The sequence below is a fragment of the Leadbetterella sp. DM7 genome, from assembly GCF_040829825.2.
Lineage (GTDB): Bacteria > Bacteroidota > Bacteroidia > Cytophagales > Spirosomataceae > Leadbetterella.
Genome location: NZ_JBFOLH020000005.1, coordinates 115,343 through 170,599 on the forward strand (window position 1 = coordinate 115,343; position 55,257 = coordinate 170,599).

The 55,257-nt window shown below is 45.4% G+C and carries 61 protein-coding genes and 1 tRNA gene (2 of these 62 only partly in view); 29 read left to right on the forward strand and 33 right to left on the reverse strand.

What is annotated here, in order from left to right:
- A protein-coding gene (locus AB2U10_RS07815; RefSeq protein WP_367915182.1) for a TonB family protein crosses the window boundary here: on the forward strand, positions 1 to 42 show its end. Its footprint begins 1,383 nt before the window's first position; only the last 42 of its 1,425 coding nucleotides appear in the window; the start codon falls outside the window, past its left edge; it ends in the stop codon at positions 40 to 42.
- Between the two features lie 24 nt (positions 43 to 66).
- On the opposite strand, the gene bcp is transcribed toward AB2U10_RS07815, so the two are convergent.
- The 3 genes from bcp to AB2U10_RS07830 form a co-directional block, all read right to left on the reverse strand.
- Positions 67 to 519 carry a thioredoxin-dependent thiol peroxidase gene (gene bcp, locus AB2U10_RS07820; RefSeq protein WP_367915183.1) on the reverse strand — a complete coding sequence of 151 codons (453 nt, stop codon included), beginning with the start codon at positions 517 to 519 and terminating at the stop codon, positions 67 to 69.
- Between the two features lie 50 nt (positions 520 to 569).
- A complete protein-coding gene (locus AB2U10_RS07825; RefSeq protein ID WP_367915184.1) occupies positions 570 to 2,414 on the reverse strand; it encodes a M23 family metallopeptidase in 1,845 nt (614 codons plus the stop codon).
- A gap of 76 nt (positions 2,415 to 2,490) precedes the next feature.
- A complete protein-coding gene (locus AB2U10_RS07830; protein ID WP_367915185.1) occupies positions 2,491 to 3,099 on the reverse strand; it encodes a fumarylacetoacetate hydrolase family protein in 609 nt (202 codons plus the stop codon).
- A gap of 75 nt (positions 3,100 to 3,174) precedes the next feature.
- Here AB2U10_RS07830 and AB2U10_RS07835 point away from each other — a divergent pair, with 75 nt between their 5' ends.
- The 3 genes from AB2U10_RS07835 (at position 3,175) to AB2U10_RS07845 (ending at position 5,200) form a co-directional block, all read left to right on the forward strand.
- Positions 3,175 to 4,011, forward strand: a complete 837-nt coding sequence (locus AB2U10_RS07835) for a M48 family metallopeptidase (RefSeq protein WP_367915186.1) — start codon at positions 3,175 to 3,177, stop codon at positions 4,009 to 4,011.
- Between the two features lie 176 nt (positions 4,012 to 4,187).
- Positions 4,188 to 4,937, forward strand: a complete 750-nt coding sequence (locus AB2U10_RS07840) for a hypothetical protein (RefSeq protein ID WP_367915187.1) — start codon at positions 4,188 to 4,190, stop codon at positions 4,935 to 4,937.
- A complete protein-coding gene (locus AB2U10_RS07845) occupies positions 4,934 to 5,200 on the forward strand; it encodes a hypothetical protein (RefSeq protein ID WP_367915188.1) in 267 nt (88 codons plus the stop codon). The genes AB2U10_RS07840 and AB2U10_RS07845 overlap by 4 nt, the downstream gene beginning before the upstream one ends.
- A 1-nt stretch (position 5,201) precedes the next feature.
- Here AB2U10_RS07845 and AB2U10_RS07850 read toward each other — a convergent pair whose 3' ends face one another.
- The 8 genes from AB2U10_RS07850 to AB2U10_RS07885 all read right to left on the reverse strand — a co-directional run bounded on the left by AB2U10_RS07850 (position 5,202) and on the right by AB2U10_RS07885 (position 14,127).
- Positions 5,202 to 6,131: a DUF1801 domain-containing protein gene (locus AB2U10_RS07850; protein WP_367915189.1), complete on the reverse strand. Its 930-nt coding sequence runs from the start codon at positions 6,129 to 6,131 to the stop codon at positions 5,202 to 5,204.
- A 2-nt stretch (positions 6,132 to 6,133) separates the two neighbouring features.
- Positions 6,134 to 6,547 (reverse strand): DUF1801 domain-containing protein, encoded by a 414-nt coding sequence (locus AB2U10_RS07855; RefSeq protein WP_367915190.1) that lies wholly within the window; start codon positions 6,545 to 6,547, stop codon positions 6,134 to 6,136.
- A 32-nt stretch (positions 6,548 to 6,579) separates the two neighbouring features.
- Entirely contained in the window at positions 6,580 to 7,728 is a 1,149-nt protein-coding gene (gene dnaJ / locus AB2U10_RS07860; RefSeq protein WP_367915191.1) for a molecular chaperone DnaJ, read from the reverse strand.
- A 12-nt stretch (positions 7,729 to 7,740) separates the two neighbouring features.
- Entirely contained in the window at positions 7,741 to 8,247 is a 507-nt protein-coding gene (locus AB2U10_RS07865; RefSeq protein WP_367915192.1) for a nucleotide exchange factor GrpE, read from the reverse strand.
- 128 nt (positions 8,248 to 8,375) lie between these two features.
- The gene (locus AB2U10_RS07870; protein ID WP_367915193.1) at positions 8,376 to 9,332 is read right to left on the reverse strand and encodes an AAA family ATPase; all 957 of its coding nucleotides are present in this window, start codon (positions 9,330 to 9,332) and stop codon (positions 8,376 to 8,378) included.
- 4 nt (positions 9,333 to 9,336) lie between these two features.
- Positions 9,337 to 10,656 carry a peptidylprolyl isomerase gene (locus AB2U10_RS07875; RefSeq protein ID WP_367915194.1) on the reverse strand — a complete coding sequence of 440 codons (1,320 nt, stop codon included), beginning with the start codon at positions 10,654 to 10,656 and terminating at the stop codon, positions 9,337 to 9,339.
- A complete protein-coding gene (locus tag AB2U10_RS07880) occupies positions 10,657 to 12,981 on the reverse strand; it encodes a peptidylprolyl isomerase (RefSeq protein WP_367915195.1) in 2,325 nt (774 codons plus the stop codon).
- A 96-nt stretch (positions 12,982 to 13,077) separates the two neighbouring features.
- A complete protein-coding gene (locus AB2U10_RS07885; RefSeq protein ID WP_367915196.1) occupies positions 13,078 to 14,127 on the reverse strand; it encodes an agmatine deiminase family protein in 1,050 nt (349 codons plus the stop codon).
- 439 nt (positions 14,128 to 14,566) lie between these two features.
- On the opposite strand from AB2U10_RS07885, the gene AB2U10_RS07890 reads away from it, so the two are divergent.
- Complete coding sequence (locus tag AB2U10_RS07890; RefSeq protein WP_367915197.1) at positions 14,567 to 15,283, forward strand: GNAT family N-acetyltransferase; 717 nt, start codon at positions 14,567 to 14,569, stop codon at positions 15,281 to 15,283.
- A gap of 81 nt (positions 15,284 to 15,364) precedes the next feature.
- Positions 15,365 to 15,817 carry a methylglyoxal synthase gene (locus AB2U10_RS07895; protein WP_367915198.1) on the forward strand — a complete coding sequence of 151 codons (453 nt, stop codon included), beginning with the start codon at positions 15,365 to 15,367 and terminating at the stop codon, positions 15,815 to 15,817.
- A gap of 65 nt (positions 15,818 to 15,882) precedes the next feature.
- On the opposite strand, the gene AB2U10_RS07900 is transcribed toward AB2U10_RS07895, so the two are convergent.
- Together AB2U10_RS07900 and AB2U10_RS07905 are read right to left on the reverse strand one after the other, a co-directional pair.
- The gene (locus AB2U10_RS07900) at positions 15,883 to 16,128 is read right to left on the reverse strand and encodes a type B 50S ribosomal protein L31 (RefSeq protein WP_367915199.1); all 246 of its coding nucleotides are present in this window, start codon (positions 16,126 to 16,128) and stop codon (positions 15,883 to 15,885) included.
- 106 nt (positions 16,129 to 16,234) lie between these two features.
- On the reverse strand, positions 16,235 to 17,317 hold the full coding sequence (locus AB2U10_RS07905) for an aminotransferase class V-fold PLP-dependent enzyme (RefSeq protein WP_367915200.1): 1,083 nt from the start codon (positions 17,315 to 17,317) through the stop codon (positions 16,235 to 16,237).
- A 124-nt stretch (positions 17,318 to 17,441) separates the two neighbouring features.
- Here AB2U10_RS07905 and panD point away from each other — a divergent pair, with 124 nt between their 5' ends.
- From panD to AB2U10_RS07930, 5 genes are all read left to right on the forward strand, one after another.
- The gene (gene panD / locus AB2U10_RS07910) at positions 17,442 to 17,792 is read left to right on the forward strand and encodes an aspartate 1-decarboxylase (RefSeq protein WP_367915201.1); all 351 of its coding nucleotides are present in this window, start codon (positions 17,442 to 17,444) and stop codon (positions 17,790 to 17,792) included.
- Entirely contained in the window at positions 17,789 to 18,772 is a 984-nt protein-coding gene (locus AB2U10_RS07915; protein WP_367915202.1) for a lysylphosphatidylglycerol synthase transmembrane domain-containing protein, read from the forward strand. Before panD ends, AB2U10_RS07915 begins: the two co-directional genes overlap by 4 nt.
- A gap of 124 nt (positions 18,773 to 18,896) precedes the next feature.
- Positions 18,897 to 19,307 (forward strand): Rrf2 family transcriptional regulator, encoded by a 411-nt coding sequence (locus tag AB2U10_RS07920; protein ID WP_367915203.1) that lies wholly within the window; start codon positions 18,897 to 18,899, stop codon positions 19,305 to 19,307.
- A 50-nt stretch (positions 19,308 to 19,357) separates the two neighbouring features.
- A complete protein-coding gene (locus tag AB2U10_RS07925) occupies positions 19,358 to 20,203 on the forward strand; it encodes an SDR family oxidoreductase (protein WP_367915204.1) in 846 nt (281 codons plus the stop codon).
- A 160-nt stretch (positions 20,204 to 20,363) separates the two neighbouring features.
- Entirely contained in the window at positions 20,364 to 20,972 is a 609-nt protein-coding gene (locus AB2U10_RS07930) for a hypothetical protein (protein ID WP_367915205.1), read from the forward strand.
- A gap of 195 nt (positions 20,973 to 21,167) precedes the next feature.
- Here the strand turns inward: AB2U10_RS07930 and AB2U10_RS07935 are convergent, their stop codons facing one another.
- A complete protein-coding gene (locus AB2U10_RS07935) occupies positions 21,168 to 21,797 on the reverse strand; it encodes a hypothetical protein (RefSeq protein WP_367915206.1) in 630 nt (209 codons plus the stop codon).
- Positions 21,798 to 21,873: 76 nt separating this feature from the next.
- Here AB2U10_RS07935 and AB2U10_RS07940 point away from each other — a divergent pair, with 76 nt between their 5' ends.
- Entirely contained in the window at positions 21,874 to 22,134 is a 261-nt protein-coding gene (locus tag AB2U10_RS07940; protein WP_367915207.1) for a hypothetical protein, read from the forward strand.
- Between the two features lie 126 nt (positions 22,135 to 22,260).
- On the opposite strand, the gene AB2U10_RS07945 is transcribed toward AB2U10_RS07940, so the two are convergent.
- Positions 22,261 to 22,950, reverse strand: a complete 690-nt coding sequence (locus AB2U10_RS07945; RefSeq protein WP_367915208.1) for a YceI family protein — start codon at positions 22,948 to 22,950, stop codon at positions 22,261 to 22,263.
- An 88-nt stretch (positions 22,951 to 23,038) separates the two neighbouring features.
- Here AB2U10_RS07945 and AB2U10_RS07950 point away from each other — a divergent pair, with 88 nt between their 5' ends.
- Entirely contained in the window at positions 23,039 to 23,974 is a 936-nt protein-coding gene (locus AB2U10_RS07950) for a winged helix-turn-helix domain-containing protein (RefSeq protein WP_367915209.1), read from the forward strand.
- Positions 23,975 to 24,022: 48 nt separating this feature from the next.
- Here the strand turns inward: AB2U10_RS07950 and AB2U10_RS07955 are convergent, their stop codons facing one another.
- Positions 24,023 to 24,190: a YhaZ family DNA alkylation repair protein gene (locus tag AB2U10_RS07955; protein WP_493820399.1), complete on the reverse strand. Its 168-nt coding sequence runs from the start codon at positions 24,188 to 24,190 to the stop codon at positions 24,023 to 24,025.
- Between the two features lie 392 nt (positions 24,191 to 24,582).
- On the opposite strand from AB2U10_RS07955, the gene AB2U10_RS07960 reads away from it, so the two are divergent.
- The 12 genes from AB2U10_RS07960 to AB2U10_RS08015 all read left to right on the forward strand — a co-directional run bounded on the left by AB2U10_RS07960 (position 24,583) and on the right by AB2U10_RS08015 (position 34,118).
- Entirely contained in the window at positions 24,583 to 25,134 is a 552-nt protein-coding gene (locus tag AB2U10_RS07960; protein ID WP_367915210.1) for a TerD family protein, read from the forward strand.
- 8 nt (positions 25,135 to 25,142) lie between these two features.
- Positions 25,143 to 25,754 carry a TerD family protein gene (locus AB2U10_RS07965; protein WP_367915211.1) on the forward strand — a complete coding sequence of 204 codons (612 nt, stop codon included), beginning with the start codon at positions 25,143 to 25,145 and terminating at the stop codon, positions 25,752 to 25,754.
- A 70-nt stretch (positions 25,755 to 25,824) separates the two neighbouring features.
- Positions 25,825 to 26,466 carry a vWA domain-containing protein gene (locus tag AB2U10_RS07970; protein WP_367915212.1) on the forward strand — a complete coding sequence of 214 codons (642 nt, stop codon included), beginning with the start codon at positions 25,825 to 25,827 and terminating at the stop codon, positions 26,464 to 26,466.
- A gap of 1 nt (position 26,467) precedes the next feature.
- Positions 26,468 to 27,106 (forward strand): vWA domain-containing protein, encoded by a 639-nt coding sequence (locus AB2U10_RS07975; RefSeq protein WP_367915213.1) that lies wholly within the window; start codon positions 26,468 to 26,470, stop codon positions 27,104 to 27,106.
- 178 nt (positions 27,107 to 27,284) lie between these two features.
- Positions 27,285 to 28,328, forward strand: coding sequence for a TerY-C metal binding domain-containing protein (locus AB2U10_RS07980; RefSeq protein WP_367915214.1), 1,044 nt, complete (start codon positions 27,285 to 27,287; stop codon positions 28,326 to 28,328).
- Between the two features lie 9 nt (positions 28,329 to 28,337).
- Positions 28,338 to 29,765: a PP2C family serine/threonine-protein phosphatase gene (locus AB2U10_RS07985; protein ID WP_367915215.1), complete on the forward strand. Its 1,428-nt coding sequence runs from the start codon at positions 28,338 to 28,340 to the stop codon at positions 29,763 to 29,765.
- Between the two features lie 4 nt (positions 29,766 to 29,769).
- Positions 29,770 to 31,284 carry a helix-hairpin-helix domain-containing protein gene (locus tag AB2U10_RS07990; RefSeq protein ID WP_367915216.1) on the forward strand — a complete coding sequence of 505 codons (1,515 nt, stop codon included), beginning with the start codon at positions 29,770 to 29,772 and terminating at the stop codon, positions 31,282 to 31,284.
- Positions 31,285 to 31,294: 10 nt separating this feature from the next.
- Entirely contained in the window at positions 31,295 to 32,314 is a 1,020-nt protein-coding gene (locus AB2U10_RS07995) for a TerC/Alx family metal homeostasis membrane protein (protein ID WP_367915217.1), read from the forward strand.
- Positions 32,315 to 32,340: 26 nt separating this feature from the next.
- On the forward strand, positions 32,341 to 32,808 hold the full coding sequence (locus AB2U10_RS08000; RefSeq protein ID WP_367915218.1) for a hypothetical protein: 468 nt from the start codon (positions 32,341 to 32,343) through the stop codon (positions 32,806 to 32,808).
- A 1-nt stretch (position 32,809) separates the two neighbouring features.
- Entirely contained in the window at positions 32,810 to 33,232 is a 423-nt protein-coding gene (locus AB2U10_RS08005; RefSeq protein ID WP_367915219.1) for a DUF1810 domain-containing protein, read from the forward strand.
- Between the two features lie 144 nt (positions 33,233 to 33,376).
- Positions 33,377 to 33,532 (forward strand): hypothetical protein, encoded by a 156-nt coding sequence (locus AB2U10_RS08010; RefSeq protein ID WP_367915220.1) that lies wholly within the window; start codon positions 33,377 to 33,379, stop codon positions 33,530 to 33,532.
- 244 nt (positions 33,533 to 33,776) lie between these two features.
- Positions 33,777 to 34,118 carry a hypothetical protein gene (locus tag AB2U10_RS08015; RefSeq protein WP_367915221.1) on the forward strand — a complete coding sequence of 114 codons (342 nt, stop codon included), beginning with the start codon at positions 33,777 to 33,779 and terminating at the stop codon, positions 34,116 to 34,118.
- Between the two features lie 147 nt (positions 34,119 to 34,265).
- Here the strand turns inward: AB2U10_RS08015 and AB2U10_RS08020 are convergent, their stop codons facing one another.
- Positions 34,266 to 34,685, reverse strand: coding sequence for a type II toxin-antitoxin system VapC family toxin (locus AB2U10_RS08020; protein WP_367915222.1), 420 nt, complete (start codon positions 34,683 to 34,685; stop codon positions 34,266 to 34,268).
- Positions 34,685 to 34,825, reverse strand: coding sequence for a hypothetical protein (locus AB2U10_RS08025; RefSeq protein WP_367915223.1), 141 nt, complete (start codon positions 34,823 to 34,825; stop codon positions 34,685 to 34,687). Before AB2U10_RS08025 ends, AB2U10_RS08020 begins: the two co-directional genes overlap by 1 nt.
- 399 nt (positions 34,826 to 35,224) lie before the next feature.
- Between AB2U10_RS08025 and AB2U10_RS08030 the strand changes: the two genes are divergently transcribed.
- On the forward strand, positions 35,225 to 36,124 hold the full coding sequence (locus AB2U10_RS08030) for a DUF3871 family protein (RefSeq protein ID WP_493820370.1): 900 nt from the start codon (positions 35,225 to 35,227) through the stop codon (positions 36,122 to 36,124).
- Between the two features lie 595 nt (positions 36,125 to 36,719).
- Here the strand turns inward: AB2U10_RS08030 and AB2U10_RS08035 are convergent.
- From AB2U10_RS08035 to AB2U10_RS08055, 5 genes are all read right to left on the reverse strand, one after another.
- Positions 36,720 to 36,793 (reverse strand) — tRNA-Ala (locus AB2U10_RS08035).
- 37 nt (positions 36,794 to 36,830) lie between these two features.
- Entirely contained in the window at positions 36,831 to 39,935 is a 3,105-nt protein-coding gene (locus AB2U10_RS08040; protein ID WP_367914862.1) for a hypothetical protein, read from the reverse strand.
- Between the two features lie 4 nt (positions 39,936 to 39,939).
- Positions 39,940 to 40,395 (reverse strand): C40 family peptidase, encoded by a 456-nt coding sequence (locus tag AB2U10_RS08045; protein ID WP_367914863.1) that lies wholly within the window; start codon positions 40,393 to 40,395, stop codon positions 39,940 to 39,942.
- The gene (locus tag AB2U10_RS08050; RefSeq protein WP_367914864.1) at positions 40,392 to 41,762 is read right to left on the reverse strand and encodes a TlpA family protein disulfide reductase; all 1,371 of its coding nucleotides are present in this window, start codon (positions 41,760 to 41,762) and stop codon (positions 40,392 to 40,394) included. The genes AB2U10_RS08045 and AB2U10_RS08050 overlap by 4 nt, the downstream gene beginning before the upstream one ends.
- Complete coding sequence (locus AB2U10_RS08055) at positions 41,759 to 42,637, reverse strand: Ppx/GppA phosphatase family protein (protein ID WP_367914865.1); 879 nt, start codon at positions 42,635 to 42,637, stop codon at positions 41,759 to 41,761. Before AB2U10_RS08055 ends, AB2U10_RS08050 begins: the two co-directional genes overlap by 4 nt.
- Positions 42,638 to 42,852: 215 nt before the next feature.
- Between AB2U10_RS08055 and ybeY the strand changes: the two genes are divergently transcribed.
- Complete coding sequence (gene ybeY / locus AB2U10_RS08060) at positions 42,853 to 43,281, forward strand: rRNA maturation RNase YbeY (RefSeq protein WP_367914866.1); 429 nt, start codon at positions 42,853 to 42,855, stop codon at positions 43,279 to 43,281.
- Here ybeY and AB2U10_RS08065 read toward each other — a convergent pair.
- Positions 43,265 to 43,708, reverse strand: coding sequence for a GNAT family N-acetyltransferase (locus tag AB2U10_RS08065; protein ID WP_367914867.1), 444 nt, complete (start codon positions 43,706 to 43,708; stop codon positions 43,265 to 43,267). The two genes, ybeY and AB2U10_RS08065, sit on opposite strands and share 17 nt — an antisense overlap.
- Positions 43,709 to 43,737: 29 nt before the next feature.
- Here AB2U10_RS08065 and AB2U10_RS08070 point away from each other — a divergent pair, with 29 nt between their 5' ends.
- Both AB2U10_RS08070 and AB2U10_RS08075 read left to right on the forward strand, forming a co-directional pair.
- Positions 43,738 to 44,388: a TatD family hydrolase gene (locus tag AB2U10_RS08070; protein WP_367914868.1), complete on the forward strand. Its 651-nt coding sequence runs from the start codon at positions 43,738 to 43,740 to the stop codon at positions 44,386 to 44,388.
- Positions 44,385 to 45,164, forward strand: a complete 780-nt coding sequence (locus AB2U10_RS08075) for a tRNA threonylcarbamoyladenosine dehydratase (RefSeq protein ID WP_367914869.1) — start codon at positions 44,385 to 44,387, stop codon at positions 45,162 to 45,164. Before AB2U10_RS08070 ends, AB2U10_RS08075 begins: the two co-directional genes overlap by 4 nt.
- A gap of 99 nt (positions 45,165 to 45,263) precedes the next feature.
- Here the strand turns inward: AB2U10_RS08075 and AB2U10_RS08080 are convergent, their stop codons facing one another.
- From AB2U10_RS08080 to kdpB, 9 genes are all read right to left on the reverse strand, one after another.
- Positions 45,264 to 45,737 (reverse strand): Dps family protein, encoded by a 474-nt coding sequence (locus AB2U10_RS08080; protein ID WP_367914870.1) that lies wholly within the window; start codon positions 45,735 to 45,737, stop codon positions 45,264 to 45,266.
- Between the two features lie 410 nt (positions 45,738 to 46,147).
- A complete protein-coding gene (locus AB2U10_RS08085; RefSeq protein ID WP_367914871.1) occupies positions 46,148 to 47,143 on the reverse strand; it encodes a vWA domain-containing protein in 996 nt (331 codons plus the stop codon).
- A gap of 264 nt (positions 47,144 to 47,407) precedes the next feature.
- A complete protein-coding gene (locus AB2U10_RS08090; RefSeq protein WP_078690926.1) occupies positions 47,408 to 48,244 on the reverse strand; it encodes an RteC domain-containing protein in 837 nt (278 codons plus the stop codon).
- 64 nt (positions 48,245 to 48,308) lie between these two features.
- A complete protein-coding gene (locus AB2U10_RS08095) occupies positions 48,309 to 50,045 on the reverse strand; it encodes an ATP-binding protein (RefSeq protein ID WP_115401457.1) in 1,737 nt (578 codons plus the stop codon).
- A gap of 1 nt (position 50,046) precedes the next feature.
- Positions 50,047 to 51,168 carry a sensor protein KdpD gene (locus AB2U10_RS08100; protein WP_199562634.1) on the reverse strand — a complete coding sequence of 374 codons (1,122 nt, stop codon included), beginning with the start codon at positions 51,166 to 51,168 and terminating at the stop codon, positions 50,047 to 50,049.
- 2 nt (positions 51,169 to 51,170) lie between these two features.
- Positions 51,171 to 52,424, reverse strand: coding sequence for a glycosyltransferase (locus AB2U10_RS08105; protein ID WP_367914872.1), 1,254 nt, complete (start codon positions 52,422 to 52,424; stop codon positions 51,171 to 51,173).
- Between the two features lie 70 nt (positions 52,425 to 52,494).
- Positions 52,495 to 53,577, reverse strand: coding sequence for a porin (locus AB2U10_RS08110; protein ID WP_115401460.1), 1,083 nt, complete (start codon positions 53,575 to 53,577; stop codon positions 52,495 to 52,497).
- A 107-nt stretch (positions 53,578 to 53,684) separates the two neighbouring features.
- Complete coding sequence (locus tag AB2U10_RS08115; RefSeq protein ID WP_115401461.1) at positions 53,685 to 54,245, reverse strand: K(+)-transporting ATPase subunit C; 561 nt, start codon at positions 54,243 to 54,245, stop codon at positions 53,685 to 53,687.
- A 22-nt stretch (positions 54,246 to 54,267) separates the two neighbouring features.
- Positions 54,268 to 55,257 carry the 3' end of a potassium-transporting ATPase subunit KdpB gene (kdpB, locus tag AB2U10_RS08120; RefSeq protein ID WP_115401462.1) on the reverse strand. Its footprint extends 1,020 nt past the window's final position, so 990 of the gene's 2,010 nt are visible here — the last part of the coding sequence; its start codon lies off the right edge, out of view; its stop codon occupies positions 54,268 to 54,270.

Below are 55,257 nucleotides of genomic sequence, written 5' to 3' on the forward strand. Positions count from 1 at the left end.
GTGTACTATACTATTCCGATCATGTTTCAGCTGAGTGAATAGGAGGTATGCGGTTCCCGACTACCCTTAATTCCCCAATATCTGCTCCGAATGATTTTTGGATTGCACATCTTCAATAATGTCTGAAATGACCCCGTTTTCGTCTATGACAAACGTGGTGCGTTTCAGGCCCATGTAGTGCTTCCCGAAAGTGAACTTTTCTCCCCATACGTCGTACAGGGTGACCAGCTGATGCCCCGTATCTTCGAGCAGGTCAAAAGGAAGATCGAATTTCTTGCGGAAATTTTTGTGCGATTTTTCAGAATCCGTGCTTACCCCGAGTATTTCATATCCCTCGCTGCGGAGCTTCCCGTAGTTGTCGCGCAGGTTGCAGGCTTCAGTAGTGCAGGTAGGCGTGTTGTCTTTCGGGTAAAAATACAACACCAGCTTTTTTCCCAGGAAATCGCTTAGCTTTACCGTTTGGCCGTCCTGGTTACGGGCTTCAAAATAAGGGGCTTTATCGCCGGGTTTTAATTTCATGATGTCAGTTAAGAGTAAAGTAGTTCCGGGTATGGGCTGCTTAGGGCCGCTTAGGGAATGACGGTTTCGTACGACTGCGTATTGTTGCAGTTGTCGGTGACCTTCAGTACCAGGTTGCCGGCAAACGACTGGGAGGCATCGCGCTTCCTGGCCCAGATGGCTCCTGTTTTGTATTCATAATCCATCAGTACCCATTCGCCGTTCACGTAGCATTCTATTTTACGGATACCTGAAAGCTTGTCGGAAATGGCGAACCGCAAGGCATCGGCGTTGACCGTACGGGGAGTAATGACCGGCGGGTCAAAATCGTAGAGGGTCAGGTAGGTGCCGAATTCGCGGGTGCGGAAATGAATGGTTTTGTCTTTCCATTCGCCACCAATAAATTTCTTTTTGTTTCCTTCCAGGTAAACCTTTTGCTTTTCGGGGTAGGTGACCTGCCCGGTTTTGGTCCATTGCAGCGCGGCCTCGCCTTTGAGTGGGATGACGTCTTCGTGCAGAACCAGGGCCTCGTCGCTTACTTCGGCCAGGATATAGGCGTCATCGTAGAGGGTTTCGCTGAAATCGCCCCGCAGGTTGGGCATGTCGATCCGGGGATTCTGCAGCGTAATGGCCGTATTTACCGGGAGGCTTACTTTCTTTTCCCCCATAAAAACTTCTTCCGGGAAGCCCTCTTTGAGGTCGTAAACAGCCGTTCTGCCGCCACCGGCCGATTTCCGGGTCTGCAGGGTGATTTCCTTTCCGCCGTAGGTAATGATCCGCAGGTTTTCAGCGTCTTCTTCCGTATTTATTTTCAGGAAATTATTCATGACCGTAACAGAGGGTAGCGCGGGCTCTGACAGTATTTCCGAATTGTCTTTCAGCAGGGTAAAGGCCAGTGACGTGGTGTTGCCGTGCGAGTCGCTTACCCGTATGCTGACATCGTTTGCCGCTTTTTCAACCTTCAGCAGCCCCCAATGGTCATTGGATTCATAGAAGTCAAAGCGGTTGGCCTCTTCTACGTAGCATTTGTGAATTTTCTGGTTGTTTTTGATGAGTCTTTCGTAGTCGACATGAATGTTCATGTCGAGCTTGCTATGAAATGCCATGCGGTCAAGCCGGTACCGGTATTCTCTTTTGTCGTTCATTTTCAGCTCAATTTCATTCACGCCCAGCCGGAAGGGAGAATTGGCTGCCTTGTCGTAGGTGAGTACTTCCACGCCAACGAGGCCGGTGGCTTTCACCTGGCGGGGCAGCACGTACCGGTTGCCCTGTTTGACGGGCTTAAAGTCAAAGCTGCCGAACCTGCCGTTGATGCGGGCATCGGCCGACATGCATTTCAGGGTGATGAGCTCAATAACGGGCGGGGTAATGTCTCTGAGCTCTTTAAAGCCGAACTGCTGGGGATCAAGCGCATTTTCTTTTTCATCCCTGATCTCAAAATGCAGGTGCGGGCCTGCCGATCCGCCGGTGTTTCCCGACAGGGCCACAAAGTCGCCCTGCTTGTAATTGAAGCGGCCGGGCTCTACCGGAACGTCAATTTCCCATATTTTTTGCTCATATTGCCTCGAGGTCAGGTAGTGGCTTAGCTCGCTGTTAAATTCTTTCAGGTGGGCATAAACGGTGGTATAACCGTTGGGATGGGTGATGTAAAGCACATTGCCGTACCCGCCGTTTTGTACGCGGATCCGGGAAACATACCCGTCTGCTGCGGCCACTACCCGCTTACCTTCCTGTCCGCCTGTTCGCACATCCAGGCCCGAATGAAAGTGGTTGATCCGGATGTCACCGAAGCACCCCGAGAGGGAAGTGACCTGTCCCGGGTTAATGGGCATAATAAAGTATCCTTTGGGGAAACTTTGCTGAGCCCGGGAGGTGAAAGGAAGTATAAGCGTGAAAGCAAGCAGTAATTTCTTCATATATTTTACGGGTTCCGGGGCTGAGCTCCGGTTTCATTAACGGGTCAGGCCGGTATTTTGCCGGCCGGCAGCAGCATTATTTAACTTCAAAGTCGAGCAAAACCTGCCCTTCAAGGCTGCCCGTCAGGCGGTCGCCGGGATGAACGGGTCCTACGCCGGCGGGCGTGCCGGTAAAGATCAGGTCGCCGGTTTTCAGGGTAAAATAGCGGGAGACAAACGATACCAGGTAATCAAACGGGTAGATCATGAGCGAGGTATTGCCCGTTTGCCTTACTTCCCCGTTTATTTCCAGCTGAAAATTCAGGTTTTTGAGGTCGTAATTTTCTTTCGGAAGGAAAACCGATACGGGGGCCGAGTCGTTAAACCCCTTGGCCAGGTCCCAGGGCAGGCCTTTGGCCTTTAGCCTGGCCTGGATGTCTCTTGCGGTGAAATCAATGCCCAGACCGATTTCTTCGTAGTATTTATGGGCGAACTTTTCTTCGATATTTTTCCCCGTTTTTGAAATTTTCAGCACGATTTCGAGTTCATGATGTATATCCTGCGAAAAACCGGGATAGTAAAAAGGTTCGTTGTTTTTCAGAACGGCCGTTTCGGGCTTTGAAAAGATGACCGGCTCATCGGGTGTCTGATTGCCCAGTTCTTTAATATGTTCCAGGTAGTTTCTGCCTACAGCTAAGATTTTCATTCCCTGTGTTATGACTTTTTTGACAAATTTACGTCTAAACATTAAATTGCGAAAACTTAATTTTTCTTTTTAAAAATGAATAAAATAACGAGGATATTAACGGGTGCGGCTTTCATGGCTGTTTTTGTATGGTCATGCCAGCGGGTGCCGCTGACCAACCGCAAGCAATTTGTAGGCCTGGTGAGCTCAGGGGAGATGATGAGCCTGAGCTATACGGAGTACAAGGGTTTCCTGGATACTTCCAAGGTATTGCCGGCATCGAATGCCAATTCACAGATGGTGACACGGGTAGGCGAGCGCATCCGGAAAGCAGCAGAAGATTACCTCATTCAGAATAAGATGGGGCACCTGCTCGACGGCTACCAATGGGAGTTCCGTACGGTAGAGAGCAAAGAGGTGAACGCCTGGTGCATGCCCGGTGGTAAAGTCTGCTTTTATACCGGCATTCTACCGATCTGTAAGACGGAAGAGGGTATTGCCGTGGTTATGGGCCATGAGGTGGCGCACGCCATTGCAGAGCATGGCCGGGAACGTATGAGCAACGCCATGGTGGCGCAGGGCTTTACCCAGGTAGGGGCGCTGGCTACCGGTATAGCCACGGGCAACCAGGAGCTGATGAACCTTGCCGGGCAGATCCTGGGCGTAGGAACTACCGTAGGGGCGGTTCTCCCCAACAGCCGGAAGCAGGAAGCCGAAGCCGATAAGATCGGGTTGATTTTTATGTCGATGGCCGGGTATAACCCCAGGGAAGCCGTTGATTTCTGGAAACGTATGGCCGAAGCCGGTAAGAATTCACAGAAACCACCGAAAATGCTGTCTACGCACCCTTCTGACGAAAGCCGTATTGCCGAGCTGGAGAAAAACATGGAGATTGCCATGAAGTACTATAATGCGTATGCCGGACGGCGATAGTCCTGCTTTTTCGTGAATTTGTTTTTTTGTAATTCTGCTTTTTCGTTTTGTCTGAAGCGATTAATCCGTAACGCCAAAAAAACAAATTCACGAAAAACAAATTCACGAAATTCCTCCTCCACATACCACCCGCCCGTGCTTTTACGTTTACAAGCTACCGGGTGCTAAAATTATTTATGAGATTTCTGATCCTTTTTCTGATCACCAGCTGCAGCGTATCTGCACAGGGGCTTGTTTCGGAGAGTTTTTTTGAAGCAAATGAGGTTAACCGGAAGAACCTGGTGACCTTTACACACGTGCCTTTTCTTTTGCTGCGGGTGAACCCTTCGCAATGGCTGGGGTACAACAATACCTTCCAGTTCGGGGCAGAGGTGGCTCCGCCGGTGGGGAAGCTCAGCTTTGCCTTTGATTACGGTACGGGCAAAGGGAAAAACAACCTGAACAAGCAGGTGCGGGCCTTTCAGCCCGATAACCGGAACAAAGAGCTCAGGGGTGAAATCCGGGCCTATTTCTCTGACTGGTTCCCGTTTTATGCGTTAGACAAGAAGCCCTTTGGCCGGTACTATGCGCTGGAATATGTGAACGGAACTTACGACCGGAACCTGGGCATACCGGCAGGCGGAGCCGCCGTTAACGGGGACAATGCCCTTTCGTGGATGCAGTCCACGCGTGAAAAGACCCATGTGGTGCATGTAAAGTTCGGCCGTCATATCCACCTGCACCGCCACCTGTTCCTCGATGTATACGGGGGCATAGGAGCGGGAAAGTCGACCTTTACCCTGGCAGACGGCACACCGCTGGAGAAAGGCCGTTTGTATAACCCGGCAGAGATGGATTTTTGGTCGCACAAACGGTATGAGAGCCCGAAAACCAAACAGTATTTTTTCAGTAAAACCCTGGGTGTACGAATTGTAGTTCCGATATGAGAAAGCTGCTGATGATAGGAAGCCTGCTGACGCTGGCCTCGTGCTGGGCGCCCCGCTGCCCGGTAGACGGCTGCCAGTTTGTGCGTGAACACCGGCACAGTGACCTGGTAACGGGTACTTTCCGCAGCCGGTATATGGTGATGCCGCGGGTGCATTTTTTCTGGGACGGCACCAATAAAGGCGAAAAGCTGCCCGATCCCGACCTAGCCCCTAAAAATACAAGCAAGAAGGTAAGGAAGAAGTTTCCGTGGGAGAGATGGTAGCTTACCGCTTATACTTGTCGTTCAATCCTTTCCCCTCAAGAACCAGCGGCTTGATTTTCTCCAGCCGGGTGAGCCTGGTTTTTTCCTGTTTGGCGTCGTTGAAGTATTCGATGTATTCTTTCTGCTTTCCCGGTGTGAGCTTGCTGAAGGCCAGCTGAAAGGCCGGGTCTGCCTGCAGATGCTCTTTGAGCAGGCCCGCAGGTTCAGCGGGCTTTGATCTGGCCGGCCGGATCTCCCTGCCGTCTTTTACGGTCTGTATGGCTTCGAGAATGTAGGCGGTGATTTTCTTTTCGTCCATTTGAGACACATCGGTGAAGCGCCACTGCCGGAGCGCTTTGGTTTTCCCTTCCGAGGCGCTGATAAGCACTTTTTCTGTGTCTTCCAGGAATACCCCGTTATGAAACCATACGGAGAAGAATTCTTTAAAGCCGCCCCAGCTCACCACGTTTTTTCCCTGGAAAGTATATATATCCGAGCCCCACTTGAATTCTTTTTTGAGGTCCATCCGGTTGATAATGCCCTGCATGATCTCAACGGCTTCCTTCCAGCTTTCACGGTACTGGTGCCAGTTCGGGCGGTTCCGGTCTTTGAGGAGGTCGATATTGAAGTACAGGAGCCGGCGGATGAGGTCTTCCGGAAGGGGCTGATCAAGCGGGATCCGGATAGCCCCCCTGGAAGTGGGGTAGGCGCTGATGTCTTCCGCAAAATGTTCGATCGCCGCAGCCCCGGGGTAGATGCCCAGGTGGTTCTTAAAAAGGGCGAAATGAATTATATTGCCGGTATACCGGTAAGTAGGAATACGGTAGGAGATGGTTTCTTTGGTACCGGCAGGCACGGTTTCCTGTATTACCTGCCGAACTCTTTCCAGCAGCGGCCTGTGTTCTGCAGGAGCCTGCCGGATGTATTCGTCGACGGTAGAGACGGCATCCATAGTCAGATCCGGGTATATTTTTTACTCAGGTAGTCTAGGGTATCCTCCATCAGCTTTACCAGGGCATCTTCGTGAATATCGGCCATCTTTTTCACGTAAATGCAGGCTTTGCCCATGGTGAACTTCCCGAGGCCGTTCAGCAGGTGTTCCCGGGTCTCGTCGCCGGTGTATACATACAGGGAAATGGCTGATTTTCTCGGCGAAAAACCGATCAGCGGGGCCGTGCCTTCGTGGCCGCTGTCGTATGTATACCGGTATTCCCCGAAGCCGATGATGGAAGGACCGAACATGCGGGGCTCTTCGCCCGAAACGCGTTTCATAAGCTCCGTCAGCCGGTAGCTGTCTTTCTTTTTCTGATCGTTGTCAACGCCTTCTATGAAGGTGTTCACGTTCCCGTCGGTATAGCCGGTTGCCATATGCAGAATGAGGAATCATAAATTCCTCAAAGCTAGTTAAAAAAATCTTTCATTTTGGCAAAAAATCCTTTTCCTTCATTGCCGGCTTTGGGCTGGAAGTTCTGGGAGTCTCTCAGCTTGTAAAGCATTTCTCTTTCTTCCTGGCTCAGGGCCTTGGGCGTGTACACATTGACATAGATGAGCTGATCGCCCACGCCGTACCCGTTGATGTCTTTGATGCCTTTGCCTTTGAGGCGCAGCACTTCACCGGCCTGGGTACCCGGCTTGATATTGATTTTTACCCGGCTGCCGATAGAAGGAACTTCCACATCGGCTCCGAGGGCCAGGTCAGCAAAGTTCAGCATGAGGTCATACGCCACATTGTTGCCGTCGCGCTTCAGGGTAGGGTGCTCTTCTTCTTCGATCATGATGAGCAGGTCACCTGCCACACCGCCGCGGGCGGGCACGTTTCCTTTTCCTGACATAGACAGCTGCATGCCTTCTGCCACACCGGCCGGGATTTTGATGGAGAGCATGTCTTCTTCCAGCACACGGCCTTCGCCGAAACAGGCTTCGCAGCGTTCAATCACCACTTTACCTTCGCCGTTACAGGCAGGACAGGTATTGGTGGTCACCATCTGGCCCAGCATGGTCTGCTGTACCCGCTTAATCTGGCCTGTTCCGTTACAGGTGGAACAGGTCTGGAGTGAGTTGCCGTGTTTTGAGCCGTTGCCGCTGCAGGATTTACAGGCCGTATACCGTTTTACCTTGATTTTTTTCTCTACCCCGTTAGCTACATCTTCGAGGTCGAGCTTCAGCTTGATCCGGAGGTCAGAACCTTTACGAACGGCCCTGCGGCCTCCGCCACCGCCACCGAAGAAGCTGCTGAAAGGACTGCTGTCGCCAAAGATATCGCCAAACTGGCTGAAGATATCTTCCATGTTGAAGCCTCCGGCTCCACCGCCGCCGAAACCGCCGTTCACACCCTGGTGGCCAAACCTGTCATAGCGTGCCTTTTTGTCAGGATCCGAGAGAACGCTGTATGCTTCGGCGATCTCCTTAAATTTTTCTTCCGCTTCTTTATCGCCCGGGTTTTTATCGGGATGATACTTGATTGCCAGTTTCCGGTAAGCCTTTTTAAGGTCATCCTGGCTTACATTCTTGTCTACTCCCAGTAATTCGTAGTAATCTTTTTTCGCCATTTTGTTTTTACCTTAATTCCCTACAACCACTTTGGCGTATCGGATCACCTTGTCGTTCAGGAAATATCCCTTTTCCAGTTCATCTACAACTATTCCTTTTTTATCGTCGCCTGCCGGAAATTGCGTAACGCATTCGTGCAGTTCCACATCAAAAGGCTGGTCTTTTGCTTCCAGGCTTTTCAGTCCTTTGCTTTCAAGAACTTTGAGAAATTTCTGGTATATCAGATCCGTTCCTTCCCGGAGGGTGTTAACGTCATCGGTTTTGTCCATTGCTTCCTTGGCCCGCTGGAAGTCGTCAAGCACGGGCAGAAGGTCTTTCATCAGCCCTTCTGTGGCATTCAGGATCATTTCTCCCTTTTCTTTGGCGGTTCTTTTTCTGAAATTGTCAAATTCAGAGTATAGTCTCAGGTATTTATCTTTGGCTTCAGCAAGCTCAGCCGTGAGTTTCTCTACTTCGGAAAGTTCGGCATCCGTAGCTAATTCAGGTTCTTCTGCTTTGTTTACTTCTTCTTGTTCCATTACGAATGTTTACTGTTTTGTCAGTTGGGTTCCAGCAATAATTACTCCATAGCACAAATTACTGTCACTTTGACAGTAATTTGTGAAAGTACGGCGGGAGGATCAGCAGTGGTCAACCTGCCGGTAGCCTACAGCAGCTCGGAGATGATCTTCTCTGTAGTTACGCCTTCTGCTTCGGCTTTAAAGTTTCTTACGATCCGGTGCCTCAGGATAGGGTAGGCCACGGCTTTGATATCTTCGATGTCCGGGGAGTATTTCCCATTGAACAGGGCATGGCATTTGGCGGCCAGCACCATGTTCTGCGATGCCCTCGGGCCTGCACCCCATTCCAGGTAGGTTCTGGCCTGCGCGGAGGCGTCAGCGATATTCGGACGGGTCTTGTGCACCAGCCTTACGGCATATTCCACCACGTTATCTGCTACAGGCACTTTCCGGATCAGCTGCTGAAATTCAATGATCTCTTCGGCGGTCAGTATTTTATCTACCTGTACCGTACGGCTGGAAGTGGTATTTTTCACGATCTGCATTTCCTGCTCAAAAGTAGGGTAGTCGAGGCTCACCATGAACATGAAGCGGTCCAGCTGGGCTTCGGGCAGGGGATAGGTACCTTCCTGCTCAATGGGGTTTTGGGTGGCCAGTACAAAGAAAGGCCGTGAGAGGTTATGCTTTTGTCCCGACACCGTTACGGCATATTCCTGCATGGCTTCCAGCAGGGCTGACTGGGTTTTGGGAGGGGTACGGTTGATCTCATCGGCCAGGATGATGTTGGCAAATACGGGACCTTTAACAAATTTAAAATTCCGGTTGTTGTCAAGCGTTTCCGAACCCGTAATATCAGAAGGCATGAGATCAGGGGTAAACTGGATACGGTTAAACTCCAGGTCAAGGGCCGAAGCAATGGTCTGCACCAGCAGGGTCTTGGCCAGGCCGGGCACGCCTACCAGCAGGCAATGGCCCTGGCAGAAAACGGCTGTCAGCAGCAGCTTAACCGTTTCTTCCTGTCCTACAATGACTTTACCTATCTCTTTCGCCAGCTCTTCGTATCTGAGCTTTAAAGCATCAGCAGCTTCTACGTCTGATTTCACGTTTTTATCTTTTAAACAGGTTACAGGTTTCGTATTCTTTGTCGATATTGATATAGACTTCGGAAAGCGCTTCGCCAAACCAGTCCTCTATCCGTTTGTTCTGTTTGAGGTTCAGGGCATACCCTTTGAGCTCTTCGTAATCGTCTTTCAGGTTGATCTGGTGCCCTTCTTTTTTGGCAATGACCTTGATCAGCCGCATCCCTGTTTTTCCCTGGGCAGTACGGTAGTTGGCCGGTGCGCTGATGTCGCCCAGCTTCAGGGAGCTTACCACGAAATAAAGGCCGGGCTCCATGTTTACGTCAACGGTTTGCCAGGTTTCACCGGTCTGCGGATTGACAACGATACCGCCGGCGTCTTTGGTCAGGTCATCCTGCGAGTGGAGCTTCACCATTTTGTTCCAGTCAAGGGTATCGGCAATGATCACTTTTCTCAGGCTGTCGAGGTACCTCTTGGGCTCGTCGGTGCTCAGGATGAGGTAATCGGGCATGAGCAGGATGTGCCGGGCGCGGTATTCCTGGCCTCTTTTGCCGAGTGTCTGGATCAGGTGAAAGCCGTATTCCGATTCAACTATGTCAGATAGCTTACCGGTATCCTGGTTCATGGCAGCCGCTTCAAATTCGGGTACCATGGATCCCCTTTTGGTCCAGCCCAGGTCGCCGCCGTTAGCGGCACTTCCCTGGTCTTCGGAGTATTCTTTGGCCATGGCGGCAAAGTCTTCCCCGTTCTGTATGCGTTGCTTGATTCCCTGCAGCTTGGTAACCAGGTCATGGCGAAGCTCGGGAGTAACCGGTGCCAGGCGCACGATCTGCGAAAGCTGTACGCGGGTACCTACCGTGGGGAGGCTGTCTTTCGGAATGCTCTCAAAGAATTTTTTTACTTCCTGCGGAGTGACCTTTACCTTTTCAAAAATGGTTTGCTTCATTTTTTCGGCGGTCATCTGCTCTTTAAGCTCGGTACGGAATTCGTTTTTGAGGGTTTCAATGGATTTCCCGAACTGGTCCACGATATTTTTCTCGTTACCGTAGAGGGTGACCATCTGGTTCATCCGGGCATCGAGCTGCTCTTTGATCTGGTCATTTTCCACAATCACCGAGTCTATTTCTGCCTTGGCTACCAGCAGCTTCTGGATGGCCATACTCTCCAGCGCTTCACAGCTGCTTACCTTGTGTCCTTCTTTCTCGTAGCGGGCTTTTATCCCCTCTACTTCTGACTTGAGTATGTAATAGTTATCAATTTTAGCAATGATTTTATCTACGTTGGTGGACTGGCCGAAAGAGATCAGCGGAGCAGCCAGGCTAAAGGCCAACACTATTTTCTTAAACATTTACTTGCTCTTTTTTAAATCGTTAATAATCTCGTTTAATTCCGAAGAATTATAGTTTAGTTTAAATTTATCTGCCAGCTTCTTCTGAAGCTCGTCTTTCAGCGAATCCTGGTATTTCCGGATGACATCGGTTTTATAGTCTTTGTACGTGCCTCGTACTTTTCTTGTTTTCAGCGTGTATTCTTCCACTCTTCCGTCGAGCCGGATAATACCGCTTTTGTTTCCCCAAGAGGTTTTCATTTTGGATTCAAATTCACCCCGGCTCACCGTGAAGGTGTCGTAAGTGACGGCATCCGGATTTTTGGAGTTGAAGGTTGCGACCAGGTCAGACTCGAGGTTACTGAAGAACGAGAAGGTAACCGTCTGGTTTTTTGACCAGTCGAAACGATCGTGGATCACCGAGCTCCGGTAATTCACTTCCGAAATCCGTTTCAAAGGTAGTCCATTTTTTACTAAATAGTTCACTACCTCCTTTATTCTTAGCTCGGAAACCTCTTCTTCTTCCTTCGCATCGGTATGTCCGCCTATTTCCACAATGTATCCCGGGTTCTTGTCCATGATCTCGATCAGTCCCTGCAGCTTCCGCATATCCTGCTCGGTCAGGGCAAATTCGTTCTGAGGATACAGGATGGGAACGATACCCCGGTAGAGCTTATAAGGTTTCGGTGCGGCGGTCAGCTCTTTGAACCTGGTATACACGTCTTCACCGGCAAAGCTCATGACCGAGAGCGTCCCGGTTTCGTTGGGTGTGAAGAGGTCCTTGTTTTTTTCGTAGAATTTTTTCTGGCCCAGGGTATCCTGCAGCGATTTTTCCAGGACATACCGGTTCAGGAATTCGGTGTAGAGGATGTTCTCTTCCTCTGCTTTCATCCACCGCTGCAGTTCAGGATTCTGCTGAAGCACGGCCTGCTCCTGGTAGCGGGTGATGGCTGAATTCAGGAATTTATCGAAGAGCATGGTAAATATTTCTGCGGGGTTTTCGCCCGGCCATTTTTCAAATTCCTGGCGTTCTTCCACAAATTCGTAAAAGTCGCCCACGGTAAGCACCGAATCGTTGATGGTGACCAGCGCATCGTTCAGGATAACGGTAGACGGTTTCTGCCAGTTACGGCTGAGGATACGTACGCTGGAGAAACGAAGGGCGTTATCCAGCACATCCTGCCTGATCTGTACCCGGTTATTTTTCCGGAAGTTGGTGATCTGCCGGTTGAGCAGGTATTCGGCGCGGGAGTCGGTAGTGAGCTTGTTCTCGTTCTGCCGGATAAAATCTTCTTTTGGAAGTGGCTTGAATTTGTCGATCATGCGCACCAGGTGAAGGCCGGTAGAGGATTGGATGGGTTTCGATACTTCTCCTTTTTTGAGGGCAAAGACGGCTTCTTCAAAGGCGGCTTCGGTTTTACCCACGCCAAACGGGGCCAGCATTCCGTTATTGGGCTTGGAGTTGAAGTCATCGGAAAACTGCTGTACGAGGTCTTCGAATTTAGCTCCTTTTTCAATCTCGTTACGAAGCGAGTCGAGCTGGTTATAGAGCTTGTTGACCTCTGCGGGAGGCATATCTTTGGGGATATGCTTGAAGATATGCTGCACCTGTACGGTACCGCTGTTGCGGCGCACGTCGTTTACTTTGATGATATGGTAGCCGGCTGAAGTTCTCACGGGCAGGGAAACCGAGTCTTTCGGAATGGAATATACGGCGGTTTCGAGCGGGTAAACCAGGTAAAATACGGAGAACCACCCCAGGGAGCCGCCATTGAGGACGGTTTTCGGGTCTTTCGACCAGCGTTTGGCCTGGGTGTCGAAATCGTTATTCCGGATCGCCAGGTTACGGATATTCATGAGGTCGCGGTAGAGCTTCAGGGTATCGGCCGGTGAAGCATACGGCGAAAGGGGTACAAATATATGCGAGGCGTTCACTTCTTTCAGGTACCGCTCGTAGGCTTCGTTGCCGAGGCGCCGGATCTCGGCGTCGTCTTCGAGGGCATCAGCGGCCGCCAGCTGAAGATGGGAGGCGATCTGCTCCCGGAAGTTCTGCGTGGTGTCCATGCCGAGGTCGCGGGCTTCTGCTACAAAAAGCTTTCGCTGGATGACCTCGCGGATAATGTCGTCATTGCTACCCGAGTCAAGTGCGGTAGTGTTTTCCAGCAGTACGGAGAAGTCGTTCCGGGTTACTCCTTTTCCTGCCAGGCTGATGACCGGCGGTTCGGGAACAACAGCTGCCGGAACCGGGCCCGCCACTTTCTGGCTACCGGATTTAAAGGAGGGCTTGGTACAGGCAAGAATAAAAAAGGATAAGACGAAAGCAATATATTTTATATGAAATGGCATAAGATCACTGTTAGTTCCGGACCCGATCTCCGGGCCGGGAGTAAAATCTGTCAGAAAAATAACACTAAAATGTAAGAAATATTATATCAGAGCCCATTAAAACTCCCGGTTGGGTTGCGGTTCCTGCTGCGACAGGCAGTGGAAGCTGCCCAGGCCCCAGATAATTTCGGTTGAATCAATGCCCGTAACCACCCGGTCGCTGAAGCATTGCTGCAGCAGCTCCAATGCTTGGTCGTCTTTGTCTGAGCGGTAGGTGGGTACAATTACATGGCCGTTGGTAATCAGGAAATTAGCATAGGATGCCGGCAGCCGGAGCCCCTCCGAGTAAACGGGATCGGGCATTTGTATTTCTATTATATTCAGCTGCTTGCCGTTAGGCAGGCGCATTTTTTTCAGGAGCTTCAGGTTTTCTTCCAGGAGCGCGTGATTGGCATCGTTTTTATTGGCTTCTACCACGGTAATAACGGTGTCTTCGTTCACAAACCGGACCGTATCGTCAATGTGCCCGTCGGTATCATCGCCTGCAATGCCGTCTTCTACCCACAGCACCTGTTCCACGCCATAAAAATCGCAGAGGTATTTTTCAATCTGTGCCTGGCTGAGGTGGGGGTTCCTGTTTTTGTTCAGGAGGCAGGAACGGCTGGTCAGCACGGTGCCTTTCCCGTTAAATTCTACCGAGCCGCCTTCCATCACGATGCCCGGGCTGACCACGGGCAGCTGCAGAGCACCGGCTATTTTCTGCGGAATGGCGTTGTCGCTGTCAAAAGGCGGGTATTTGCCACCCCAGGCATTGTATTCCCAGTCTACGATCATCCGGGAATCGTTGAATTTATTGACCAGGAAAGCCGGGCCGTGGTCGCGGCACCAGGAGTCATTGGTTGCAAACGGGAAGATCTCAACCCGGGCAGGGTCAATGCCTGCCTGCTGTATACGGGCTTCAACCAGGTGCCGGGCATTTTCATCTGCGGCATTGATCCTGACCTTCTGGCTAAGCGAAATGGTTCTGATGAGCTCAAAGTAGGCAGGCCAGATCTTTTCAAACCGGTCTTCCCAGGTTTCCCTGTTCACCGGAAAGCTTAACCAGGTCGCTACTTGCGGGTGCCATTCGGCAGGGAAAAAATAACCGTTTTCGGATGGTTTGATCATCTTGCTTTATAATTAAGCTGCAAAATTAGCCCTTTTGCCGCTGTCAGCCAAACAAGCACAGGAAACAAGCCTCACGGCACAGGGCTGCCGGGCGGCTGAGAGCGCTCTGCCGGGTTAATTTCAGGGTGTTCTAACAGGCTTGTATTAAGTGTATTATAAAATTATTTTAAAAAACAGTGAACTTTATTCCGGAATATAACATTCTGTTAACAAAAAATATATGCTCCGTTTTGTCTAAAGAAGAAAAAGAGTAGCCTATATTTGTATTGAAAATGGAAAATATCAATCTCCCCATATCGCCATTCCGACGACTTAGGTCCGCAAGGACCCAAGCTTGAGACACTTTACTGACCAGCAAGGCGTCTCGATCTCTCTTTCTGTTTATTATTTCATAACAACCAACGGATACACCGTCTCCTTTAGGGCAAAGCCCTCACAAATGACGATGAACATTTTAGAAAAGAAGACTTACGGGGACTTTGTGGTTCAGGTAGCCACAGAAGCACATCATTCTTATGCAGAGCAGATCTGCGATGAAATGGAATCCAGCGCCAAGGCGCGGGGTACGGGCATTGCCAAGCGGAAGCCCGAGTATATCCGGCTGAAGATGTCGGAAGGGAAAGCCGTGATTTGTCTTACCACGACCGGATTATGGGTGGGATTCTGCTACATAGAGACCTGGGATCACGGGAAGTTCGTGGCCAACTCGGGCCTGATCGTAGCACCCGATTACCGGAAGTCAGGGATAGCCACCTACATTAAGGCCATGGCCTTTAGGCTGTCGCGTACAAAGTACCCGGAAGCCAAGATCATTGGCCTGACCACCAGCCTGGCGGTGATGAAGATCAATTCAGAGCTGGGATACCTGCCGGTTCCTTTTTCGGAGCTTCCGAAAGACGATGATTTCTGGAAGGGGTGCTCCAGCTGTGTTAATTTTGATATCCTGAACCGGACCAACCGGGCGCACTGCCTGTGTACCGGTATGAAATACGAGCCGCCCAAGGAGGAAAAGAAAGCGGAGTTCTGGGATTTTATTTCTCAATCTTCTATTTATGAGAGCTTTATGCGGATGAAGCAGCGGGTATTGCTGGGCCGGGAGGAGAAAACTAAAAAAAAAGCTCCAGCTCCGGTGAAGAGGGAGCTGCAAGAGGCGTAGAAAATATCAGGGGTATAATTGAGTAAGGGCGGTAGAAATACCGCTCTTTTTTTATAATTTAGGCCTGTTAAAAAGCATAGTATGAATGTTCGGAAAGTGGGGGCAAGGAAAAACATTGCCCTGGTGGCACATGACCATAAAAAAGAGGATATCATTCAGTGGGCGCTTGAAAACCGGCATATCCTGAAAGATCATTCTCTCCTGGCTACCGGCACCACCGGCAAGCTGCTGGAAGAGCACCTGGGCTTACCGGTACAAAAATACCTCAGCGGCCCCCTGGGCGGTGACCAGCAGATCGGCTCACTGATTGCCGAAGGGAAGATCGATATCCTGATTTTCTTCTGGGACCCCATGGAGAGCCAGCCCCATGACCCTGATGTAAAGGCGCTGCTGCGCTTAGGTGTGGTGTGGAATATCCCGATGGCCTGCGATACGGCCACTGCCAACCTGATTTTTTCTTCGCCGCTGATTCATGAAGAGTATACGGTGCGGCTGACCGATTATGAGGCGTATAAAAACAGGGTGTTGAGGTAGGTATATGCGTATACCAAAAAAGCCCCGTCTGGCAGACGAGGCTCTTACTATCTTGCCCGAAACGCTTATTTCCTGGCGTAACGCTTGTTGAATTTCTCCACACGTCCGGTAGTATCCAGCAATACGTTTTTACCGGTATAGAACGGATGCGATTTGGAGCTAACTTCCACTTTGCATACGGGATACTCTTTTCCGTCTTCCCATACAATGGTTTCTTTGGTTTCCACGCATGAACGGGAAAGGAATTTATCGTCTGAGGTCAGATCCCAGAAAACCACTTCTCTATAATTCGGATGAATGTCTTTTTTCATTTCTGATTTGTATAATACTTTAGCCTAAAAATCCTTTTCGGGTTGCAAAGGTAGAAAATAATTGACAATTAACAATTGACAATTGATAATTATTCTTGTGTTTGAATTAAATTTTATCCAATTCATGCAACAATTCTGCGATATTTTCAGAAGAATTGGCAATGAAGTTGGAAATACGGATCTGGGAGTCTTTGCCTGCGCCGTAGCCCGATCCGATGACCAGGTTTTTCTCCTGCAGCTGCCGGATGATCTGAGCAGAAGGGATTTCGGTATTAAAGACGGCTACGGTTTTGGAGCGCAGCTCGGGGTCTTTCACTGCAGCAGAGAAGCCCGGCCGGTTTTCAAAGAAGCTATAGAGCTTCTTAGCGTTAAGCGCATTGGTCTTGCGGATATTCTCTATGCCCGTGCGGTTCATGTCTTCAGCGATTTTCCCGAGCAAAAATATACCGAGCACATTGGGCGTGGAGGGGTTCTGGAACTGGCGGGCGTTTTTCCAGAGGGTGGGCAGGTCGTGGTGCGCACCGATGCCCACGCCTTTTTCTTTCAGCTCAAGCGCCCTGGCCAGGCATTTTTCATTGGCAATCCACACGCCCAGCCCGGCCGGCATACCGAAGTTCTTCTGAACGGAAAAAAACACCGAGTCCAGCAGCTTGAAGTCCAGCACCGGGATAGGGGCTGAAGAGACCACGTCTACCGAGAAAAGCCGGCCAGCATGGCTTCTTTTGAGCTTGTGGATATCGGCCTCACGCATCTGTACACCGGTAGAAGTTTCGTTCTGGGTAATGCAGACCAGCTCGGCGTATTCGGGCACCTGGATCTCGTTGTAGGTAAACCCTTCGCCCAATGGCTTTGTGAAGGCTACGGCCTGCTTTTGCAGGGCCTGGGCGTATTGATAGTATTTCTCCGAAAACGAGCCGTTTACCAGGTGGAACGATTCAAACTCGACCAGGCTCTGCAGGCTTTTTTCCCAGATTTCGGAAGCGGAGCCCGTAAACATAATGGCATTTTCTTCGGGTATGTTCAGGAGGATCCGCAGCTGCTCATCGGCAAAGCGGTATATGTTTTTGAATTCCCCGCTCCGGTGGGAGATTGAACCCAGCTGCTTATCGGTAAATTCACGCAGGTATTCTTCAAACCGGGGGTAGAGTTCTGCCGGTCCCGCCGTAAAATATTTTTTTTGTCTTTCCATCGGGTTCAATTGATCATCAGGCAGCAAAATTAGGCGAATACGGCCGAATTCGGAAAACAACGAAGCAGTTTGTATACTTTTTGAGCGGGTTCGTCGTATTTTTGCATAAAAAGAAAGGCGCAGAATGCTTATCAATGTTTTTAAGTCGAAGATCCACCGGGTAAAGGTCACGCAGGCAGAGCTGAATTATGTAGGCAGTGTTACGATAGATGAAGACCTGCTGGATGCTGCGGGAATCCGGGAAAACGAGAAAGTACAGATTGTCAATAACAATAACGGTGAGCGGCTCGAAACGTACGCCATAAAGGGGCGCAGAGGCTCGGGTATCATTTGCCTGAACGGTGCGGCTGCCCGCAAAGCCCAGCCCGGTGATATCGTGATCATTATTTCGTATGCCTGGATGACCCCCGAAGAAGCGGCCAGCCACACGCCGGTGGTGGTTTTCCCCGATGAAAATAACCGGGTGGTTTCATGAACCGGAAACTGGGGAAGATCGTTTCCTACCTGATCCCGCTGGTGCTGGGACTGGGGCTCCTGCGCTGGGTTTTTAACGAGGTAAATTTGCAGGAAACCTTCCGCGATTTTAAGCATGCCAACTACTGGCTGGTAGGAGCAGCCGGTATTCTGGCCCTGCTTTCCCACATTCTCCGGGCCGCCCGCTGGACCCTCATGCTGAAGCCCATGGGCTACAAACCCTCTGTATATCATGCTACGCTGGCCGTTTTAACAGGCTACCTGACCAACCTGGTTTTTCCGCGGGCAGGCGAGGTGGCACGGGCGGTCAGCCTGCAGAAAAGCGAAAACGTGCCCTTTGACAAGGCTTTCGGAGCCGTTATTGCCGAGCGGGTAACCGACGTGCTGGTGCTGCTGGTGCTGGTGGTGGTGAACCTGGTGCTGGAGTATGACCGGATCCTTCATCTTTTTCATGAGCTGGTACCTGATTTTCAGGGCGGGTGGATCATTGCGGTGGCGGTTTTGGTCTTTTGTTTTTTTGTTTTTTTGTTTTTTTGTTTCAGAGACCGGATCTTCGGACTCCCGTTTATCAGCCGGTTCCGTTCGTTTTTTGAAGGACTGAAAGAAGGGCTTGTGAGTGTGCTGAACCTGGAGAAGCCGTGGATGTTTGTGCTGCAGTCGTTTGTGATCTGGGTGCTGTATTATGTTTCCTCCATGCTGCTGTGTTATTCCCTGGAGATCGGTACCTCGCTATCGCCGGTAGCGGTGCTGACCATCCTGGTGATGGGCACCATCGGTATGGCCATGCCTACCATGGGGGGCATAGGCAGCTACCACCTGCTGGTAGGCAAGATCGTGATCCTGTACGGGCTGACCAACCAGGACGGCATTTCGCTGGCCACTTTTCTCCATACCCTGAACGGGATCGTGTTTGTGATACTTTTCGGGGTAGTGGCGCTGGTGCTGAGTACTTTCAGCCGGGGGCAGGCAGAGCCTGTGTAATCCCGGTTTTCCTGTATAGCAACAGCGCGCTGTCAGCCCGGTTCCGATATTTAATCGTAGCAGGTAGAAAATAATTGTAATAAATATAGTTACAATTAAAATTCAACCGTATCTTTGTACCGGCATGAACAATACACGATTTGCAACCCTTATTCATATCCTGACGCTCCTGGCCAGAAATCCGGGTCAATGGCTGAATTCAGACTGGATTGCAGGAAGTATCCGTATCAACCCGGTGATCGTTCGTAAAGAATTGAGTGTTTTGCAGGAGCAGGGCTGGGTAATCAGCAGAAAAGGTAAAGAAGGGGGTTCGGCATTACATGTGGCGGCGGGAGAGATTTCGCTGGCCGGTATTTACCGGGCTGTGAAAAACTCCCATGTGCTGGGCAGGAAAAATAACGGCTGTAACCCGGGCTGCCCGGTAGGAAAAGATATTAATCAGAAGCTCGATATCTTATTTACCGAAACAGACGATATGGTAGTGAACGCCCTGCAGTACAAAACCCTTGAAAATTTTATAGAACAGTTTGATTGATTTTTTTTGATTTTTAATGTAACAAATTTTATTACAAAATATAGATAAATATGAAAACCGGAATTACAGGAGCTACCGGCCAGTTGGGCCGTCTGGTAGTAGAGAAGCTGAAACAACGTTCAGGTGCTGGCCAGCTGGTGGCGCTGGTCCGTTCACCGGAGAAGGCGGCAGACCTGGGCATTGAGGTAAGGGCATTTGATTATACCAACCCTGCATTGCTGGCAGAAGGCTTGCAGGGGATCGATCATCTCTTGTTGATTTCAGGGAGTGAGATAGGGCAACGCCGATTGCAGCATCAGAACGTCATTGAAGCTGCCCGGGATGCCGGTGTAAAGTGGATCGTTTATACCAGTCTTTTGCACGCAGATACTTCTTCGCTGAGCCTGGCAGAAGAACATGTTGAAACCGAGAAGTTGCTGAAGGCGTCGGGAATTCCCTACACTATTTTAAGAAATGGATGGTATACCGAGAATTATACCGGCTCAGTGCCGGGCGCTGTACAGGCGGGTGCTTTAGCCGGCAGCGCCGGTGAAGGCAGGATCTCATCTGCCACACGTGAAGACTTTGCCGAAGCGGCAGCCGTTGTATTATCGGGCGGAGACCACGCAGGAAAGATATACGAATTAGCCGGCGACAATGCCTATACGTTAAAAGACCTGGCTGCCGAAATTTCAAAGCAAACGGGAAGAGATATTCCCTATACCCATTTATCTGAAGCAGAATATGCCGGGGCATTGAGCTCATTTGGCGTTCCTGAAGGACTTGCACAGGCCCTGGCCGGCTTTGACACCGGGGCATCGGGAGGAGATTTATTTGATGACGGTAAAATGCTTTCACAATTAATCGGGAGGCCTACTACTCCCTTGTCTGAAGCAGTCAGGCAGGCGCTGAGCTGAAAAGAGCTGGTCAGCCCGGGATTAAGCCACCGGATCAGTACAGTCCTGGAAAGATCCGGTGGCTCATGCTAAAATAGCATGACATATTTAGAAATATGCGTATATTTGAACGTTTCCTGCTATCAAACAGGCTAACCAGACCTATAAACTCATTATAAATATGATCATCTACGGCGTCAAAGCCACGCCAATTGCAACAGAAAACATCAGTGACTCATGTTCCAACTGTGAAACCCCGGACAGTATTCAAATGATATTGTTTAACAGGTATGCGCACGTTTTCTGGATACCCTTTTTCCCGATCGGTAAAACGGGGACAACCCAATGCCTGCATTGCAAGCAAGTTCTTCAAAAGAAAGAATTTACCGGTAACCTGAGGGGTAAATATGAAGCCTTAAAGTCAGGTAGTAAGACACCTTTCTGGACTTTTTCCGGACTTGCTTTACTTTCTGTTCTGATCATCTGGGGAATGGTGAGCAGCAAGCAAAAGGATAAAAAAAATGCAGAGCTGATTCTGGATCCACAGCAAGGCGACATATATGAAATCAAAAAAGACTACGCGCAATATACGTTGTACAAAGTAGACCATGTGGATGGTGACACTGCTTTTGTTTTACTTAACGAATATGAAACCAATAAGGTTAGCGGGCTTACCGGTTTAAAGCAGAAAGGGGATGAAGCATTTATCCGGGAACCCTTACCTATGCTGAAAGCTGATCTGAAAAGTATGCTGGAAAAAGGAGAAATTTTGGACATTGGCAGAGAATAACGGCAGGCCACATACGTCAGGGACCAGCCAGGCCTGCCGGGTTTATAAACCGGGCCACGCCACAGGCCGGGATCAATAGCACAGAGCCCGGGTATCGGGCCTGAATCAGACAAAGCCGGAATCAGGTGCTTCGTATCTTGGGGAAACCGGGCTGCTTTAATCTTGCATGAAAGGTTCTGAGCCGGTATAGGGTTATTATGGGTTGCTGATTTGTTTAATTACATCTGAAATCAGGCCGGGTATCGTGCTCATGTTACTGATTAGCTCTGCCGGGTTCAAAACCAGCTCGGTTAACAGCCGGGGAACGGTGCCTAAAAGTTCAAGAGCTATGGCCATGACCGGTAAGATCAGGTATGCCCAGACAGGGTATTTGAACCGGGTGGTTAAGCCGGTAAATATGGCTTTAAATGCGGTGATCATCCTGTCTTTGTAGTGCCAGAGAATCAGCATGTCGAGGACCAGGTAATAGCTCATCCGCCAGTAAAATCCCGGCATTTTTATGTATGTGATATCGATAACGAGGATATTCGCGAGAATCGGGAGAGAAAGCAATACACCCAGGATGAGTGTGCGGTTATAAAGTAACAGAAGCCCTGCAATAATTTGTGAGACACCCACAAAGGAATTAAAGGGCTCATGGTCAAATAAATACCAGGAAAGCCTGAACAGGTTCAGGTCTTTGACCGGTGTGGCCAGCTCCTGTGCAGAGATCCCGAACTGGCCCCCGGTAAGCTTACTCCAACCATAACCTAGTAGTGTCCAGGCGATTAAAATCCTGGCACAAAGAATGAAATAATCCCACAGCTTTTGTTTCTTTTCTGACATGACCGGGCAATACGTTTGTCAAATATATACGCATTTTGCGTATTGGCAAATGAATTGGTTTTGGATTTAGAAATAAATGCTTAAGGAGTTTGATGCGGGAGTCGGGGGCAACGGAGAGTGGTTCCCCGGAACCGGATCCACCATAGGATGGAAGAACACCCTGGCGGCTATAGTATACCCTGTCAAAAAAGTATTGATAGGGCCGTTGTCGTTTTTAGCGGAAGATCCGGATCCGGTGCCCCCAATCCTGCTTCTTGCGTTTGCTTTCTACTGGACAGCCATTGCATGGGTTCTTCATTATTTCCTCAGTAAGGTAACCCTACGTAAAAGAGCCTGAGTTTTGGCCGGATCAGAGCATCTTTCATTGTACGTTAATGCAAAACATTGAAGCAGGCTGACAAGAAGTTATTAAGATCATACATGAGCGGAGAGCGAATCTCAAAAAGCATAAAGGATATGAGAGTTATTTTCTTGCAATGATCTTTATGTCCAATTCAATGTCATCGGAAATAATTTCACCTGCCAGGCTATAGAAAAATTTTCCTGAGTTGTATCGTACGTTCCATTTTGTCCGGTCGATGGTCAGTTTTCCATCTGCGTAAATAATTCCGCCCTTTACTTCCAGCCTGGCAGGAAACGTAACGGCATGTGTGATGCCTTTGATGGTCAGGTTTCCGGTGACGTTTATCATTTTATCTGCAGCAGGTTCAACTGCAGTAATGGTGTAAGCGGCATATGGAAACTTTGCGACATCAAAAAAATCAGGCGATTTTAAGTGACGAACAAGCTCATTATCACTTCCATGAGCTATATCTGCAATGGTATTCATATCGGCTTCGACTGCACCTCCCACAAGCCGGTTCTCATCCATCATCAATTCTCCTTTTGACAGGTAAACGTAACCGGTATGTGACCCCCTGGAAGCTAACAACATGGATCCTTTATAGGTTATAACACTTTCCTTCTTGTCGATAGCATATTTTTGGTACGTCACCTTATCCGGGGATTCGGAGTTTGTCACAATAGAAGTTTCATTTTCCTTTGCTTTGGATCCGCGGCAGGCGGAGAAGACAGAGGCCATGATCAAGATGGAATAAAGTAACGATAGCTTATTGCTCATCGTAAAGGAACGGGAGTTCTTGAAAAGTTTCATAAGAATAAAAATTATTTTAATTTCGTTTACCCAAACGTACGCCACCGTGTCAGTACGCATTGTAAATGAACTGTAAAAAGAACTGTAAATGCATGTAAAATCTGCTTTAAGAGATTATTTCAACAGCCGGTTGGTGGCAGGTTCGGGTATCGCCGTAACGATGGTGGTATTTTTCTTTGTTGCCTCGTCTTTCTCAGAACACGGTGACCGCGATTTACGGGCGAAGCAAACAAACATCATTATCCGTGAAATTGGTCACCGTTTGTTGCAGCAGGCAGGTGATCGGACTTCACGTGTATTGCCGGTGACCGAGATTAAAGAAGGTACATTTCGACTTACGTTTGAAAATAGCCTGGTTTTTGACCATGACTCGCTCATAGCACTGTCACAGAGCCTGCTCTCCACAGTACAGTTCCCCTCCGGGTACGCGGTTACGGTACATGATTGCACAGATGGAGAAATCGTTTATGGTTTCCAGATGAATGGTTTTACCCCGGATATCCTGGCTTGCCAGGGCAGAATGCAACCGGAAGGTTGTTACATTATCGAATTTGCTTTCCCGGTTTTTTACGAGAAGACCCCCAGATATCCTTTGATCGGTTTGGTAGGGAGCAGCCTGTTGATGTTATCGACCATTGCATTGCTGATCGGACGTTTTGGGAAAAATAAAGTGTCTGTAGCTCATCAGGAACATGCTGTAATAAAGGAGCCTCTTCCGGAACCGGTAGCTCTCGGGAAGTTTTTGTTTGATACGGAGAATCAGCGTTTGTTCCTGGGAACTGAAGTGATCAGTCTCACAGATAAAGAATGCAGCATTCTCGGATTGCTTAACCTTAATTTTGGTAAACTGACGCCACGGGAAACGCTGATGCAGATCTGGCTTAACGAAGGGATTATCATCGGTCGCAGCCTGGATATGTTCATATCGAGGCTACGAAAGAAATTAAGCAGTGACCCTGAGCTGAGCATAACCAATATTCATGGGAAGGGATATAAACTGGAAAGGCAGGCTTTATACAGTTAACTCAAAATTATATTTTTCAAATTCATTTCCGTTGATGATTACAGCCACCTAGTGAAGCCCGGAGTGAAGCTTCCGGGTGGTTACCACACGAAAAGAGTGCTTCCGGGTAATGGGTGTTTCTGAGTTTCCGGCGTATTCTTTTTCGCTGATTTTATGCACTTTCCTGGCTAAGGTTCCGTTCGCTTTTTGATAGTAAATTCCGTATTCCAGTCGTATTTTGGCTTTTTAAGGTAGCTCCCTCATTTATAGAGATAAGATTTTTTTGAGGGTTTTGTGAGAACTTTCAAAGAATCTTTATATTTGTATCAAACCAAAAAATATTGGATGAGATAAAACTGTAGAAAGACATATAAAATATTAGCGTTTCGCTTTAAGATTTTCCTGTTGCGGAAATACGACCAACTATAAAAGCAATACAGGAAAGTGAAAAGTGGAAACGCCTACGGAAACGTGGGCGTTCCTTTTTGCTTTGTATTGCTGCCTTTGGTCGGGCTTCCGCAACAAGCAAGGGGAATTAGCCCACGTTTTTTTATTGCCCTTACCCTAATGAAGATATGTCAATCAGCGATATAGAATATACTGTAAATCAATTTTAAAAACTTAGTTATATGGCAATTAACTTACAAAAGGGACAAAGAGAAAGTATCAATACCCCAAAATTTACTGTTGGATTGGGCTGGGATACTAACGATGGAACCGGACACGCTTTTGATTTAGATGCGTCTATTTTCATCTTAGGCGAAAACAAAAAATTGTTATCTGACAAGCATTTTGTGTTTTACAACAATTTAAACTCTCCCAATGACGCCGTCATCCATACGGGAGATAATATCGATGGAGAAGGTGAGGGAGATGATGAGCAACTACTTGTTGATTTATCAAAAATAGACAGTAGCGCGAGTGAGATATGTATCGTAGTAACAATTCATGAGGCCGAACAAAGAAAGCAAAACTTTGGGCAGGTTCGCAATTCATTTATCAGAATAGCTGACTCCGTTACGGATGAGGATTTGTTGAAATATGAGTTAGATGAAGATTTTTCTATTGAAACAGCTGTAGAGTTTGGCAGAATTTATAAGCGTAATGGCGCATGGAAATTTGAAGCTGTCGGGTCAGGCATGAAGGGAGGACTTCAAGACTTTTTAAACAAATACAATTAATTAAAACTATGGCAATAAACTTACAAAAAGGTCAAAGAATTAACCTTAAAAAAGACAATGGAGCTACACTTCAAAATGTTTGTGTAGGTGTAAACTGGGGTGCAATTGAGAAAAGAGGGTGGTTTGGTGGAATATCCAAAGAAGCGGTTGATTTGGATGCAAGTTGTGCATTGTATGACAAATCAAAAAATTTACTTGATGTGGTGTATTTTGGCAATCTACACTCTAAAGATGGTTCAATACTCCATAGTGGAGATGATTTAACAGGCGATATGGATGGTGATGACGGGCTGGACAATGAAATCATTACATTGGATTTTTCAAAATTACATTCCTCTGTTGAGTCAGTTGCTTTTGTTTTAAACAGTTTTAGAGGTCACGATTTCGGCACTATCCCTTTTGCGTCTATTCGGATTTATGAGGGAACACCAACCCGAGTAAATGAAGTATTTGCTACTTATAACATAGCAAAAGGAGAAGGTTTTGCCGGACACGTTTCAATGGTAATGGGAGTATTTTATAAAAGGAATGAAGAGTGGAAATTTAATGCCATTGGTGAACCAACAAAAGACCGGAAATTAGAAGAGACAATCAAAACAGTACAAGCAAAATTTTTGTAAAGAATCTGTTATTTAATCTCCAAAAACACTCACAAAATTTCCCTGCAAACCTTGAACCCTTATTGAAATAATGATGAGAAGATTACCCGTATATCTATTATTAGACACTTCCGGTTCTATGACTGGAGAACCCATTGAAGCCGTAAAAAACGGCGTGCAAATGATGATGCACTCGTTACGGCAAAACCCACAAGCCATTGAAACAGCTTATGTGAGTATTATAACCTTCGATTCAACTGCCAAACAAATTGTTCCTTTGACGGATTTGGCTTCTTTTCAGACACCTGACATCAAAGCATCGGGAGTAACAGCTTTGGGAGCAGCCTTGAGCTTGTTAGCGGATAAGTTAGATACTGAAGTTACCAAAACCACAATGGCGCAAAAAGGTGATTGGAAACCAATGACCTTTATTATGACAGATGGAGTCCCTACTGACGATTGGCAATCAGGCTTGAACAAACTAAAGACTATAAACAAAGGCCTGGTTGTGGGTTGTGCCGCAGGAAGTGGTGCAGACGATTCGGTTTTAAAACAAATAACAGAGTCTGTTGTAAGATTGGACAATGCTGATTCGGAGAGTATTTCTAAGTTTTTCCAATGGGTTACAGCTTCCATTTCTACATCTTCTACTAAGGTTGAGGATTCAGGAATTGACCTGACTAAAATGGATCAGCTTCCTCCACCTCCTTCTGAATTAGTAATTGTATCCTAAAATGAATAGAAGATTATTAGCTTATTTCCTTTTGGACACTTCGGGTTCTATGCGTGGTGAGCCTATTCAAGCTTTGAACAATGGCTTTAATGGGCTTGTGAATATGCTTCGTACTGACCCACAGGCAATGGACTCGCTGCATATTAGCGTGATAACTTTTGATAGAGACGTGCAGAACATTGTGCCTTTGACTGATTTAGTGAGTTTTCAATCAGTTGAAATACAGTGCCCAGACAGCGGCCCAACACATACGGGACAAGCATTGGAGATGGTTTTAAATTTGGTCAATCAGGAATTGATAAAAGGTTCAACCGAACGAAAAGGCGACTGGAAACCTTTGCTGTTCATTTTCACGGATGGCAAACCTTCTGATTTGCAAAAATACAGACAATTTATTCCAAAAGTGAAAGCATTGGATTTTGGAATTATTGTGGGTTGCGCTGCAGGGCCTAAAGCAGAAGTGAGTTTTCTGCAAGAACTCACAGATAATGTGGTAAAACTTGATACGACAGATGCTAATACGTTAACTACTTTCTTTAAATGGGTTAGTTCGTCTATAGAAATGGGAAGCAAGTCGCAAGGGACAGGTGAAGTTATGACATTGCCACCACCACCCGATGAATTAAATATAATAGTATGATAAATATTTTGAAAGAGTTTGTCCAAATGTTTATATGGAGTTTTATCATACTCTATCTGTTGACGTCTGGGTATAGCTTGATTAGGCGTAACAGATCAAAATGGTATTCAATAAAATGGCTTGTTGTGCTTGCAATAGTTTGTGCAATTATAATCATTTCTAAATCCTTTCTGAATTTATGAGAAGGCTTCCTATTTACTTCCTGATTGACGTTTCAGAATCTATGGTTGGCGAACCGATTGAACAGGTTCAGGATGGTATTGCTACAATTATTAAAGAACTGAAAACCGATCCTTACGCTTTGGAAACCGTGTGGGTATCCATTATCGGTTTTGCCGGGAAAAGCAAAGTGATTACACCTTTGCAGGATGTAATTACGTTTTATCCGCCTAAAATTCCGATTGGTAGTGGCACCTCGCTTTCGAGCGGACTGAGCGAGCTGATGAATGCTCTTGACCGGGAAGTTACCAAAACTACTTTTGAGAAAAAAGGAGATTGGAAACCAATTGTGTTTTTGTTTACGGATGGCATTCCGACCGACGAAACCACGCAAGCCATTGATAAATGGAATGCCAACTATAAAACCAAAACAAATTTGGTAGCTATTTCCATTGGAGAGAATACCAATTATAACCTCTTAGGAAAACTTACAGATAATGTGTTGCAATTCAACAATACCGACACCAATGCATACAAAGATTTTTTTAAATGGGTAACAGCTTCTATCAAAGCTACGAGCGAGAATATCAACAATACGAATTTGGACGGCTTCAATTTAAGTAAAGCCAATTCGGAGGTAGTGGAGAAAATAGATTTAACCAAAAAACATGCGGTTCCCGATGAAAATTTTGTAGTACTAAATGGGAAATGTTCTAAAACTGACAAACTCTATTTGGTGAAATTCAAATCGACATTGAAAGATTCCGGAATTGAGGGTTTTCAGACAAGGATTTTTAAAGCACAGGGGGCTTTTAAGATTGATGAAAAGGCGTATAAAGAGTACTCCAATGAAAGAGATTATTCGCTAAAAATTTCTTCTGATGAGCTGTACGGCAATCCAAGTTGTCCTTGTTGCGGGAATCAGTTTGCATTAGCACATTGTGTTTGTGGAGGAATACATTGCATTTCGGGTGATGGGGCAGCAACCTGTCCTTGGTGTGGAAACGCGGGCTATTACGGACGCGGAGACGACGGTATCGACATAAACAGAACTCTTGGATAAAACCACCTTATGGAAGCACTTTTAAAACAAATATTAGTCGAAAAAAACATTGAGCCTAATAAGGTTGTCAATAATACCATAACAAAGCTAAGAGATAATGCTAAGATAGCCGAATTGGCAAAAGGAATTTCGGACTTTAAAAACCAAATTATTGAAATCTTTGATATGTATAGAGAAAAAGAGGAATTTAAAGAGAAGCATTTGGCTATCATCAATGCCACTGCGAAAAAGGAATATGAATTTGCGATTGATTTACAGGAATTTCCCAACATCGTTATCGAAAAAATTCTCAACCTTGAAACAATAGGTTTACAATTTGATTCAGAAAGAAACCGTATTTACGGTACGCCTACGGTCGCCAATACAATTGATTTACATATTGTTTTTTATAACAAGACTGACATCAATCGAAGTGAAGATATCAAAACCGTTCCGTTTATCGTCAATGCCGACCCAAAAGATTTATGGCTAAATAAAGCAAGTGACCAAAATGCCAAATACTCCAAGCCTGATGAAGATGTTTATAAGGGAACATTTTTGGATAAAAAGATTGTGATTGCTTCGCAAAGAGGTCGCTCACACGCACACGAGGGCAATTTTAGAGATGATGATTTCAAAGTAAACCAATTATTAGATGGTTGGGCTGTAGTAGCGGTTGCTGACGGAGCAGGTTCCGCAAAATATGCAAGACACGGTTCAAAATTGGCAACGGAATATATTTCGGAACGATTTAACAATGAAACTATTTTAGCCGAATTGAACCAATCGGTTACAGCATACTTTGCAGAAAAAGAAATTACTTCCGAAACCGAAACAACTGAAAAAGAACAATCAGAAACCGCACCAGCCCAAGATGATAAACTCAAGCATAAATCAGCAATCATCAATGTTTTGTATAAAAAAGTGCTTCATATTCATAACGAATTAAAAACCTTTTCCGAACAGCATGAAATCGCTTTTAAAGACCTCAATACCACTTTGATTTTTGCTTTGTGCAAGAAGTTTGATTTTGGTTATGTGGTCTTGACTTTCGGAGTGGGAGACTGCCCGATAAATGTTATCGAAAAGGATTGTCAGACAGTAAGTTTATTGAATAAGTTAGATGTTGGTGAATTTGGAGGTGGCACACGCTTTATTACCATGCCCGAGATATTTACCCCAGAAATAGTTAATCGGTTCTCTGTCAATAAGTTTGAGAATTTTTCCAAACTATTCCTAATGACAGATGGTATCTATGATCCCAAATTCGTTACCGAAAACAAATTGGAAGATGTAGAAACCTGGCAAAATTTTCTGAAGGACCTTGACGGAGAAAATGAGGATAATGCGAAAGTGGATTTTGTACAAGATGAAAACATTGACAAACAGCTTTTGAAATGGTTAGACTTCTGGAGCAAAGGCAACCACGATGACAGAACATTGGCTATAATTTATTAGAACGATGACAAAAACGATAAAAGTTACGTCTGTCATCGACTCTTCAAAAACATACGAGTACGTAGATGATGGCAATCCTAAGCAAGGTGGAGTAAAGGATGTTTATTTTGCTCCAAACCGAAAATATGTTGTGGCTTTTTTTCGGGAGAAGCTGGATTTCAACCAAAAGGACAGGATAAAACGTATTGTTACATTATATCTCGAAAATATAAGAAAAGGCAATGCCCCTGATTATTTTTTAGAGGATATTTTCAGATGGCCTTACGATGCAGTAGAAAAAGACGGAAAAACAGGCGTAGTGGTACCTGTCTATAATTCCAGGTTTTTCTTTTCAAAGGGTTATGGAGCAAATGATACTATAAAAGGAGGTGAAAAGGTAGGTAAATGGTTTACTTCTCCATCTTTCCGGAATAAGGAATATCCTTTGTCATTAGATAAATCCGAGTTGGGCAATTGGTTGAGCTATTTTCAGATAGCTATTAATATATGCAGAGGTGTCAAGAAAATGCACCAAATGGGGTTGGCACATTCTGATTTATCGTACAATAACGTTTTAGTTGACCCTGTCAGTAAGTCTGCCAATATTATAGATTTAGACGGATTGGTTGTTCCGGGCTTGTTTCCACCCGAAGTAATCGGAACAGCTGATTTTATTGCACCTGAAGTGCTTCAAACAAAGCAGCTGCCCATCTCTGACCCCAAACGCATTTTACCTAATCAGAAAACCGATTTGCATGCTTTGGCTGTATTGATTTATATGTATTTGCTGCGCAGACACCCCTTACGCGGAGGTAAAATATGGGACTTGGATTCGGAGAAAGACGAGTTGATGGCTATGGGAGAAAAAGCCCTGTTTACAGAACATCCCACAGATAAGACTAATCGTGTGAAAACAGACCAGCTTCGGAAATGGGACAGTTTTTGGGGCAACCCGGACAAATTGCCCTATACCGTTACCGGGCCGTATTTATCGGACTTATTCAAAAGAGCTTTTGTTGACGCATTGCATAATCCAATAGCAAGGCCCATCGCTAACGAATGGGAAACGGCTTTACTTAAAACGGTAGACTTAATTCAGCCTTGCAGTAACCCGAATTGCAATGAAAAGTGGTATGTGTTTGATAACACATCCAAGCCAAAATGTCCTTTTTGTGGAACACCACATAAAGGTTCACTGCCAATGGCTGATTTATATTTCAAATTCAAAGATGACATTTGGAAACCCGAAAACCATCGCCTGATGGTGTATCATAATCAATACTTATTCAAGTGGCATGTGTCACGGAAAATTATCAGAAATGAAAGTTTGACTGAGCCGGACAAAAAGCCTGTCGGCTATTTCACTTTTTATCAAAACAAATGGGTCTTGGTTAATCAAAATCTACTGGGAATGAAAGACCTGACTGAACAAAAAGATATACCTGTTAATTCGATGGTTGAATTGACTAACGGTAAGAAAATATTACTCTCAAACGAAGAAGGGGGGAGAATTCTATATATCACAATTACAAATCAATAATCAATAAAAAATGGAACAGAGTATTTTACAATTACACCCCGGATTGGTCTGGGGGTTTGGCATAACTGTAGTTATTATGCTATTATTAGACCTTGGTGTCTTCAACAAAAAAAGCCATATAGTTACAAATAAAGAAGCTACTATTTGGACAGTTGTATGGATCTCTTTGGCAATGGCATTTTCGGGCGTGGTGTATTATGTTTTCAATCAAGATACGGGAGGGCATGATTTAGCCATCGAAAAAATTACACAATTTCAAACCGCCTATTGGATAGAAAAAGCATTGTCAGTCGATAATCTTTTTGTTTTTATTTTGGTGTTTTCTTTCTTCAAAGCACCAAAAGAATTGCACCATAAAGTATTGTTTTGGGGGATTATAGGGGCATTGGTGTTTAGAGCCATATTCATTTTCGCAGGCGTTGGATTGATTAATGTCACATATCTTCCCGAAATGAATATTTTCAGTAAAGCCGTTAAAATTAACATTGTTCTTACTCTTTTCGGATTATTCTTGGTTTATGCAGGAATTAAATCATGGGGAGCTGATGACGACGATGACGAGCAAGATTTCAGCAATTCAACAGGTGCAAAATTGATACGCAAATTGTACAAAGTGAGTGATAATTTTGATGGGGATAGATTCTTTACCATCCAAAATGGAATAAAAATGGCAACTCCATTGCTAACCGTAATTGCCGTAATTGAATTTACAGATCTGCTGTTTGCTGTGGATAGTATTCCTGCAATATTTGCAGTTTCAAAAGACCCTTTTATTCTTTACACTTCTAACATTTTTGCTATTCTTGGGCTCCGTTCTTTGTATTTTTTGTTGTCTAACTTTATCCATATGTTTAGCAAATTGCCTTACGGCTTGTCAATCATTTTATCCTTTATTGGAGTGAAAATGATTATCTCTCCATGGTTCCATATCTCATCGCCGGTTTCATTGGGAATTGTGGGAGGTGTATTGGTGATTTCTGTTATTGTATCGATTATGTCTCCGGAAAAAGAAGAAGATGCAGTAGAATAAGGGTGAGTTTTTTATTACCTTAAATCATGAAAAGTGAAACAGAAAAGCTTAAGGAAAGATATTCAAAGCTGACGAATAGAGATCTTTTGGGAATCCTGAATAGTTGGCCCGACTATACAGAAGCAGCCGTTTCTTTGGCAAAAGATGAGCTTGAATTTCGTGCTCTCACAAATGAAGAAATAATTATATTTAATGGACTGAAAGAAAGAATTGTCAAAAATACCTCGCCTTTACCTAAGTATCCCGGACTGGAAACATTTGAAAAGCTTAAGCATTACGTTTTTCCTTTTCCTGGTTATAAAGGGCTTAACCCCTTAAAACAGGAACAAGCTAAGTACTATTCAAGGTCGGGATTGAAAATTTATGCCTTAATTTTATCAGTACTCTTTGTACGTATCAAAAATTTAGAAGAATGGATGATCTATTTGGGAGGCGTACTATTTATTTTGACTTTTGTCGTGATTCAATTTGGTGAAGATATCACAATAGAATAATATGCAGCCCCCCCTCACTCGATTCCTGCAAGCCCAGGAGAGCACCTATGAAACCGCCCTTTCCGAGATTCGGTCAGGCCGGAAGGTCAGCCATTGGATGTGGTATATTTTCCCACAGATTAAGGGGCTCGGCTTTAGTAAAACCTCCAGATATTACGCTATTCAGGGTGTAGAGGAAGCAAAAGCTTATCTAAATGATCCGGTATTAGGATTTCGGCTCAGAGAAATAACCGAAGAATTATTGAAATTGGAGGAAAATGATGCTTACAAGGTTTTTGGAAGCCCTGATGATCTAAAACTGAAATCAAGTATGACCTTGTTTGCAATGGCAGATAATACAGATAGAAATAACTTTAAGAAAGTCTTAGGTAAGTTTTTTAACGGAGAGATAGATCAAAGAACCGTTGAACAGCTAAAACAGTAAATTGAAGGATTATCTTTTCAAAATATTATGTTTGGCTCGTCACCATCGTCACCCTTATGGAAAGAGTATGAAATGGGTAATGTTTTATAGTACTTAGGTTAAATCAGGAAAGACACATAATTTTGTATTATAATTTTAGAAGTTATGGCTATTGCAATCAAAACCGTCCCTGTTTTAGAGGATTCTATTGCTGATGAGTTTAACAGTAATGCTAAGGCTGCTATGGCTAAAAAATCATCTATTAAGTTCTCAAAACAAATTGCTGTTTCTGCTAAAATATTAGCTAAAGCTAAAATATAATTTTTCACCTGCTACATTTCCCATTTTATCCATATACCCCCGGTCCTAGGTTGTAGTTCAACCCCTATGATTCCGAGATATGGCCTTATCCCCCTATGGTTTAAATGAGAGTAAGAAAGTATCGGCTTAACCTTAGATACTTTTTAGGATTAGTTGCTTAACTAATTTCTAAATATCTCAATTTTAAACTATAGCATTAAGTCTGTCTCTCGGTAATTATTTTTTAACTAAAACCTTTTAAAACATGGTAAATGTAATTGCATTCCAAAAGAGAAAATCCTTGGACGGGAGAGAGTATTTTGCTATTCAGCTTCAATCAGATGAAATTGAGTTCAACGTTTCAGAGACTACCGGCAGGCATTATGCCACCTTAAAGAGATGTTGGATGAGTACCACCTTTGATGAAGCTACCTGTAAGATGATGATAGGTAAACAGATGCCTGGTACAATCATTAAACAAGAATGTGAGCCTTACTCTTATGTTAATGAGGATACTGGTGAAGAAGTGATGATTAGTTTCAGGAATACATTTGTTCCTATTGAATCCGGAGAAAGGAAAATAGTTGGGGAGGCTCTTGAAGCTTGATCCAACCCAGCCAACCAAAATCTCTCCTATATATGTATTTGTTTGGGTAGGTTTAGTTATAAGTCTATATCTATAGAGATAACCAAAACAATATGTATATAAGGGGTAGTATTTTGGTTGGCTGGCTTTTCTTTTTTCTCTGGAAGATTAACGTTTGTTGAAAATAAAGCTAAGATTTTGAGGAATATACTCCTTAAACTTTCGGTCTGAAGATATAAGTGTATAGCGATCTGTTATGGCTTGAGATATTATAGCGAAATCGTTGGGGTCATTATGACCGTCAATAGTTTCCAGTACGGAGAGTGTCTGAGTGTGTTTTTTAGTAAAATCAGCTATTTCAACCCCATGATCTTTAAGTAATCCGGCGAGACCTTCCATACTCCAACCTCTTTTTAAATGCAACTTTCCTATTCGGCAAAGATGAAAAAGTTCTGACATGCAAATGGTACTGGTATACAGTCTGCTGTAATAATCCCCTAAGATTTTTCGCACGTCATCAGATAAGTTATCCAGCTCATCAAATAATATAAAAACAAGTATATTGGTATCTAACAAGTACCTGTTCATTATTTCAATACAGCTTTCATATCGACAATATACCCAATTGACGGTAACGTTTTATCCCTCATGGCTATACCTAATTTAGATAATTTTTTAGGTTCCTCCGGCTTTTCAGCTTTAGTCGTTTTTTTACTTGGCTTTACCATTGCATTTGAAGTTTAATTCAACTCTATAACGCAAATAAACAGTATAAAATTCAGATTCTTTCAATACGGCAATTCTGTCGTATTATTTTTTTTCACTTAAATCAAACGTTTATGGAAATCGAACTCGCAAAACGAGAGCAGGCCAAGATTAAGATTGGTTTGCAGGGCCCAGCGGCTCGGGTAAGAGCTTTTCAGCTCTGTTATTGGCTTATGGCCTGATCAATGACTGATCAAAGGTGGTAGTCATCTACACAGAGAAAATCTTCCAGTCTGTATTTACGCCTGGGAGACTTTAACATCCTTGATCTTAAACCTCCTTACAGCCCTGAAAGGTACATCGAGGCTATAAATCTGTGCGTAAGGCATGGTATGTAGGCCATTATTATTGATAGCATCTCAATGGAATGGGAGTATATCCTTGATGCTCATTCCCAGCTTACCGGTAACTCTTATACCAATTGGGCAAGATTTACTCCAAGGCATCAGGATTTCATTAATTGTGTTCAGGAGGTATCAGGACAGGTATTCCCTCATGAGACCATTTTAAAGCCCTCTATTCGTGTTTCTCATCCCATCAAAGGCAGAATACCAGAAGCGAAAGATAAGCCAGCTAAGGAGCTTTTAGAGCATGAGAAGACTATCTATTATGAAAGGATGGCCTTTGTGCTGGAAATACCCTCTATCAGTTCTACGATCAACGGAAATAAGCTCAATCTGACCATTGGAGGGATTAAGGCTTATAATCTGGACAATCTCTATAATAGAAAGGGGGCAGATGAACATTTCAAGGTATTCATCGGCTTTCAGAATAAGGTATGCTGCAATATGTGTATTTGGTCAGATGGTTATACTGGCACTATCAAAGCAAGGAGTATCACAGAGCTGATGAAGCAGATTTTTGCATTATTTGCACATTTTGCACGGAGTGGTTTTGAGAATCAGTTAATGCTTTTGAGGCAATTTCCGGAATACTACCTGACAGAAAGCCAGTTTGTAACCTTTCTGGGGAGAACGAAGCTATACCAGTACCTGCCTGCACAGGAGAAGAAGGCTTTACCTGAATTTATGTTCGGAGAGAATCAATTGAGTATGATAGCAAGAGATTACCTGTCTGACAAGGATTTTAGCAGGACAGATACAGGAGATATAAGCCTATGGAACCTGTATAACCTCTTTACGGGAGCGAATAAGATGTCTTATATCGACAGCTTCCTGAACCGGGGATTAAATGCATCACAGGTTATTCATCACCTGACAGAATCTTTCAACAAAAATGAACCGAGCTGGTTTCTCACATGAACAAGCCGTTTAAAGTAATAGACCCATTCTCGATATTGTTTGTGGATAGGTCAGGGAAACTAAGGAGGGCATATTGCCCTTTTTTTGTGCGCTGTAGGAGCCCTGTAGATAAATACGTTCTCAATCAGATGATAGCTGTTGAAATGGTCAAGACTAATGGGCATGAAAGCTCAATAGAGTTTCTAATATCCGGAAGAAGTTACCAGCACCATTTCTTTGAGATAGTAAGCTAAGAGCTACATTACCTACCTTTTAATTTTTAAAGTTAAAGGGTAGGGTTCTTTTAATTTAAAAGATTAAGTTGGTTTTATAGTGCAAGTTTTATTGAAAATTGCAAGCGTGCAAAACGTGCAAATTGTGCAAATTGAGCTATTGTTGATCTTCTCCAAATTGCAGCTAAGAAGTATAGAAGTGTTTTGCCTGCCTTTAATCTCAAAAATTAAGAGGCAGGATTTCTTTAATTTGTAAAATTAAATTTGAATGGTTTAACCGTGCAGATTGAATCGCTGAATCTTTAGAATGAAAAAGTATGCACATAATATGCACCTAAAAACAAAAAAGGAGCCAAGATTAACTTAACTCCTTGATTTTCAAGTGGAGAAGATGGGATTCGAACCCACGACCTCTTGACTGCCAGTCAAGCGCTCTAGCCAGCTGAGCTACATCCCCTGCCTTTGCGAGTGCAAATATACGTAAGAAAAATAATTTACCAACCTGCAATCATAAAATTTACGCCGGTGACCTGGCCCTGCCACTGTTTGTCGCGGTAAGGGTAGGAGAGGTAAGGCTCAATGATCAGGTAGCCCAGCAGGTTCATGCGCAGGCTTACGCCCAGTGACATCACGGCGTTGTTACGGGTGAGTTGAGAAACCACCGGTGCCGGACCCTCTGTGGGCGTAGACCGGGTGCTCCACGTCATGCCCGTATCAAAGAAAAAGTTAAGATCAGAGGCCACGTAGTTGAAAGGGATCAGCGCCAGCTTTTTGTGGCCGGTAAAGGGCAGTCTCACTTCTACGTTGGCTACCGTCATCTGTTCGCCGCTCAGGCTGCTTTCGCCTACCTGGTTCCAGGAGCCGATAAACATGTTTTTATCCAGTCCGTGAACGTACCAGGGGTAGCCCAGGTAAAGCGGGTAAATCCGGTTCATGCTTTCGAGGTTTCGCGGATTCAGCCGCCCTTCGTAATAAAACCGCCCGGCCAGCGTGAAAGGCTTCAGGTACTGGTATTTTCGGAGGTCGGTGAGCACCAGGTTGTAGTCGGTGGTGCCAAAGTATTTGCCCACTTCCAAGCGGTAACGGTAACCTTTCAGCGGGGCTACAGAGCCGAAAGTGGTATTGTCGCCCACCAGGGCCCCGTACACCTGCGTGGTGTTGAAGCCCGGCAGGCCCAGCTCTTCCTTACTTACCCGCTCTGCCCGGCTGTAACCCGTGGTAACGAAGTCTACCAGGTGACCTGAGCCGGAAACCCCCATCAGGCCGTGCCGTGGGTAGTCTTTGGCGGTATAGGTATACCAGTTGGTATTTACACCGAGCTCCAGGCGCGTCTGGCGGCTGAGCGGACGGATGATGTAGCCCGATACCTGGTCAATGAAGAGGCGCACGATCCGCTCTTTCATCACACCGTCGAGGTACGTAATTCCTCCTACGGTCTGAACGGTATCGCCCGCGCTGATGTCATAGCCTCCGTAGAGACGGTAGGGAATATGGCCACCCGAGAAGCCGAATTGCCATTTGTGCTTCTGGTTCAGGTAGTATACCTGTCCACCGAAGTCTTCAATTTCCCCGTTTAGCGCCACCGTTCCGGCCAGCTGGTTATTATTGAGCATGTCGCTGAAGAGGGCCATCACGCCCCCGGCCATACCGGCACCAAACCGCGATACCCCGGCAGAGATACCGGAGTTGGCCAGGTAATCGAGCTTGAATTTTCCTTTGTAAGGGAGATCTTTATAGGCCTCGCCCGTTACCACGGCCGGTCTCTGGGTGCGGTCAAGGTTTTGCTGCACCACGTCTTCTCCCCGGGTGATCCTTCCCGGCGAGAGGATCCCGGCGCCTGTATTGCGGGTGATCACTTCATAACTGCGCGATTCGAGTACCGGGCCGCCGGCAAAAACAATGCTGTATTCTCCTTTGTTCAGGAGATTGTACACCGCATCACCCGACTTTGAGGCTACGGAAAGGGCAGGAGAGTAAGCGGTTATTCCCGATATGCCCGTATAGTAGTTCGTTACACGGGTGATTTTACCGGTAGCCGGTTCGGCCCTGTACAGGTCGCGGAAACCGTCGGGTGAGCTCAGGAAATACAAGTACCTGCCGTCAGGAGAAACCTGCGGGTTAACGTTATCTACCCCTTCAAAGAGCGGCAGAACGTCTGTTTGTCCCGAGCTGACCGTGTACCGGGCTATCCTGAGGTGCTCTTTTTCCAGGTATCCGGTGGTTCCGCCCCGGTCGGTCACAAAATAAATATACCGGCCGTCAGGCGACCAGGCCGGCTGAACATCGGAGTATATGTCGTTGGTGAGGTTTTTGAGATTCCCCGTTCTGAGGTTGTACAGGAAAAGATCTACTTTTCCTTCCCGGATGCCGGTGATGACCAGGTGCTCGCCGTCAGGCGACCACGCCGGGTTAGTGAAGGCGTCAAGCTCAGAGATGGCATATTCTTTCTTGCCGCCTTTGAAGGCATCAAGCACCAGCAGCTTGTTGCGGGCCTTAGACTGGATGACCAGGGCCACTTTCTGCCCGTCGGGCGACCAGGTGATGGTTGATTCGATGAAGGAGTATGAATCCACGTGCTGGCCGAAGCCGTCGGTATTGATCTTTTTTACGGTTTTGCCCGTGGCCGTTTCCGCAATATAGAGATTCATGCTCAGGATGTCTTTCGAGGAAATATAAGCCACGTAACGACCGTCAGGACTGATGGACGGCGCAATGTTCATGCCGCCGCCTGCTGCGCCCGAGGCCACCACCCCTTCTGTGGCGGTCTTGTCGCGGCCGCCTTCAAAATGGGTGTAATATTGTTTCAGGTCATTTTTGAATTTGTTGGAGAAGGCGTCGATATCCATCCGGAAAATACGGATAAAGGCTTCCTGGATGCCGTAAATAGCTACCTGCTTGTAGAGCGGACGGATGATCTCGTCGCCGTATAAGCCGGTTACGTAAGCCCAGAAGGCCTGTCCCCAGCGGTACGGGAAATACTTTTGCTGCTTCACCACCAGGTCTTCAATGGAAGGAAGATCGTTGTTCAGCACGGCATCGCGCATCCAGAGGGCGGTATGCGGATCGTTCCGGCCCAGTGAAAGGTATTCGGCCAGCCCTTCGGTCATAAACAGCGGGATATTGCCCATGTTCTGAAGGCTGGTGGAGTCGCTGCCGTAGGTCATGGTCTGGTACTGGAACACGTGCACCATTTCGTGGCCCAGCACGTGGTCTGTCTGGCGCTTGGTGAAGAACAGGGGCATCACCACCCGGGTTTTGAAGCCTTCTGTTACCCCGCCGGTACCCTCGCTGATCTGGCCCCCGATGACGGTGGTTTCCTGGAAATCGGGGTGGGCGTTGTAGACAATCAGCGGATTGGGCGTAATAAAAGACATCTTGAAGATTTCCTGGTGGTTTTTATACCAATGTTCGCTGTTCCTGAGCAGCTCGTCGGCTAAGGTCTTATCGGTCAGGTAGTAGTACAGGTCAAAATGGTTGCTCCGGAGAACTTTAAATTCGTTGGTGCGGTTCCGGGTCTTATTTTGCCCGAAATACTCCCCCTGAGCGGATGCCTGAAACGCATATAGAATCAGGCAGAACAGTAAAACTTTTCTGGCCATAGCGTTAAATCTTGGGTCTGGTGGCTTTTACAAATTTAGGTTTCCAGTAGTTAGAATACAAATTATCTTCCCGCACACCGGCCGAGCTGGAAGAGTGCACGAAAAGAACCACCTCTTTACTAACGATCCGGGTGACGATTCCTGTATGATTGATCCGGGAGGTTTTGCCGATTTTGAAATAGACCAGGTCGCCGGGCTGAATGTCAGCCTTCTTCACCGGCGGAAATATTTCAGCCTGCTCATACGAAGAACGGGGAAACGGGCGGCCAAGCTCGGCAAAAGTTCTGAAAACCAGCCCGGAGCAGTCCATGCCCTGAGAGGTATTGTCACCGTATTGATAAGGCGTACCTTTGTAACGCAGGGAGACGTCGGTCAGCAGGGCATTCCGGTTCACCGCCGGGGTTTTCCGGCAGGAGCTGAACAGCAACGGCAGCAGCAGTATCAGGAGTATTTTCCTCATTTTTCAAAAATAAGCCGGTCAAGTTCCTGGATGAGCGAGCGCCCGTCATCGAGGCGGGGTTCATCAACGGTATTCGACAGGATTTTCCCCGATTTGTCAATGATGAGGTAGTTGGGAAGAATTTCGGTGTTGTAGTTTTTTTTCAGGAAGGGATTGTTGTAGCCGTTAAGATGGGTGCCCATGGGTTTCGTGGTTTTGACGAAATTCCTGTAGGCCTCTTTCGGGCTCAGGTTGATAAAGACAAATTCCAGGTCTTTTTTCCGGGAATAAAATCCTTCCACAAACTCCATGGCCCGGATATCTTCTTTGCACAGCACGCATTCGTCGTCATAAAACCCGAGAACCAGGTTTTTACCCCGGAAGTCTTTGAGCTCCACCAGCCGGCCTTTCCGGTTCTCCACAATAAAATTGGGGGCATCTTTGCCCGTTTCCAGCACTTCCTGCTTACGGAAATGGTAGGCAATCACTTTCTTGTAAACGTCATTGTCGGAAAAACGCATGTAATCGTTACCCAGCAGCTTGATTTCCTCGGTCAGCCCGTCAAGGTTCAGGTAATCGAGAATTTTGGTGGCCAGGATTCTTTCGGTAATGCCCTGTCCTACCGTATTTTTCAGGTTTTTGAGGTATTCAAATTCGAGTGTCCGTGAATTTTTATAACGGAAACCCGAAAGTGAATTTTCCATGAGGCCTTCTGCCAGCTGTCCGAGGTAAATCGACCGGGCCTTGATTTCTTCGCTGAAGCCGTTCCAGCTGAGCTTCAGGGTGCTGTCAGGCAGTTTATTGAAATTCAGGTAACCCAGCTCTTTCAGCTTGAATCTCCCGGTGATATCGGCTTTCTGCAGGGCGTAAAAGGCGGGTGAGAATTCAGCGGCGCGTTCTTCCAGCATTGCGGTCTGCTCCTGCATCAGGCTTTCTGTTCTGGCAAAGAAGGAAGCCCGCGTATAGGCCCTGAAATTGCCCAGCTCCATTTCGTAGTCGCGGTCTGTTTCGTATTTCCGGCGCATCATGAACTGGAAGGTCCATTTGGATGCCCCGCTGCCTTCTGCCTGCAGGGTACCGTTAAAATCGTTGTTGTCAAAGGTCAGGTGAATCTGGTCGCCGGGCTCAATTTTCAGCAGGTGCAGGCCGTGCTCGCCAAACGAAATATCGCAATAGGCGATGTCCCGGAGCGGAAATTCGACCAGGAAAATGCTGTCGCGGTTCATTTTCAGGGTGTATTCGCGCGGGTCGGAGATCCAGTCGGAATAATAGGTAAAGGTGAGATAATCTTGTTGCGGATTGCTGATTTTCCCGGTAAGCCGGAAGAAGTCCTGCGCCAGCACCACCCGCGAGCTGATCAGCAAGCCGATCAAGAGAATTCTACTCATTCATTCAAAAAATTTTGATATACTTCCAGCATGATGCCGTCTTTGAGGCCCAGATCAGGAACCGCCATATGCTTTGATTTGGCCCAGCGCATGGCCGACAGGTAAATATCGGAAGCGAAGGTGACCACATCGGCACGGTCAGGGTTCATCTTCAGCTTGTTGATCCTTTCTTCTACCGTATACTGGCTGAAATATTCCACTACTTTTTCGATGTCTTCAATGGTTCCCAGCCCGCTTTCATCTTTGGGCACATATTCAAAGATTTTGCTGATGTTGCCGCCCGTTCCGATAGAGATCACCTCTTTGTCGCGCGGTATATTGTCCAGGATCCAGCGCTGCATCTTTTTCCAGACGTCGCGGATCACCTTGCCTTCCATCAGCCTCACTGACCCGATTTTAAACGACTGGGAGGTCTCTTTTATTTTCCCGTTGTAGATGTTCAGCTCGGTACTGCCGCCGCCCACGTCAATGTGGAGGTAGGTTTTATCGTTGTCGAGCTCGTTTACAATCACGTTATTGATCATTTCCGCCTCTTTTTCGCCTGAAATGAGGTTAATGGTCATGCCCAGCTCCAGCTTGACCCTTTCACAGATGTTGAGGCCGTTTTCGGCTTCACGCAGGGCCGATGTGGCACAGATCAGGTAGGCATCTACCTCGTGCAGCTCCATTAGCAGCCGGTATACGGTAAGCAGCTTCTTTAATTTGGCTTCGCTGTCGTAGCCGATCTTGCCGTCGCGGAACACATCGTGGCCCAGCCGCAGGGCGAACCGTACATATTCTACTTTTTTAAAGGCCGCTTTGCCGTCGTCGTCCAAAACAGAGGATATCTGCATCCTGGCGGCGTTCGAACCTATATCAATTGCTGCTATTTTCATATGTTTAAAATTTAGCTTTGAGCTATAAGCCGCGAGCTGTGAGTTATATGCCCGCTAACCTGCTAATGCGTAAAAGCTCATGGCTACTTTTGGTTAAAAGAGCTTGCCCGCGACAAAAATATACAATAATTTTGAAAATATTTTAATCCGATTTTGAAACTAAGCAGGAGATCAGGCTGCAGGACCCGCCCGGGAAGGGTCTTATTTTATACATTATGATAAACTTTAATATAGAGCTTGGCGGTTTCCGGCTTACGGAGAGAAACCGGAAAAAAGAGCTGCTGAAGCGCATTATCAGGGAGCACGGATTCAGGCCGGGCGAGCTGAATTATATTTTTATGAGCGATGATGACCTCCTGAAAATCAATATTGAATACCTGAACCATTCGACCTATACCGATATCATCACGTTCGATAATTCGGAAACCGATGATACGATAGAAGGCGATATTTTTATCAGTGTGGACCGCGTGCGGGAAAATGCCGAAAAGTTTGGAACCGGCTTTGAGAGCGAGCTGGTGCGGGTTATGGCCCACGGCGTGCTGCACCTGGCCGGCTACAAAGATAAAAAGCCCGAAGAGGCGCAGGCCATGCGTGCCGCTGAAGAAAAGGCATTAAAGGCTTATTTTACGGACGAATCATGATCTGGTGCGGAATGCCGTCTTCGAGGTATTCAGGCCCTGCCGTACGGAAACCCAGATCATTGTAAAATCTTTCAAGATACGATTGTGCCCCTATTTTGATGGGGTATTTGCCGAACCTCCGGTGACATTCCGCAATAGAATATTCCATCACCGATTTGCCGAAGCCGTGCTGCCGGAACCGCGGCGAAACCAGCACCCGCCCGATAGACAGGAAACCTTCATACGACTGGTCAAGGTCGAAAATGCGGGTATACGCCGCCAGCTGTCCTTCATGGATACCCTGGCAATGCCGGGCGCGCAGGTCTTTGTGATCGGGATCCTGGTAAACGCAGTTCTGTTCTACCACGAAAACTTCGGAGCGAAGCGCCAGGATTTCATACAGCTCGGTAACGGTAAGCTCACCAAAGGATTTACAGGTAAAGATCATTTTTTATAATTTTGGGCAAAATTTATAAAATGTTCCTCGATTTTCATACCCATACGGTCCCGAAAGAAGCGGATGTTCGCGGTATTTATAATGTAATACTGCATGCAGCAGACCGGGAAAACGAACCGTGGAGAAGCTACGGGATGGTTTCGGTGGGTATTCACCCGTGGTATATCCCGGAGAAAGGGTGGGAGAAGCTGCTGCCTTTGCTGGAAGAGGCGGCGGCCCTGCCGATGGTGAAATGCATCGGGGAAGCCGGCCTCGACAGGCTCCGCGGCCCGGGCATGCAGGTGCAGGAAGAGGTTTTCCGGGCGCAGATCCGGGTTGCCAGTAAGGTGAACAAGCCGGTGGTGGTGCATTGTGTGCGGGCGTTTGACGAGCTGACAGCCATTAAAAAGACCGTACGGGTACCCCTCGTGGTTCACGGCTTTAACCGGAAGGCCGGGCTGCTCCGCCAGCTGGTCTCGGCCGGTTTTTATATTTCGTTCGGGAAAGATATCCTGGATAAGCCTCATGTACAGGAGGCTTTGCGCGAAACACCGGCCGACCGCCTGTTCCTGGAAACCGACGATTGCACCACGGTGAGCATCCGGGAGATTTATGAGCAGGCCGCAGCTTTGCGGGGGATTACATTAGAAGAATTGCAGGAAAAAACCAATCAGAATTATAGTACATTATGAGCGATTTATCGTGGCTTTCACGTTCGGAACTGCTGGTAGGCCGGGAGGGTATTGAACGATTACAGGCTTCTCACGTACTGGTGGTGGGCCTGGGCGGGGTAGGGTCATTTGCGGCCGAGTTTATCTGCCGGGCCGGCGTGGGCGAAATGACCATCGTAGACGGTGACGTGGTGGACCCGTCGAACCGCAACCGGCAGCTGCCTGCCCTTTTTACCACTCACGGGGTTTCTAAGGCCGAATGGATGAAAGAGCGCCTGCTGAGCATTAACCCCGACCTGAAGCTACACGTTTTGAACGAATTCCTGAGCCCGGAACGCTGCAAAGAGCTGATGCAGAACCGGTACGATTATGTGATGGACTGTATTGACAGCATTACGCCGAAGCTGGTGCTGATCCATGAGGCGTTCAGATCCGGGAAAGCGGTAGTGAGCTCTATGGGCGCAGGCGGCAAGACCGATCCCACGAAGATCCGGGTAGCCGATCTCTACGAAACCCATACCTGTAAGCTGGCTTTCTATATCCGGAAGCGGGTTAAACGGCTGGGCGTAACGAAAGGCGTGCGGGCCGTATTTTCTACCGAAGAAATGGACAAAGATTCGCTCATTATGACCGATGGCTCCAATTACAAGCAGTCGGCTTACGGCACCATTTCGTATCTTCCTGCGGCATTTGGCGGAGTAGCCGCCTCGGTGGTGATCCGTGACCTGCTGGCCATACCGGTAGAAACGGTGAAGCGGCCGAAGCGCATGAGCAGGAGTGTTATACGGAACGGGTGAGTGGGTTAAAGTTAAAAGTGAAAAACTAAAAGTTAAAAGTTGCGGAACATTAAGTACATCTATTAAATGTACCATAACTTTTAACTTTTAGTTGTTAGCTTATTTCAGGTGCGCCCGCAGCATCCATGCTGTCTTCTCATGCTGCTCCAGTACGCCGGTGATGAAGTCATCAGTACCTTTGTCGAGCTGGTCTTCGAGGGCGTCAAGCTGCTCACGAATGTAAATAATGATAGACTCGTAGTCGCTGAGCAGGGCTTTGATGAAGCTCATGCTGTCGTTTTTGCCCAGGGCTTTCTCCGATAAATGGGTTAATTTCAGATACTCGGTCATGGAAGCTACCGCATAATGCTCCAGCTTACGCAACCTCTCGGCCACATCGTCTATGATGATGGCCAGCTCGTTGTATTGTCCTTCAAAGAAAGTATGCATGGTGTGAAAGTCAGGTCCTTCCACGTTCCAGTGCGCATTCCGGGTTTTCATGTAGAGAACGAATTCGTCCGCCAGTAGTACAGTCAGAAAATTTGTTACTTTCGTGTTGTCCTTAATTCCGATAGTGTTCATTGTCTTGCTCATTGTCTTGTGTTTTTAGTTATAACATAATTTGTCTTGAAATAGTGCATGATCCCGGTAATAATTTGGAGGATCGGGAGGCCGTAAACGCTGCAACCGGAGGTGCTGTTTCAGCCTTACCCGGAGCAAAACTAAATGTCCTGGAAACGCCGTTTAGGAGGCCTGAAAGGGCATACAGGGTGAAAACACCCTCCTAAAAACGGGTAAAAAACCCGTGTTGATTTTAGCAGACTTGTTTTAACTTGCAGCTGATTTTACAGCCATGAAAACTCCTTAGCCACACGTGTCCTCACTAAGGCCAGACATAAGGTTAAACAACCGGCTTATGGAAACACTTTCCCGTATAAAAAATTAAAAATAAAGCAGGCCAACCGGTACCGGTTGGCCTGCTTTATGGCTTGTTATCCTGCTTTTTACCGGAGAGCCTGGATATCGAACCGCAGCTTGACCGGGGTGGTACGCGGAATCACCTGCTGGTTCCGGATATAGGTCAGGTGATACACATTGGAGATCAGCCGGCCAAATTTTTCAAATACATCTTTTACCTGGGTGGCGCTGGTAGGAATGCTGACGATCCAGCCGCTGCTGGCCAGCTTAGACGGTAAGCCGGTTTCCAGGCCGCCCTTGCCTTCCAGCCCGATAAAGAAGCCCCTGATCTTATTGGTATTTTTGTCGTTTTTGATCTTGGCCAGGATGTTCTCCACGTTGTAGTAATTCTGGTCTGACATATTGTCGGTACCGTCAGTGAAGGTAACCAGGATCCTGGACTGGGCCGGGTACCTCAGCAGCATTTCCACGCCTTCGTCCATGGCCTGGTACAGGGCTGTAAAACGGTCGGATTTCAGGTTGGATATATAGCTTTTGAGGGCTTCACGGTCATTGGAGATGGGGTAGGTATGCACATCGGTAGAGAAGTCTACAATACCCATTTTTACCTCGGGATGCGTGGTAAAGGTCTGGTCAATGAAGTTCATGGCGTACTCCTTGATTTTGGAGAAGTCGTTTCCGAGCGACTCGCTCCGGTCCAGCACAAGCACCACCACACCCACATCCTGTGTCTGGGTAAAGTCCATGGTAAACTCCACATCTTCCTTCCAGTTGTTATTCCGGAATTCATAGGCTTTTATGGCGCCGATATTGTAGTTGTTGTTCTGATTATCTACAATTTTGAAATTGTCAATGACCACTTTGGTCAGCTGATTTCCTTCGGTCTGGCCCTCAAAGGTCTGCGAGAAATCGATTTTGATTTCTTTGGAGGTTTTGATCTCATCGAAACGGATCTCGGGATTTCGTCCGGTAGTATTCCAGAAATCAAGATAGATCTGGAAAGCATTGCCTGCGTCGGGCTCCGAAGAATCGCAACCGAAAATAACAACGGAAAGCAGTAGGGCTTTGAGGAAGAGTTTCATAGTATTATCAGGAAAACTTTTTATGAGATTGTAACGAAAACAATCCCATAAACTTTTATAAGCACGTTATTTCTTTGCAATTTTACGCATTATTTTTATCAAAAAAGATCAATAAAGCCAAAAGTGGCTCATAAAGAGTAGTTTACAAGAGTCGGAAATGTTATCGGTAACGATTTAGTAATGGTGCTAGATGCATTCATTTTCACTAAAAATCCTTGTAATTCAATCGCTAATTTACGAAAATATTAGTGCATTATGTATGGTTCACTGTTTTTCTTCTTGTTCATCCATTTTCTTGATTAAGGACTCCCTTAACGTATCTAAGAATTTGGTTCGGCTCATTTTTCGATTTCGTAATTCTAGATAGGTATGATAAAAATCGCCTAATTCAATATTAAAAACGCTTTCAAAATATTTTGCAATTAGTTTAACATCCGCATTACCATTATCAAAAACTCCTTGATAGTGTAGTGCATATATCAATTCTATCAATGATGTCTTACTTGCTGTCCAGTTTAAACTTGTTTGAATAGTTGAAGGTTTATTAATTTTATGCAAGCACGCCAGTTGATCTTCAATATACACTTGTATTAAATCATTGGCTAATATTTTTGCTACTTTATAATCATGAGAAGTTGAAAAACTATGGTCGGATTCAAAATAGTACGTGTCAAGGCTTAATTTTATATCGTGCTTTCCTCTTAGAAAGTACTTGTTATCTAAATAACTGCTGTCCGTTCTAAAATATTTATAGAACTCCAGATTGTTATCGAAGAACTTCCTTAATCTTATCTGCTCATTGGTAAGATACTTTTTGATGGATTTGAAACCGCCATATGGCTTTTTTGTTTCAATCTTAAAGACGGCATTATAGTATATCAATTTTGAAAGTATGCTTGGCTTTAGTTTTTTAAAGAAGTGTATTTCATCTTTCTCTTCAATAAAACCTTTTTCCAGAACATAAAGCTTGATGTCCTTAAGATAACTAAGTATGAGGTTAACAGCCATTTCTGATAGCTGAATAGGCTCATCAAATTCGATCTTAAGTTCTTCTAGTCTACTATCAAGTTCTCGAAGTTTATCTTTGTAAAATTTATGCATTAGAAAAATATGTGGAAGTTTCCACGACGAGCTTCAGATCATGTCAGCTCAGAGACGTTGAAAATTACTGATTAATATTAAATATATTGAGTGTAAAATAGAAAGTACTTCCTGCACCGTACTCACTCTCGACCCATATTTTACCTCCCTGAGCCTCAATAAACTCTTTGCTTATACTCAGTCCTAAGCCGGTTCCTTCTTTTTTAGTGCCGGGAATACGGAAGTATCGTTCAAAAATCTTACTGAGGAACTGGGGCTGTATACCTTGCCCCGTGTCTGTTACAGAAAATTGAATTACATTTTCTACCTTTTCTGTTATTACATGAATCGTCGAATTTTCGTAGGAATATCTAACTGCATTAGAGATTAAGTTAGTCAGCACCCATGCCGTTTTTTCGCTATCCGCTGCAACAAGATCATCGTCCTCTAAACTGATTTCAATGTTTATGTTTTTATGTTCAGCAGCTGATTTATTTGCATTTACAGCATAATCAACCATAGGTCTTATTTCAGAAGCAATAAGATTTATCTGAATAGCCCCACTTTCTACCTGTGTGATGTTTAACAATTCTCCGGTAATTCGTAAAAGTCTCTCAGCATCATCTTTAATCCCTTTTATCAATGTTATCTGCTCTTCATTTAAGCTCCCTACCTGATTGTTTTCTAGCAGTTGAATACCCATTTGGATAGATGAAATGGGTGTTTTAAATTCATGGGAAACCGTTCCCATAAAATTGGTTTTTGCTAAATCCAGCTCTTTAAATGGTGTAATATTTCTCAATAGAATAACCTGACCGATAAATTCACTATCTGCTTCTCCGGTAGGAACGATGTTGATGTCCACAACCTCTTTTTCAAAGTAGCTTTCCTTTCTGTCTGCGTAAATTTTTAATTGTTCGGATTTTACATTTTCAGGTTTCGGAATAAAAATATCCTTGATAATATTTCTAATTAAATCATTGGTAACGGCTATATCCTGTATTTGTTTACCAATAAATTCGTCTTTTCTTAAACCGCAAATATTCAATGCTTCTTCATTAGCAAAAAGAACTTTTTTATTTTCATCGATACCAATAACCGGATCATGCAGGTTATCAATCAGAGTTTCAATGCGTTTTTTACCTTTTAGGATTTTATCCAATTTACTCTCGGAATATTCTTCCAGTTTCTCAGCCATTGTGTTGAATGATTTTGCCAAGTCACCAAATTCATTATGTCCTTCAAAATGTACCCTCTTTCTATAGTTCTGTCCTGCTATTTCTTTTATACTATCGGTTAACTCCTTAATAGGATTGGCTATACTAGAAGGTAAATTGACCAGTAAAATAAATGCAATCATGAAACATAGTGAGCCTGTAACTGAAATAATGACAATTGCGTTTTGAGCCGTATCATCGGCAATGTCACTTTTCCGGTTAATAGCTTCCATATTCAAGCGCATTAGTTCCGTAATATCTTTCCGAATGTTGGATATCAAAGAGGAATCCTCGGGCTGTATCTTTAGCTGCTTAAAATGTTTAATGATTAGGTTGGTGGCCTCTACTTCTCCTATCTCGGTTACATTCTTCTGTTGCAGATCCAGATTCTTTTGAAAGGTGTCCAAAGCAGATTTGTCTATTGCTAAATCTTCCAAAGACAATAGCATATTTCTGGAATATTGCAAGGTATTGTAATTGGCAACAAGGATATTATTCGTATCTTTTTTGAGTTGGTTTACATACCAGCCACTAACAACAGCTAATGCCAATATGAGTAAGAACAGAGCACCAACTCCAACCGTTAATTTTGCTTTTATTTTCATCTTACGATAGTATTACGAGATCTATATTTTCATGTGACAACTTGTTCAGCAAAGCATTAAAAGTATCAGTCGCTAAAATGATTTTTGCCAATGTGATATGTGGTTTGCCAATGCATACCGTCGTTATCTTACGGTCTTCACATTCTTTAATAATCGCTTTCGTTGTATTCTTTGATTTAACCTTTATAATTTCAGCCCCCAGCTCAGTCGCCAATTTGAAATTATTAATCAAGTGTCTTTGTTTATCCAATGCGATTTTATCGGCACTTTCTCTAGGGGTCTGTACATACATCACATACCATTTGCTGTTATAATAATTTGCTAAACGTGCGGTCTTTCGTATAACGTTTTTCGCTGTTTTTTCATTAGAGCTGATACAGGCTAAAAAGCGTTCTTTCTTAATATTTCTTGTCAGTACGACTTCTGTCTCTACTTTTCGCTGAACTTGTGAAGCCACTTCTTTTAAAGCTAGTTCTCGAAGCTGTAGGATGTGCTCACTCTTAAAAAAATTACCCAGAGCCGCTGCTATTTTAGAACTTTCATAAATTTTACCTTCCTTCAGACGATCGATCAGATCCTCTGCCGTGAGGTCAATATTGACTACCTCATCCGCTTGGGCTACAACACTGTCCGGCACACGTTCCTGAACATCTATCCCTGTAATATCCCGTACTTCTTCATTCAGGCTTTCAATATGCTGGATATTGACGGCACTGATCACATTGATACCTGCGTCTAAAATATCCAGGACATCCTGCCAACGTTTTTCATTGTTGCTTCCTTCTATGTTGGTATGAGCGAGTTCATCTACAATGACCACTTCCGGTCGCAGATTGATAATGGCCTGCAAGTCCATTTCTTCTAATTCTTTACCCTTATAAAAAAGCTTACGTCTTGGTATTAATGGAAGCCCATCCAGCAGAGCATGTGTTTCAGGTCTTTTGTGTGTTTCAACATAACCGATTTTTACATCAATGCCATTGCGCAAGAGTGTATGAGCCTCTTGCAGCATACGGTACGTTTTACCTACACCGGCACTCATCCCGATGTAGAGCTTAAATTTTCCTCTTCGCGATTTTTGGATCAGATCCAAAAAATGTTCGGCATTTTTTCTTTCGTCCATAATTATTGTTTATTAGCCCGACCGATAGCTTTACCTTCGATTATATCTATCGCATTGTTTATTCCATTTTCCATGGATAGGTGTTTCGCAAATAATTCAGCATTCACATACAGGTCGTTATTATTAAACAATCCACGGACACTTTTAAGAAAATTATCAGGTGTAATTTTTTTAAAAGGTAGTGGATATTGAGCTACACCCTTATCATACGCAATTTTACCCCAAAAAAACTGGTCGCCTAAAGGATGTAATACCGGGCAGGTTAAAAAGGGTTTGCCCGCTTTAAGGCAAGCAGCAATTGTTCCGATACCACCATGATGTATAACAGCTCTAACGAGCGGAAACAATTTATCATAAGGAGCGGAATCTATTACTTTTATTCCCCTGTTGAAATTAGATATTTCCGCATCTGAAATTCCCCAACCCTTCACGACGATTATTCTGGTGTCTAAGTCTTCACTTATCATATTGACAAGGTTAGGAATATTGATTTTTTTGCTAAAGGGCATACTTCCGAATGTTATCAGCAAGGGTGGATTACCATTGGCAAGGAATTCGGTTAAGTCCTGACCTAGTTCAGAAGAAGAATCAGTCGACCAAAAGCCTGTAAAAAAGCTATTCCTTGGGAAATCATCCGGCTTTCTTAAAATTAGCTCGCTTATACCATATATTGACATCAGGTCCGGCTTCCTGAACTTATTGGGAAGTCCAACGGTTTGCCGAAACTCCTGAATAGGCTTTTTCCACATCCTTAGCCCTAATTCTGTCAGTTTAAATGTTAGTTTGTTTAAGAAGGAAGGCAGCGATAATGCACTGAAAACGGGATTGGGAAATGCCGAAGTTGGCTGACTGGCAGGAACCACATTGGCGATGATCATTTTCTCAGGAAATTGATCTGCAAAGCTGTCTGCCAGTGTCTTGATGTGAAACAAAACCTTGTCACTGTTTTTGGACAAATCGAAAAAAGTTCTCAGCGCATCTTGTACCAGTGGAGCCATCATCTTTTTAAGGTTATTCGCTGAACGAATCGCATTTAAAGGGTTTTTCATCAAATCGCCTGCTTCTTTTGAATTAACTAATTCTTGGAAGTCCAAATCAACTGGAACAAAATCGAGTTCATACGATTCCACAAGGTTCTGAAAGTTTTTCGCTGTGGATAATACGACGTCATGCCCCTTGTCTTTAAGCGCTTTTCCTAATACAGCGTAAGGCTGCACATCTCCTCTTGTTCCTAATGTCAATATGGCTATCCTCATTGTTTGCTATTATTACGTAAAGATATTAATTATTGAAGGGTGGTATTGATTAAATACCACCCTTTTATCACTAAAAACGTATCGCAAGCGATGTAACCGCCATCACATTATCTTTCTTCATTTGTTCATCTCTATTCAGGAATACAGCATCCTTACTGTTCAGGCTTTTCACTTCGGTACGCCAAACCAGATTAGGCAAGATTTGGTAATCTACATTGATCGAAGCTCCAAAAGTCTGAAATCCATTTTCTGTACCGGAACCGATGATAACTCCATTCTTATCTTGATAATATTCTCCTCTGGCAGCAATACTTACTTTTTCAGTAGGGCTGTATTTTGCAATCAGTACGGGTGTGTACCATGTATCATAGTCATCACTTGACTTTTCTTTCTGCTGTGCACCAATATCAAATCCGGCAATCAGGGCAAATTGATTGCTGATCTGAAACTGTCCGTACAGATTGTGGAAATAACGCATTCTACGTTCATCATCCGGAAAATCGTTGCCTATAAAGGAACTGCTGTTCAAGGTGATCCTGTCTGATGGTTTGAAAGTTAACTGATGTCCGAAGGCGGGCGTTGTATTGCCTTCTACACGTTGAATGCGTTGCCAGCTGTTTAATATCAGTACCGCCATATTCCACTTGCCGTTGTCGGTTGCATAGGACAATTTGGCCCCTGTTTCGAAATAAGGTGAATTGTCGGCCATCATACTTCTCGTCAATGTAAAGCAATCTGCTCCGATAGCACTTTCAAAACCTATATGCGACGGTAGAATACCGGCATCTATCCAAAGATTTTTGGTTTTCGATACCTTTACACCCACGTTAGCTTCGTAGATGTTTTTAAGCACACCTTCTTCAGCGGCATAGTTGGCATTCATATAGGAACCCACTCCAAGAACCAGATTAGCCCGCATACGGTCTGTTTCATAAGCGGCTTTTATGAAACCTAAGTTTAAGCTCACTTCATTGTTACGGTTATGGCTGTACACAAATCCGGGTCTCGTGTTCGACTTTGGATTATTGAAATCCTGTTGGTAATAAACTTCTGCATATCCGCTGATGGTCAACGGTTTTTTTTCTGTTTCCTGAGCACATACACTTCCTGTTGCTCCCAGCAGGATCGCTGAGAACATAATTATTTTTTTCATTTTTGAATTATTAAAATTTAAACTGTTTTATTGAATTCCTCTCACGCCCTATATTTAAAATGGCTACACATACATTTGAATTAACGGCTTGAAAAGACTGAGGTTGCTTATTTGAGTTCGTCCAATGCAATATTTAGTTTCAGTACATTGATCTTTTCTGGACCAAAAATGCCCCATAAAGGTTTTTCAGTCTGCTGATCAATTAATTGATTCAACTTGACTTCATCAACACCTCTTATTTTAGCTATCCGCTTTACCTGTACTTTGGCGGCTTGAACGGAAAAGTTCGGATCCAATCCGCTTCCGCTGGCTGTCAGCAGATCAACAGGTATTTCAGATTTATCAACCTCCGGGTTGTGTACTAAAAAAGTGTCAATTCGTGCCTGAACGTCTGCTAAATATTCCTCATTGGAAGGGCCTTTGTTACTACCTCCTGAGCCGGCAGCATTGTAATCCACAGCGGATGGTCTTGACCAGAAATAATTGTCGTCTGTAAAAGACTGGCCAATATTCACATAATGCTTGTTTCCGTTGTGTTCAATAATTTCTCCTTTTCCAGCATTGGGAGCAAACTGTGCGATACCCCAGACTGCAAGTGGGTAGATGACTGTAAAAAACAGAATCATAACAGCAGTCAATTTTATAGCGGGCAAAATATGTTTTTTCATTACTATTATTTTTTATAATTGATTAAAAGAAAACCGAGATAAGCATATCTATCAGCTTGATTCCAGCAAAAGGTATCAGTACGCCACCTAAACCATAAATGAACAGGTTTCTTCTAAGTAATGCACTTGCTCCAATAGGTTTGTAAGCTACACCTTTCAATGCCAATGGAATCAACATCGGAATGATGATTGCATTGAAAATTACAGCTGATAATATGGCACTCTCCGGACTGTGTAAATTCATAATATTAAGCCCTTGTAATGCAGGAATCGCTGTGATAAACAGGGCAGGAATGATGGCAAAATACTTAGCCACATCATTGGCAATACTGAATGTAGTCAATGTACCACGGGTCATCAGCAATTGTTTTCCGATTTCCACCACTTCAATCAATTTGGTAGGATCGTTGTCCAGATCCACCATATTACCCGCTTCCTTCGCTGCCTGTGTGCCAGAATTCATAGCAACGCCTACATCAGCCTGAGCCAGCGCCGGAGCATCGTTGGTTCCGTCCCCCATCATAGCTACCAATCGACCTTCTGATTGCTCTTTTTTGATGTAATTCATCTTGTCCTCGGGCTTTGCTTCAGCAATGAAGTCATCGACACCCGCTTTCTCTGCTATAAATTTTGCAGTTAAAGGATTGTCTCCGGTTACCATCACGGTTTTAATACCCATTTTACGCAGACGTTCAAAACGTTCCTGGATACCGGGTTTGATGATGTCCTGTAATTCGATCACTCCTAAAGCGACTTCGTTCTCTGATACGACCAGCGGTGTACCACCATTAGATGAGATAGCTTTAACTTTTTCCTCAACTTCTTTTGGAAACGTATTGCCTGCTCGTGTAACCATGCTTTTAATGGCATCCGTTGCACCTTTTCGGATACGTGTGCCTTCATAGTCTACACCTGAACTCCTTGTCTCCGCCGTAAACTTGATAAACTGAGGGTTTCTTGCTTCATAGCTTAATGGATTAACCCCGGCAAGCTCTATAATCGATTTTCCTTC

Excerpts from the sequence above, each read along its gene's own strand:
- AB2U10_RS07930 (WP_367915205.1), top strand. The coding sequence starts at position 20,364 with ATGATCATCTACGGCGTCAAAGCCACGCCAATTGCAACAGAAAACATC.
- AB2U10_RS07900 (WP_367915199.1), bottom strand. The coding sequence starts at position 16,128 with ATGAAAAAAGACATTCATCCGAATTATAGAGAAGTGGTTTTCTGGGAT.
- AB2U10_RS07980 (WP_367915214.1), top strand. The coding sequence starts at position 27,285 with ATGAGAAGGCTTCCTATTTACTTCCTGATTGACGTTTCAGAATCTATG.
- AB2U10_RS08095 (WP_115401457.1), bottom strand. The coding sequence starts at position 50,045 with ATGAAAATAAAAGCAAAATTAACGGTTGGAGTTGGTGCTCTGTTCTTA.
- AB2U10_RS07915 (WP_367915202.1), top strand. The coding sequence starts at position 17,789 with ATGAACCGGAAACTGGGGAAGATCGTTTCCTACCTGATCCCGCTGGTG.
- AB2U10_RS07895 (WP_367915198.1), top strand. The coding sequence starts at position 15,365 with ATGAATGTTCGGAAAGTGGGGGCAAGGAAAAACATTGCCCTGGTGGCA.
- AB2U10_RS07880 (WP_367915195.1), bottom strand. The coding sequence starts at position 12,981 with ATGCCATTTCATATAAAATATATTGCTTTCGTCTTATCCTTTTTTATT.
- AB2U10_RS07950 (WP_367915209.1), top strand. The coding sequence starts at position 23,039 with ATGCATGTAAAATCTGCTTTAAGAGATTATTTCAACAGCCGGTTGGTG.
- AB2U10_RS08090 (WP_078690926.1), bottom strand. The coding sequence starts at position 48,244 with ATGCATAAATTTTACAAAGATAAACTTCGAGAACTTGATAGTAGACTA.
- AB2U10_RS07890 (WP_367915197.1), top strand. The coding sequence starts at position 14,567 with ATGACGATGAACATTTTAGAAAAGAAGACTTACGGGGACTTTGTGGTT.
- AB2U10_RS07845 (WP_367915188.1), top strand. The coding sequence starts at position 4,934 with ATGAGAAAGCTGCTGATGATAGGAAGCCTGCTGACGCTGGCCTCGTGC.
- AB2U10_RS08015 (WP_367915221.1), top strand. The coding sequence starts at position 33,777 with ATGGTAAATGTAATTGCATTCCAAAAGAGAAAATCCTTGGACGGGAGA.
- AB2U10_RS07970 (WP_367915212.1), top strand. The coding sequence starts at position 25,825 with ATGATGAGAAGATTACCCGTATATCTATTATTAGACACTTCCGGTTCT.
- AB2U10_RS08080 (WP_367914870.1), bottom strand. The coding sequence starts at position 45,737 with ATGAGCAAGACAATGAACACTATCGGAATTAAGGACAACACGAAAGTA.
- AB2U10_RS08005 (WP_367915219.1), top strand. The coding sequence starts at position 32,810 with ATGCAGCCCCCCCTCACTCGATTCCTGCAAGCCCAGGAGAGCACCTAT.
- AB2U10_RS08115 (WP_115401461.1), bottom strand. The coding sequence starts at position 54,245 with ATGAAAAAACATATTTTGCCCGCTATAAAATTGACTGCTGTTATGATT.
- AB2U10_RS08070 (WP_367914868.1), top strand. The coding sequence starts at position 43,738 with ATGTTCCTCGATTTTCATACCCATACGGTCCCGAAAGAAGCGGATGTT.
- AB2U10_RS08020 (WP_367915222.1), bottom strand. The coding sequence starts at position 34,685 with ATGAACAGGTACTTGTTAGATACCAATATACTTGTTTTTATATTATTT.
- AB2U10_RS08050 (WP_367914864.1), bottom strand. The coding sequence starts at position 41,762 with ATGAGTAGAATTCTCTTGATCGGCTTGCTGATCAGCTCGCGGGTGGTG.
- AB2U10_RS08105 (WP_367914872.1), bottom strand. The coding sequence starts at position 52,424 with ATGAGGATAGCCATATTGACATTAGGAACAAGAGGAGATGTGCAGCCT.
- AB2U10_RS07830 (WP_367915185.1), bottom strand. The coding sequence starts at position 3,099 with ATGAAAATCTTAGCTGTAGGCAGAAACTACCTGGAACATATTAAAGAA.
- AB2U10_RS07825 (WP_367915184.1), bottom strand. The coding sequence starts at position 2,414 with ATGAAGAAATTACTGCTTGCTTTCACGCTTATACTTCCTTTCACCTCC.
- AB2U10_RS07865 (WP_367915192.1), bottom strand. The coding sequence starts at position 8,247 with ATGGAACAAGAAGAAGTAAACAAAGCAGAAGAACCTGAATTAGCTACG.
- AB2U10_RS07855 (WP_367915190.1), bottom strand. The coding sequence starts at position 6,547 with ATGGCAACCGGCTATACCGACGGGAACGTGAACACCTTCATAGAAGGC.
- AB2U10_RS07990 (WP_367915216.1), top strand. The coding sequence starts at position 29,770 with ATGACAAAAACGATAAAAGTTACGTCTGTCATCGACTCTTCAAAAACA.
- AB2U10_RS07885 (WP_367915196.1), bottom strand. The coding sequence starts at position 14,127 with ATGATCAAACCATCCGAAAACGGTTATTTTTTCCCTGCCGAATGGCAC.
- AB2U10_RS08030 (WP_493820370.1), top strand. The coding sequence starts at position 35,225 with ATGGAATGGGAGTATATCCTTGATGCTCATTCCCAGCTTACCGGTAAC.
- AB2U10_RS07995 (WP_367915217.1), top strand. The coding sequence starts at position 31,295 with ATGGAACAGAGTATTTTACAATTACACCCCGGATTGGTCTGGGGGTTT.
- AB2U10_RS07940 (WP_367915207.1), top strand. The coding sequence starts at position 21,874 with ATGCTTAAGGAGTTTGATGCGGGAGTCGGGGGCAACGGAGAGTGGTTC.
- AB2U10_RS08025 (WP_367915223.1), bottom strand. The coding sequence starts at position 34,825 with ATGGTAAAGCCAAGTAAAAAAACGACTAAAGCTGAAAAGCCGGAGGAA.
- AB2U10_RS08065 (WP_367914867.1), bottom strand. The coding sequence starts at position 43,708 with ATGATCTTTACCTGTAAATCCTTTGGTGAGCTTACCGTTACCGAGCTG.
- AB2U10_RS07925 (WP_367915204.1), top strand. The coding sequence starts at position 19,358 with ATGAAAACCGGAATTACAGGAGCTACCGGCCAGTTGGGCCGTCTGGTA.
- panD (WP_367915201.1), top strand. The coding sequence starts at position 17,442 with ATGCTTATCAATGTTTTTAAGTCGAAGATCCACCGGGTAAAGGTCACG.
- AB2U10_RS07840 (WP_367915187.1), top strand. The coding sequence starts at position 4,188 with ATGAGATTTCTGATCCTTTTTCTGATCACCAGCTGCAGCGTATCTGCA.
- ybeY (WP_367914866.1), top strand. The coding sequence starts at position 42,853 with ATGATAAACTTTAATATAGAGCTTGGCGGTTTCCGGCTTACGGAGAGA.
- AB2U10_RS07965 (WP_367915211.1), top strand. The coding sequence starts at position 25,143 with ATGGCAATAAACTTACAAAAAGGTCAAAGAATTAACCTTAAAAAAGAC.
- AB2U10_RS07935 (WP_367915206.1), bottom strand. The coding sequence starts at position 21,797 with ATGTCAGAAAAGAAACAAAAGCTGTGGGATTATTTCATTCTTTGTGCC.
- AB2U10_RS07835 (WP_367915186.1), top strand. The coding sequence starts at position 3,175 with ATGAATAAAATAACGAGGATATTAACGGGTGCGGCTTTCATGGCTGTT.
- AB2U10_RS07945 (WP_367915208.1), bottom strand. The coding sequence starts at position 22,950 with ATGAAACTTTTCAAGAACTCCCGTTCCTTTACGATGAGCAATAAGCTA.
- AB2U10_RS07875 (WP_367915194.1), bottom strand. The coding sequence starts at position 10,656 with ATGTTTAAGAAAATAGTGTTGGCCTTTAGCCTGGCTGCTCCGCTGATC.
- AB2U10_RS07960 (WP_367915210.1), top strand. The coding sequence starts at position 24,583 with ATGGCAATTAACTTACAAAAGGGACAAAGAGAAAGTATCAATACCCCA.
- AB2U10_RS08000 (WP_367915218.1), top strand. The coding sequence starts at position 32,341 with ATGAAAAGTGAAACAGAAAAGCTTAAGGAAAGATATTCAAAGCTGACG.
- AB2U10_RS08085 (WP_367914871.1), bottom strand. The coding sequence starts at position 47,143 with ATGAAACTCTTCCTCAAAGCCCTACTGCTTTCCGTTGTTATTTTCGGT.
- AB2U10_RS08100 (WP_199562634.1), bottom strand. The coding sequence starts at position 51,168 with ATGGACGAAAGAAAAAATGCCGAACATTTTTTGGATCTGATCCAAAAA.
- AB2U10_RS07975 (WP_367915213.1), top strand. The coding sequence starts at position 26,468 with ATGAATAGAAGATTATTAGCTTATTTCCTTTTGGACACTTCGGGTTCT.
- AB2U10_RS08110 (WP_115401460.1), bottom strand. The coding sequence starts at position 53,577 with ATGAAAAAAATAATTATGTTCTCAGCGATCCTGCTGGGAGCAACAGGA.
- AB2U10_RS08075 (WP_367914869.1), top strand. The coding sequence starts at position 44,385 with ATGAGCGATTTATCGTGGCTTTCACGTTCGGAACTGCTGGTAGGCCGG.
- AB2U10_RS07905 (WP_367915200.1), bottom strand. The coding sequence starts at position 17,317 with ATGGAAAGACAAAAAAAATATTTTACGGCGGGACCGGCAGAACTCTAC.
- AB2U10_RS08055 (WP_367914865.1), bottom strand. The coding sequence starts at position 42,637 with ATGAAAATAGCAGCAATTGATATAGGTTCGAACGCCGCCAGGATGCAG.
- bcp (WP_367915183.1), bottom strand. The coding sequence starts at position 519 with ATGAAATTAAAACCCGGCGATAAAGCCCCTTATTTTGAAGCCCGTAAC.
- AB2U10_RS07850 (WP_367915189.1), bottom strand. The coding sequence starts at position 6,131 with ATGGATGCCGTCTCTACCGTCGACGAATACATCCGGCAGGCTCCTGCA.
- AB2U10_RS08010 (WP_367915220.1), top strand. The coding sequence starts at position 33,377 with ATGGCTATTGCAATCAAAACCGTCCCTGTTTTAGAGGATTCTATTGCT.
- AB2U10_RS08045 (WP_367914863.1), bottom strand. The coding sequence starts at position 40,395 with ATGAGGAAAATACTCCTGATACTGCTGCTGCCGTTGCTGTTCAGCTCC.
- dnaJ (WP_367915191.1), bottom strand. The coding sequence starts at position 7,728 with ATGGCGAAAAAAGATTACTACGAATTACTGGGAGTAGACAAGAATGTA.
- AB2U10_RS08040 (WP_367914862.1), bottom strand. The coding sequence starts at position 39,935 with ATGGCCAGAAAAGTTTTACTGTTCTGCCTGATTCTATATGCGTTTCAG.
- AB2U10_RS07985 (WP_367915215.1), top strand. The coding sequence starts at position 28,338 with ATGGAAGCACTTTTAAAACAAATATTAGTCGAAAAAAACATTGAGCCT.
- AB2U10_RS07920 (WP_367915203.1), top strand. The coding sequence starts at position 18,897 with ATGAACAATACACGATTTGCAACCCTTATTCATATCCTGACGCTCCTG.